Source organism: Clostridium sardiniense (assembly GCF_016907995.1).
GTDB classification, from domain to species: Bacteria; Bacillota; Clostridia; order Clostridiales; family Clostridiaceae; genus Clostridium; species Clostridium sardiniense.
Genome location: NZ_JAFBDA010000004.1, coordinates 115,343 through 173,013, shown reverse-complemented (window position 1 = coordinate 173,013; position 57,671 = coordinate 115,343). Strand labels below are relative to the sequence as shown.

The 57,671-nt window shown below is 28.5% G+C and carries 54 protein-coding genes (2 of these 54 running past the window's edge); 36 read left to right on the top strand and 18 right to left on the bottom strand.

The features are described 5' to 3' along the window. From JOC62_RS05445 to JOC62_RS05405, 9 genes are all read left to right on the top strand, one after another. Positions 1 to 374, top strand: partial view of a bifunctional glycosyltransferase/CDP-glycerol:glycerophosphate glycerophosphotransferase gene (locus tag JOC62_RS05445; protein ID WP_204594214.1) — the 3' portion only. The gene continues 1,912 nt to the left of window position 1, outside the view; the window shows 374 of its 2,286 coding nt (coding positions 1,913-2,286); the start codon falls outside the window, past its left edge; the stop codon is at positions 372 to 374. Between the two features lie 21 nt (positions 375 to 395). Beyond that, positions 396 to 1,190: an ABC transporter permease gene (locus tag JOC62_RS05440; RefSeq protein WP_204594213.1), complete on the top strand. Its 795-nt coding sequence runs from the start codon at positions 396 to 398 to the stop codon at positions 1,188 to 1,190. 11 nt (positions 1,191 to 1,201) lie between these two features. Beyond that, positions 1,202 to 2,347, top strand: coding sequence for an ABC transporter ATP-binding protein (locus tag JOC62_RS05435; RefSeq protein ID WP_204594212.1), 1,146 nt, complete (start codon positions 1,202 to 1,204; stop codon positions 2,345 to 2,347). 226 nt (positions 2,348 to 2,573) lie between these two features. Then, positions 2,574 to 3,296, top strand: coding sequence for an IspD/TarI family cytidylyltransferase (locus JOC62_RS05430; protein WP_204594211.1), 723 nt, complete (start codon positions 2,574 to 2,576; stop codon positions 3,294 to 3,296). Beyond that, positions 3,286 to 4,305, top strand: a complete 1,020-nt coding sequence (locus JOC62_RS05425; protein WP_204594210.1) for a ribitol-5-phosphate dehydrogenase — start codon at positions 3,286 to 3,288, stop codon at positions 4,303 to 4,305. The genes JOC62_RS05430 and JOC62_RS05425 overlap by 11 nt, the downstream gene beginning before the upstream one ends. A gap of 63 nt (positions 4,306 to 4,368) precedes the next feature. Continuing rightward, complete coding sequence (locus tag JOC62_RS05420; RefSeq protein ID WP_204594209.1) at positions 4,369 to 5,520, top strand: CDP-glycerol glycerophosphotransferase family protein; 1,152 nt, start codon at positions 4,369 to 4,371, stop codon at positions 5,518 to 5,520. Positions 5,521 to 5,529: 9 nt separating this feature from the next. Continuing rightward, positions 5,530 to 6,000: a PssD/Cps14F family polysaccharide biosynthesis glycosyltransferase gene (gene pssD / locus JOC62_RS05415; protein WP_204594208.1), complete on the top strand. Its 471-nt coding sequence runs from the start codon at positions 5,530 to 5,532 to the stop codon at positions 5,998 to 6,000. Continuing rightward, positions 6,000 to 6,467, top strand: a complete 468-nt coding sequence (pssE, locus tag JOC62_RS05410) for a PssE/Cps14G family polysaccharide biosynthesis glycosyltransferase (RefSeq protein WP_204594207.1) — start codon at positions 6,000 to 6,002, stop codon at positions 6,465 to 6,467. Before pssD ends, pssE begins: the two co-directional genes overlap by 1 nt. Positions 6,468 to 6,605: 138 nt before the next feature. Beyond that, the gene (locus tag JOC62_RS05405; protein ID WP_204594206.1) at positions 6,606 to 7,742 is read left to right on the top strand and encodes a Card1-like endonuclease domain-containing protein; all 1,137 of its coding nucleotides are present in this window, start codon (positions 6,606 to 6,608) and stop codon (positions 7,740 to 7,742) included. Positions 7,743 to 7,758: 16 nt separating this feature from the next. Here the strand turns inward: JOC62_RS05405 and JOC62_RS05400 are convergent, their stop codons facing one another. Next, positions 7,759 to 8,649: a phosphatidylserine decarboxylase gene (locus JOC62_RS05400; RefSeq protein WP_204594205.1), complete on the bottom strand. Its 891-nt coding sequence runs from the start codon at positions 8,647 to 8,649 to the stop codon at positions 7,759 to 7,761. Between the two features lie 298 nt (positions 8,650 to 8,947). Here JOC62_RS05400 and JOC62_RS05395 point away from each other — a divergent pair, with 298 nt between their 5' ends. The 7 genes from JOC62_RS05395 to JOC62_RS05365 all read left to right on the top strand — a co-directional run bounded on the left by JOC62_RS05395 (position 8,948) and on the right by JOC62_RS05365 (position 18,900). Further along, entirely contained in the window at positions 8,948 to 10,702 is a 1,755-nt protein-coding gene (locus JOC62_RS05395) for a ferredoxin hydrogenase (protein ID WP_204594204.1), read from the top strand. Between the two features lie 81 nt (positions 10,703 to 10,783). After that, on the top strand, positions 10,784 to 11,569 hold the full coding sequence (locus tag JOC62_RS05390; RefSeq protein ID WP_204594203.1) for an HAD-IIB family hydrolase: 786 nt from the start codon (positions 10,784 to 10,786) through the stop codon (positions 11,567 to 11,569). A gap of 183 nt (positions 11,570 to 11,752) precedes the next feature. Continuing rightward, complete coding sequence (gene wsfD / locus JOC62_RS05385; protein ID WP_243425020.1) at positions 11,753 to 13,246, top strand: glycan biosynthesis hexose transferase WsfD; 1,494 nt, start codon at positions 11,753 to 11,755, stop codon at positions 13,244 to 13,246. 3 nt (positions 13,247 to 13,249) lie between these two features. Further along, positions 13,250 to 14,101 carry a diguanylate cyclase domain-containing protein gene (locus JOC62_RS19415; protein WP_204594202.1) on the top strand — a complete coding sequence of 284 codons (852 nt, stop codon included), beginning with the start codon at positions 13,250 to 13,252 and terminating at the stop codon, positions 14,099 to 14,101. Continuing rightward, positions 14,091 to 15,434, top strand: a complete 1,344-nt coding sequence (locus JOC62_RS05375; protein ID WP_204594201.1) for a DUF2334 domain-containing protein — start codon at positions 14,091 to 14,093, stop codon at positions 15,432 to 15,434. Before JOC62_RS19415 ends, JOC62_RS05375 begins: the two co-directional genes overlap by 11 nt. A 10-nt stretch (positions 15,435 to 15,444) precedes the next feature. Then, on the top strand, positions 15,445 to 16,695 hold the full coding sequence (locus tag JOC62_RS05370; RefSeq protein WP_204594200.1) for a glycosyltransferase family 2 protein: 1,251 nt from the start codon (positions 15,445 to 15,447) through the stop codon (positions 16,693 to 16,695). Positions 16,696 to 16,710: 15 nt separating this feature from the next. Continuing rightward, positions 16,711 to 18,900 carry a cellulose biosynthesis cyclic di-GMP-binding regulatory protein BcsB gene (locus tag JOC62_RS05365; RefSeq protein WP_204594199.1) on the top strand — a complete coding sequence of 730 codons (2,190 nt, stop codon included), beginning with the start codon at positions 16,711 to 16,713 and terminating at the stop codon, positions 18,898 to 18,900. A gap of 38 nt (positions 18,901 to 18,938) precedes the next feature. On the opposite strand, the gene JOC62_RS05360 is transcribed toward JOC62_RS05365, so the two are convergent. Continuing rightward, complete coding sequence (locus JOC62_RS05360; RefSeq protein ID WP_204594198.1) at positions 18,939 to 20,528, bottom strand: ABC-F family ATP-binding cassette domain-containing protein; 1,590 nt, start codon at positions 20,526 to 20,528, stop codon at positions 18,939 to 18,941. Between the two features lie 567 nt (positions 20,529 to 21,095). Between JOC62_RS05360 and JOC62_RS05355 the strand changes: the two genes are divergently transcribed. Beyond that, positions 21,096 to 22,406, top strand: a complete 1,311-nt coding sequence (locus JOC62_RS05355; RefSeq protein WP_204594197.1) for a sodium-dependent transporter — start codon at positions 21,096 to 21,098, stop codon at positions 22,404 to 22,406. 328 nt (positions 22,407 to 22,734) lie between these two features. Here the strand turns inward: JOC62_RS05355 and JOC62_RS05350 are convergent, their stop codons facing one another. Together JOC62_RS05350 and JOC62_RS05345 are read right to left on the bottom strand one after the other, a co-directional pair. Then, positions 22,735 to 24,141: a C69 family dipeptidase gene (locus JOC62_RS05350; RefSeq protein WP_204594196.1), complete on the bottom strand. Its 1,407-nt coding sequence runs from the start codon at positions 24,139 to 24,141 to the stop codon at positions 22,735 to 22,737. Between the two features lie 436 nt (positions 24,142 to 24,577). Then, on the bottom strand, positions 24,578 to 25,789 hold the full coding sequence (locus tag JOC62_RS05345) for a multidrug effflux MFS transporter (protein WP_204594195.1): 1,212 nt from the start codon (positions 25,787 to 25,789) through the stop codon (positions 24,578 to 24,580). Positions 25,790 to 26,115: 326 nt separating this feature from the next. Between JOC62_RS05345 and JOC62_RS05340 the strand changes: the two genes are divergently transcribed. After that, the gene (locus tag JOC62_RS05340; protein WP_204594194.1) at positions 26,116 to 27,027 is read left to right on the top strand and encodes a CPBP family intramembrane glutamic endopeptidase; all 912 of its coding nucleotides are present in this window, start codon (positions 26,116 to 26,118) and stop codon (positions 27,025 to 27,027) included. Between the two features lie 36 nt (positions 27,028 to 27,063). Here the strand turns inward: JOC62_RS05340 and JOC62_RS05335 are convergent, their stop codons facing one another. Further along, positions 27,064 to 27,585 carry a hypothetical protein gene (locus JOC62_RS05335; RefSeq protein ID WP_204594193.1) on the bottom strand — a complete coding sequence of 174 codons (522 nt, stop codon included), beginning with the start codon at positions 27,583 to 27,585 and terminating at the stop codon, positions 27,064 to 27,066. 161 nt (positions 27,586 to 27,746) lie between these two features. On the opposite strand from JOC62_RS05335, the gene ybaK reads away from it, so the two are divergent. From ybaK to JOC62_RS05320, 3 genes are all read left to right on the top strand, one after another. Continuing rightward, complete coding sequence (gene ybaK / locus JOC62_RS05330; RefSeq protein WP_204594192.1) at positions 27,747 to 28,217, top strand: Cys-tRNA(Pro) deacylase; 471 nt, start codon at positions 27,747 to 27,749, stop codon at positions 28,215 to 28,217. A 63-nt stretch (positions 28,218 to 28,280) separates the two neighbouring features. Further along, complete coding sequence (locus tag JOC62_RS05325; protein WP_204594191.1) at positions 28,281 to 29,357, top strand: AI-2E family transporter; 1,077 nt, start codon at positions 28,281 to 28,283, stop codon at positions 29,355 to 29,357. 145 nt (positions 29,358 to 29,502) lie between these two features. Then, complete coding sequence (locus tag JOC62_RS05320) at positions 29,503 to 30,939, top strand: FAD-dependent oxidoreductase (RefSeq protein ID WP_204594190.1); 1,437 nt, start codon at positions 29,503 to 29,505, stop codon at positions 30,937 to 30,939. 68 nt (positions 30,940 to 31,007) lie between these two features. Here JOC62_RS05320 and trhA read toward each other — a convergent pair whose 3' ends face one another. Then, positions 31,008 to 31,655: a PAQR family membrane homeostasis protein TrhA gene (gene trhA, locus JOC62_RS05315; protein ID WP_204594189.1), complete on the bottom strand. Its 648-nt coding sequence runs from the start codon at positions 31,653 to 31,655 to the stop codon at positions 31,008 to 31,010. A gap of 220 nt (positions 31,656 to 31,875) precedes the next feature. On the opposite strand from trhA, the gene JOC62_RS05310 reads away from it, so the two are divergent. Both JOC62_RS05310 and JOC62_RS05305 read left to right on the top strand, forming a co-directional pair. Next, the gene (locus tag JOC62_RS05310; protein ID WP_204594188.1) at positions 31,876 to 32,460 is read left to right on the top strand and encodes a DUF1836 domain-containing protein; all 585 of its coding nucleotides are present in this window, start codon (positions 31,876 to 31,878) and stop codon (positions 32,458 to 32,460) included. Positions 32,461 to 32,465: 5 nt separating this feature from the next. Beyond that, a complete protein-coding gene (locus tag JOC62_RS05305; RefSeq protein WP_204594187.1) occupies positions 32,466 to 34,169 on the top strand; it encodes an ABC-ATPase domain-containing protein in 1,704 nt (567 codons plus the stop codon). A gap of 101 nt (positions 34,170 to 34,270) precedes the next feature. On the opposite strand, the gene JOC62_RS05300 is transcribed toward JOC62_RS05305, so the two are convergent. Then, complete coding sequence (locus tag JOC62_RS05300; protein WP_204594186.1) at positions 34,271 to 34,708, bottom strand: GNAT family N-acetyltransferase; 438 nt, start codon at positions 34,706 to 34,708, stop codon at positions 34,271 to 34,273. A 114-nt stretch (positions 34,709 to 34,822) separates the two neighbouring features. On the opposite strand from JOC62_RS05300, the gene JOC62_RS05295 reads away from it, so the two are divergent. The 4 genes from JOC62_RS05295 to JOC62_RS05280 all read left to right on the top strand — a co-directional run bounded on the left by JOC62_RS05295 (position 34,823) and on the right by JOC62_RS05280 (position 39,310). Next, the gene (locus JOC62_RS05295) at positions 34,823 to 35,782 is read left to right on the top strand and encodes an alpha/beta hydrolase (RefSeq protein WP_204594185.1); all 960 of its coding nucleotides are present in this window, start codon (positions 34,823 to 34,825) and stop codon (positions 35,780 to 35,782) included. A 29-nt stretch (positions 35,783 to 35,811) separates the two neighbouring features. Continuing rightward, entirely contained in the window at positions 35,812 to 37,818 is a 2,007-nt protein-coding gene (locus tag JOC62_RS05290; protein WP_204594184.1) for a molybdopterin-dependent oxidoreductase, read from the top strand. Between the two features lie 64 nt (positions 37,819 to 37,882). Further along, positions 37,883 to 38,203, top strand: coding sequence for a DUF5661 family protein (locus tag JOC62_RS05285; protein WP_204594183.1), 321 nt, complete (start codon positions 37,883 to 37,885; stop codon positions 38,201 to 38,203). A gap of 171 nt (positions 38,204 to 38,374) precedes the next feature. Beyond that, the gene (locus JOC62_RS05280) at positions 38,375 to 39,310 is read left to right on the top strand and encodes a DUF2935 domain-containing protein (RefSeq protein WP_204594182.1); all 936 of its coding nucleotides are present in this window, start codon (positions 38,375 to 38,377) and stop codon (positions 39,308 to 39,310) included. Between the two features lie 88 nt (positions 39,311 to 39,398). On the opposite strand, the gene JOC62_RS05275 is transcribed toward JOC62_RS05280, so the two are convergent. Both JOC62_RS05275 and JOC62_RS05270 read right to left on the bottom strand, forming a co-directional pair. Beyond that, positions 39,399 to 39,647: a spore coat protein gene (locus JOC62_RS05275; RefSeq protein WP_204594181.1), complete on the bottom strand. Its 249-nt coding sequence runs from the start codon at positions 39,645 to 39,647 to the stop codon at positions 39,399 to 39,401. A gap of 12 nt (positions 39,648 to 39,659) precedes the next feature. Further along, complete coding sequence (locus JOC62_RS05270; protein WP_204594180.1) at positions 39,660 to 39,845, bottom strand: hypothetical protein; 186 nt, start codon at positions 39,843 to 39,845, stop codon at positions 39,660 to 39,662. Positions 39,846 to 40,203: 358 nt separating this feature from the next. Here JOC62_RS05270 and JOC62_RS05265 point away from each other — a divergent pair, with 358 nt between their 5' ends. Further along, positions 40,204 to 41,019 carry an alpha/beta fold hydrolase gene (locus tag JOC62_RS05265; protein ID WP_204594179.1) on the top strand — a complete coding sequence of 272 codons (816 nt, stop codon included), beginning with the start codon at positions 40,204 to 40,206 and terminating at the stop codon, positions 41,017 to 41,019. 130 nt (positions 41,020 to 41,149) lie between these two features. On the opposite strand, the gene JOC62_RS05260 is transcribed toward JOC62_RS05265, so the two are convergent. Both JOC62_RS05260 and JOC62_RS05255 read right to left on the bottom strand, forming a co-directional pair. Beyond that, positions 41,150 to 41,431 carry a hypothetical protein gene (locus JOC62_RS05260; RefSeq protein WP_204594178.1) on the bottom strand — a complete coding sequence of 94 codons (282 nt, stop codon included), beginning with the start codon at positions 41,429 to 41,431 and terminating at the stop codon, positions 41,150 to 41,152. Positions 41,432 to 41,524: 93 nt separating this feature from the next. Next, complete coding sequence (locus JOC62_RS05255) at positions 41,525 to 42,880, bottom strand: YjiH family protein (RefSeq protein ID WP_204594177.1); 1,356 nt, start codon at positions 42,878 to 42,880, stop codon at positions 41,525 to 41,527. A 375-nt stretch (positions 42,881 to 43,255) separates the two neighbouring features. Here JOC62_RS05255 and JOC62_RS05250 point away from each other — a divergent pair, with 375 nt between their 5' ends. After that, on the top strand, positions 43,256 to 43,801 hold the full coding sequence (locus tag JOC62_RS05250) for a hypothetical protein (RefSeq protein ID WP_204594176.1): 546 nt from the start codon (positions 43,256 to 43,258) through the stop codon (positions 43,799 to 43,801). A 72-nt stretch (positions 43,802 to 43,873) separates the two neighbouring features. Here JOC62_RS05250 and glpK read toward each other — a convergent pair whose 3' ends face one another. Then, positions 43,874 to 45,370 carry a glycerol kinase GlpK gene (gene glpK, locus JOC62_RS05245; protein ID WP_204594175.1) on the bottom strand — a complete coding sequence of 499 codons (1,497 nt, stop codon included), beginning with the start codon at positions 45,368 to 45,370 and terminating at the stop codon, positions 43,874 to 43,876. A 29-nt stretch (positions 45,371 to 45,399) separates the two neighbouring features. Then, positions 45,400 to 46,107 carry an MIP/aquaporin family protein gene (locus tag JOC62_RS05240; protein ID WP_204594174.1) on the bottom strand — a complete coding sequence of 236 codons (708 nt, stop codon included), beginning with the start codon at positions 46,105 to 46,107 and terminating at the stop codon, positions 45,400 to 45,402. Between the two features lie 494 nt (positions 46,108 to 46,601). On the opposite strand from JOC62_RS05240, the gene proB reads away from it, so the two are divergent. From proB to JOC62_RS05215, 5 genes are all read left to right on the top strand, one after another. Beyond that, the gene (gene proB / locus JOC62_RS05235) at positions 46,602 to 47,420 is read left to right on the top strand and encodes a glutamate 5-kinase (protein ID WP_204594173.1); all 819 of its coding nucleotides are present in this window, start codon (positions 46,602 to 46,604) and stop codon (positions 47,418 to 47,420) included. A 1-nt stretch (position 47,421) separates the two neighbouring features. Further along, the gene (locus JOC62_RS05230; RefSeq protein ID WP_204594172.1) at positions 47,422 to 48,666 is read left to right on the top strand and encodes a glutamate-5-semialdehyde dehydrogenase; all 1,245 of its coding nucleotides are present in this window, start codon (positions 47,422 to 47,424) and stop codon (positions 48,664 to 48,666) included. Between the two features lie 71 nt (positions 48,667 to 48,737). Further along, positions 48,738 to 49,187 carry a GNAT family N-acetyltransferase gene (locus JOC62_RS05225; protein WP_204594171.1) on the top strand — a complete coding sequence of 150 codons (450 nt, stop codon included), beginning with the start codon at positions 48,738 to 48,740 and terminating at the stop codon, positions 49,185 to 49,187. A gap of 243 nt (positions 49,188 to 49,430) precedes the next feature. Further along, the gene (locus JOC62_RS05220) at positions 49,431 to 50,351 is read left to right on the top strand and encodes a TraB/GumN family protein (RefSeq protein WP_204594170.1); all 921 of its coding nucleotides are present in this window, start codon (positions 49,431 to 49,433) and stop codon (positions 50,349 to 50,351) included. A gap of 330 nt (positions 50,352 to 50,681) precedes the next feature. Next, positions 50,682 to 51,698 (top strand): TDT family transporter, encoded by a 1,017-nt coding sequence (locus JOC62_RS05215; RefSeq protein WP_204594169.1) that lies wholly within the window; start codon positions 50,682 to 50,684, stop codon positions 51,696 to 51,698. Between the two features lie 91 nt (positions 51,699 to 51,789). Here the strand turns inward: JOC62_RS05215 and JOC62_RS05210 are convergent, their stop codons facing one another. From JOC62_RS05210 to JOC62_RS05195, 4 genes are all read right to left on the bottom strand, one after another. Beyond that, on the bottom strand, positions 51,790 to 52,284 hold the full coding sequence (locus tag JOC62_RS05210; RefSeq protein ID WP_204594168.1) for a hypothetical protein: 495 nt from the start codon (positions 52,282 to 52,284) through the stop codon (positions 51,790 to 51,792). Between the two features lie 102 nt (positions 52,285 to 52,386). Beyond that, a complete protein-coding gene (locus JOC62_RS05205; protein WP_204594167.1) occupies positions 52,387 to 53,694 on the bottom strand; it encodes an FtsW/RodA/SpoVE family cell cycle protein in 1,308 nt (435 codons plus the stop codon). Beyond that, positions 53,691 to 54,026 (bottom strand): PadR family transcriptional regulator, encoded by a 336-nt coding sequence (locus tag JOC62_RS05200; protein ID WP_204594166.1) that lies wholly within the window; start codon positions 54,024 to 54,026, stop codon positions 53,691 to 53,693. Before JOC62_RS05200 ends, JOC62_RS05205 begins: the two co-directional genes overlap by 4 nt. Before the next feature lie 13 nt (positions 54,027 to 54,039). Continuing rightward, a complete protein-coding gene (locus JOC62_RS05195) occupies positions 54,040 to 54,624 on the bottom strand; it encodes a VanZ family protein (RefSeq protein WP_204594165.1) in 585 nt (194 codons plus the stop codon). A gap of 294 nt (positions 54,625 to 54,918) precedes the next feature. On the opposite strand from JOC62_RS05195, the gene JOC62_RS05190 reads away from it, so the two are divergent. Further along, complete coding sequence (locus tag JOC62_RS05190) at positions 54,919 to 55,692, top strand: SDR family NAD(P)-dependent oxidoreductase (protein ID WP_204594164.1); 774 nt, start codon at positions 54,919 to 54,921, stop codon at positions 55,690 to 55,692. Positions 55,693 to 55,705: 13 nt separating this feature from the next. After that, the gene (locus JOC62_RS05185; protein WP_204594163.1) at positions 55,706 to 56,506 is read left to right on the top strand and encodes an HAD family hydrolase; all 801 of its coding nucleotides are present in this window, start codon (positions 55,706 to 55,708) and stop codon (positions 56,504 to 56,506) included. Between the two features lie 40 nt (positions 56,507 to 56,546). Here the strand turns inward: JOC62_RS05185 and JOC62_RS05180 are convergent, their stop codons facing one another. Continuing rightward, positions 56,547 to 57,671: the 3' portion of an ABC transporter permease/substrate-binding protein gene (locus JOC62_RS05180; RefSeq protein WP_204594162.1), read on the bottom strand. 423 nt of this gene lie beyond the right edge of the window; the window shows 1,125 of its 1,548 coding nt (coding positions 424-1,548); its start codon lies beyond the right edge, outside the window; it ends in the stop codon at positions 56,547 to 56,549.

Below are 57,671 nucleotides of genomic sequence, written 5' to 3'. Positions count from 1 at the left end.
TAACTATACCTAAAGAATTTAAAAATAGAATAATTAATTTAAATAGTAATACAGATATAAATGACTTAATAATGGTTACTGAAATTTTAATATCAGATTATTCATCTGTTATATTTGAAGGTGCATTATTGGATAAGAAGATGATACTATTTGCATATGATAAGGAATCATATCTTGCAGAGAGAGATTTCTATTATGAGTATGATGAATTTGTACCAGGTCCTATTGCATACACAAATAATGATATTATTAAAATAATAAATGAAGATAAATTTGATGAAACAAAAGTATCAGAATTCAAGAAAGAATTCTTTGATCATACAGATGGAAAATCAAGTGAAAGATTTGTTGAATATATATTCAATGAAAAGTAATAGATAAATAGGTGATAAAAAATGTTAAAAACTATTGTATTAGAAAACATAAGAAATATTAAACAAACGATACTTATATCTAAAGCTGACTTAGTAAAATTTTATAAGGGTGCGGCCCTTGGATATGCATGGGCTGTTATAAGACCTATGGTAACAATAGCCGTTTACCTTTTTGCATTTCAGATGGGGATCAGAAAAAGTGGTTATGTAGATGGATTTCCCTTCCTATTATGGCTTATTGCTGGGCTTGGACCATGGTTCTTTATAAGTGATGCAATTGTTGGTGGAGCAATGTCAATTAGACAGTATAGACACTTTGTTACAAAGATGAAGTTCCCAATATCAACAATTCCTACTTTTGTATTGTTATCAAAGCTATATGTACAAATAATGCTTTTAGCATTTATTGTATTAATATTTGCAGCGTATGGATATTATCCTGATATATACTATTTACAATTTTTGTATTATATACCAACTATGTATATATTCTTCTTAGTATTATCATGGACACTATCATCTCTATCAGTTATAAGTAGAGACTTTGAAAACTTAGTAAAAGCGGCTATACAAGCAGTTTTATGGTTAACACCAATTCTTTGGAATATAAGAGGACTTTCTCCTACAATGAAATTTATAATGAAATTAAATCCAGTAAATTACTTTATAGAAGGATTTAGAGATATATTCTTATATAAAGAGTGGTTCTTCCAAGGAACATATTCAATATATATTTGGATTGTAATATTAATAACTGCATTAATAGGCAGTCATGTTTACAAGAAATTATATAAAGACTTTACTGATGTGTTATAAGGAGAAGATTTATGGAATATGCAGTTGAATTTAAAAATGTAGTTAAGGAATATAAACTATATAAAAATGATAAAGATCGTTTTAAAGATTTATTCTGGGGAAAAAGATATACTCCTTTTAGAGCAATAGATAATTTAAGTATTGGATTACCAAAAGGTGAGGTTATAGGTATCTTTGGTAAAAATGGATCAGGTAAATCTACTATACTTAAGATGGTAACTGGAGTTGTATATCCGACAGAAGGTGAAATATTAGTAAATGGTACAGTATCAGCATTATTAGAACTTACAGCAGGTTTCGATGGAGAGCTTACAGGAAGAGAAAATATTTATCTTAAAGGTTACTCAATGGGACTTATAAGAAGTGAGATAACTAAAAAGTTAAATGATATAATTGGATTCTCGGAACTTGGAGAATACATAGATCAACCTGTAAGAATGTATTCAAGTGGTATGAAAGCTCGTTTAGGTTTTGCTATAGCAGTTAATATTGATCCAGAAATATTAGTTGTCGATGAAGCTTTAGCAGTTGGTGATGAAATATTTAGACAAAAATGTATGACGAGAATGGATAAATTCAGAGATGAAGGAAAAACAATTCTTTTCGTATCTCACTCATTACCTCAAATGAGATCATTCTGTACAAAGGGAATGTGGCTTAATGAAGGAAAGCTTTTATCATATGGAGATATTGATGAAGTTGCGAATCTTTATAAGCATTATTTAAATGGAATACCAGTAGAGACTATATTAAAGAATATGGAACAATATAAGGATTTTGTAGAGATAAAGCAAAGCTTGACTGATATTGATATGTTCTCTGATAAAGTTGAATTTAAAGGTTATGTTGAAGTTTTACCAGAAAATAAAGAATTTAAAATTGATAGTATTACTTTAAAACAAGATAATGAAGAAGTTGAATTTAAGAATTTTGAATTTGAATATAAAAAAGAAACTAATAGAATTGAATATGTATGTACTCTTAAGTTTGATGAAATACCAAAGGGATATTTCACAGCTGAGTTACACTTAGATGTTCAAGGTGAAAGATTTATAAGACAAATGTGGTGCATGAATAAGGTTGGACAATTTATGGCACAAGAATATAATTTATCTTTATTAATAAAAAATAATAGATTGAAGGTAAAGAGAAATTAATAATAAGGGTAGTGTTTATCACTATCCTTATTATTTTAAATAATAAAAAATTGTGATACAATTATAATAATATGGAAAACAATAAGTAAATGTAATATATATTTAATACAGTAAAGCATAAAATAATATATTATTAAATTATGATAATATAAGACAAGAAACTAGATAAAGAATCGTTAAATTACAAAGAATGAGCATAAAAGAAAATATGCATAGGAGTGATAATATGATATACGCAGAGATATTAGCAGGTGGAAAAGGTACTCGTATGGGTAACACTGAAATGCCAAAGCAATTTTTAAAAATTGGTGATAAGCCAATAATAATTCATACTGTTGAGACGTTTTTATTAAATACAAGATTTGATAAAATAATCATAACAACACCAAAGCAATGGATTCAGCACACTAATGATTTAATAAATAAATACATACCAAAAAATCTAATAGATAACATAGTTATATGTGCAGGTGGATCAGATAGAAATGAGTCAATAATGAGTGGTATAAGGTATATCGAAGAAAAATTCGGAATAAATGATGAAGATATAATAGTTACTCATGATGCAGTAAGACCGTTTTTAACTCATAGAATAATAAATGATAACATAGATGCTACTTTAGAGTTTGGTGCTTGTGATACTGTCGTTCCAGCTTTCGATACAATAGTAGAATCAGTTGATGGAGATATAATAAGTGATATCCCAAGACGTGACTTTATGTACCAAGGACAAACACCACAAAGTTTTAATATAAAAGAATTAACTAATTTATATAATTCATTATCAAATGATGAAAAGCAAATATTAACTGATGCTGCAAAGATATTCGTTGTTAAAGGAAAACATGTTAAGTTAGTACAAGGAGAAGTATTCAATATGAAGATAACTACTCCATATGACTTAAAACTAGCAAATGCTTTAGTGAGGGATGAGATAAATGATAAATAAGGTATATAGATTAATTGCACCTAAGCAAATCACTGTAGAATTTGAAGAGAGAAGCTTAGATGGAGAAGGAATAATTGTAAGACCTACAAGATTATCAATATGTGCAGCAGACCAAAGATACTATACAGGAACAAGAGGCAAAGAAGCTATGAAGAAGAAGCTTCCTATGGCTCTTATTCATGAAGGTGTTGGTGAAGTTATATATGATCCAAAGGGAGAATTTAAACCTGGAGATACAGTAGTTATGATACCAAATACTCCAACTCAAGTTGATAATATAATAGCAGAAAATTACTTAATAACAAGTAAGTTTAGAGCCAGTGGTTATGATGGATTTATGCAACAATATGTATTTATGAAAAGAGATCGTATTATAAAATATGATAATATAAATCATGACGTTGCTTCATTCCTAGAACTTATAAGTGTTTCAGCTCATTCAATAGATAGATTTGATAGAAGAGCTCATAAGAGAAGAAATAAGATAGGAATCTGGGGAGATGGAAATGTAGGATTTATAACTGCATTAATACTTAGAAAGAAATTCCCGGAATCAGAAATAATAGTTTTTGGTAAAAACGAAGAAAAATTAAACTTCTTCTCATTCGTAGATGAAACTATACAAATAGATAATATTCCAGATGATTTAAGAGTAGATCATGCTTTTGAAGCAGTTGGTGGAAAAGGAAGTCAATATGCAATAGATCAAATAATAGATTACATAAATCCAGAAGGTACGATTGCACTACTTGGAGTTTCAGAAAATCCAGTGCCTATAAATACTAGAATGGTTTTAGAAAAAGGATTAACTATTGTAGGAAGCAGCAGAAGTGGAAGAGTTGATTTCCAAGAAGGTGTAGACTTCTTAGAAGCGCATGAAGATGCACAGAATCAATTACAAAAATTAATCTCAGCAGTAATTGATGTAAGAGGCATTGAGGATATAATAAAAGGATTTGAACATGACTTAACAACTCCGTTTAAAACAGTATTAAATTGGAGAGTTTAATATTAAAATAAAGACCCTTTTATAAGGGTCTTTAAATATATCTTAAGGTGAGGATTTTAGGACATGAAAACATTAGAAAGAGTAATATTAAAGTACCTACTAAGGATTGTATATTATTGTTCTTATATATTTCCTGTAAAGAAGAGAATAGTATTTGCAACTTATAGAAATGACACTATGAATGGTAATTTTAAATATATACATGATGAAATAGAATCAATAAATTCAGGATATGAGTGTAAATTCCTTTATGAAAAGTTTAATAAAGGTGCGAAAGGAATATTAACTTACTTTCTTCATATGATGAAAGCTACATATTACATGGCAACTTCTGAGTATTTTTTAATAGATGATTTTTACTTTCCGGTATATACAGTAAGCAAGCTTAGACGAGGTACAGAAGTAGCTCAAGTGTGGCATGCCTGTGGCGCATTCAAAAAGTTTGGATTTAGTATATTAGATAAAAACTTTGGAGCAGATAATAGTTATGTTAAGTATATACCAATACACAGTAACTACTCACATGTGTTAGTTAGCTCAAAAGAGGTAGCTAAATATTATGCTGAAGCTTTTAATATGAGTGAAGATAATATCGATCCCATAGGAATACCAAGAACAGATATATTCTTTAATGAGAAAATGAAGCAGGATGCCATGGAGAGAGTATATAATAAATATCCAGAAATCAAAGGTAAAAAGATTGTATTATATGCACCTACATTTAGAGGTAATAGTCAATCAGATGCTAAAATGGATATAGCTTTTGATATAGAAAAAGTAGTAAATACATTACCAGAAGAGTATATACTGGCACTTAAGATGCATCCATTTGTAAAGGATAGTATAAATATAAAGAATGATAGAGTAGTTAATTTATCAGACTATCCAGCTATAAATGATATCTTAATAATGACAGATTTGCTTATTACAGATTACTCATCAATAGTATTTGAATATTCACTATTAGAGAGACCTATGATATTCTATGCTGATGATTTAGATTCATATGAGCATGAGAGAGATTTCTATTATCCATATGAAAGTTTTGTGCCAGGACCTATAGTTAAGAATACGGATGAACTTATAGAAGTATTAAATAGCAGTAATTGTGATTATGAAAAAATAAAGGCATTTAAAAATAAATTCTTTGATTATACTGATGGTTTAGCATCTAAAAGATTTGTAGATAAAATAATCTTAAAGAAAGATATTTAGGTGAGATACATGAAAAAAGTTATATTTATATCATCAACTGGTGGACACTTATCTGAATTAATGCAATTAAAAAGTATATTTAAAAACTATGATTATCATATAATAACTGAGAAGAATGATACTACTTTAAAATTTAAAGAAGAGTATGGAAATAAAATAAATTATTTAGTGTACGGAGCTAGAAATTATATGCTTAGTTATATGTTTAAGTTTCCATATAACATAATAAAATCATTATTTTTATATATGAAGATAAGACCAGATGTAATAGTAACAACTGGAGCTCACACAGCGGTACCAATGTGTTATATTGCAAAGTTATTTAAGAAGAAGATAATATTTATTGAAACATTTGCAAGAGTAAATTCTCAAAGTATGTCTGGTAGGATGATAAATAAAATTGCAGATGTATTTTTAGTTCAACATGAAGAAATGCTTGATGTTTATGAAAATGCAATTTACAAAGGAGATTTATATTAATGATATTCGTTATTTTAGGAACTCATGAGCTAGAGTTTAAAAGAATGTTACAGTATTTAGAAGATATGAATATTAACGAGCAAGTTATAATCCAATCAGGGAATACAGAGTTTTCTTCAAAAAAATATAAGGTAATACCTTTTTTATCACCAAAGGAATTCAATGAATATATAAATAAAAGTGATCTTGTTATAACTCATGGAGGAGTTGGTTCAATACTTACTGGGCTTAGATATAGGAAGAAAGTTATAACTATGCCAAGGCTTTCAAAGTATAAGGAACATAATGATGATCATCAATTAGAAATATGTAATAAGCTATCAAAAGAGGGATATACAATTAATTGTACAGATTTTGATTCATTAAATGAAGCTATTAATAACTACAAGGAAATAGATTTAAAGGAATATGTATTTGATAATAGTAAGCTTATCAACTTTATAAATGATACTATAGATAATTTATAGTTTGAATTTAAAGAGAAACCTATATAGGGTTTCTCTTTTTTTAGCAATAATTATTGGATACATTATACTTCTCATTGAATTAAAGTTGTATTTAAAGGTTAAATTAATTATAAAATAGAACATTTAAGGAGAATTATTATGAAAGAAGGTACCTTGCTTACAGTATTTAATGATCATAATGAGAGTGGAATAATTTTAGCTAAAAAATATAAGTTTGAAAATATAATTGTTGCTGAATGTAATGTGCATAAAGAAGAGATCTTTGATAATTTAGTGGAGATATATAAAGAAAATAATAATGATAGTAATATTGAAATAGTAAAAGAGAATATAGAGAGTATAATAGATAGGTTTAAAGGTAAAGAGAATAGACTTATAATAAACCTAACTTTAAATGATACATTAAAGGCTCTTAAACTTTTATATAAATGTAAAGAACTTAATATAGATGGAGTATATGTTGATATACCTAAAAAGAAGGAATATTGGTTTAAGAAGAATTTAAATATATTAGAAGAGGAGCTTGTAGATTTAGATATAGAGGAAATATTTAAATCGAATGGCAATAATATAATATCTCATGAGTGTAGACTTACAAATGATAATCAGATATTAGATTTTGCTAAGATAATCTATGAAAATATGGATATATGGCATAAATACAAACAAAGGTTATATGATACGGAAATATTTTCACACGATTATAATAATCAAAGAATAGTTACCATAAATAAAGAAAAACTATGTGATGAAGAGAAAACTATCTTATTTAAAGTAATAAGCAATCTTAAAAAATTAAATTTAATAGATGTAGAAGAAGATAAGAGTATAAAAGTTACATTTTTGAATGATTATCTAAAAGGATTTATATTTAAAAGTGGAACTTGGCTTGAGATACTTACGGAAAGTATAGTTAAAGAAATAAATTCTATAGATGATGTTAAAAGTGGAGTTGTATTTATGTGGAATGAACTTCATGGAAATATAAAAAACGAATTAGACGTTGTGGCTATTAAAGATTCAGTTATGGTATGTATATCTTGCAAGGACAGTGCAAAGTATGATGAAAATACACTTAATGAATTAAAGGTATATAGTGATAGAATTGGTGGAGAAATTTCTAAAAAGATACTAATAGCTACTAAAAAGCCAAATAAATCATCAGTGATAGATAGAGCAAGAGAGATGGGAATACACTTAGTTATACTTGATAGAGATATAAATATCTTTAAAAAAACATTAGAGAATATAATAAACAAAATAACTCAAGATTAAATCTTGAGTTATTTTACTATAGTATCTTGGTACCTATTTCTTCACCCATAACTACCTTTGTTTCATATCCTAAATTAGTTTGATTTATTATATCATCATCAATTTTAACTATCCCTTTTTTTAGGAATACTATAACTGTTGATCCACCAAACTTAAAATATCCTTTTTCATCGCCTCTATTGACGTGTTTGCCTACTGTGTATGATTGAATTATACTACCAACACATGTTGCCCCTACCTCAACATAGAGTACATCATCAAAATTATCTGATTTAAATACTGACCATTCACGTTTATTTTGGCAGAATAATTTAGGTATTTTATCAACTGCTATAGGATTTACTGAATAGTAATTTCCTCTTATAAAGTGATTTGGTCCAGGGATACCAGAATCTATAAAGTGATATCTATGATAATCTGTTGGACAAAGTCTAAAAATTAAACAGGTTCCGCCATCATAGTCTTTAGCAACATTTGAGCCTCCAAGCAATTCCTTTAAGCTATATGTAATTCCCTTAACTTGAACGATTTTATTCATATCTATGTTTTCATAAGCAAAGAGTCTTCCATCTGCAGGTGACATTAACTTATTAATATCATCTGGAATTGGACGAGCATTTGGTAGCACCGTTCTTGCAAAGAAATCATTAAATGTTATAAAATCAGAAGCTTCTTTAGAATATATATTCATATCAATATTAAAATCTTCTATAAATTGTGGTATTTTCTTTGTACTTAATTTAGTGTCACAGAAAAGTCCATACATTTTAGAGCAAAGTTTTTTCTTAATTAATAATTCGGTAAGGCGTTTGCCAGCAGGTGATTGATAGCACCATTCTAAATACTTTCTTCCAGCTACCTTTTCTTCCTCATGTGATTTTGTAGTTCTATTGTATACAAGTATCATTAATTACTCCTTTGTTACTTTTATTGGAAATTTCTTAGTAAATATAATAAAAGTATAGTAGAAATCGTTTGTTAATGCAAGTTATAGGAAATTCTGATACATAATAATAGGAACTTCCAATTGATATTAGTATCGGAATAGGTTAAAATCTAATAGTAGTTTAAATATGATTAGATATTTTATATAAATTTATACTTAATAATATAAATTTTATTTTTATTATTATAAGTTAAAATTATAACAAAGTTTTTGTTTAAGAGAGTTTTAAATTTAAGTTAATGGAGGTACGTCTTTTAGGATGAAAAAATTAGTTATTAATGATAAGGAAATCCAAGTTGCAGAAGGTACTAATATATTAGATGCAGCGAGAGCAAATGGGATTGATGACATTGCTACTCTTTGCTATTTAAAAGAGTGTGGAAATGTTGGTAAGTGTGGAGTTTGTGCAGTAGAAGTTGAAGGTAAACCAAATCTTGTACTAGCATGTCTTACAAAAGTTGAAGATGGAATGGTTATAAGAACAAACACAGAAAAGGTTCAAGAAAGAGTTAAATCTAGAGTTTCAGCTTTATTAAATAAACATGAATTCAAGTGTGGACCATGTTCAAGAAGAGAAACTTGTGAGTTCTTAAAATTAGTTATAAAAAGTAAAGGAAGAGCAACAACGCCTTTCTTACCAAAAGATAAAAGTGAATATATTGATGAAAGAAGTAAATCAATTACTATAGATAGAACAAAGTGTGTACTTTGTGGAAGATGCCAATCAAGCTGTAAAGTAAAATCAGGTACAGAAGCTATAAAGATAGCAAACTTTGATGGAACTAGAATGGTAGCTCCAACAGATAATAAATGTTTTGATGATACAAATTGTTTATTATGTGGACAATGTGTATCTGCATGTCCAGTGGCTGCATTAGAAGAAAAATCACATATTGAAAGAGTTGAAGAAGCTTTAGCTGATCCAGAAATGCATGTATTAGTTGCTATGGCTCCTGCTGTAAGAACTTCAATGGGTGAATTATTCAAAATGGGTTATGGGGTAGATGTAACTGGTAAATTATATACTGCTTTAAGAGAATTAGGATTCAATAAAGTATTTGATATAAACTTTGGTGCTGATATGACCATAATGGAAGAAGCAACTGAGCTTGTCCAAAGAATACAGGCAGGTGGACCTTTCCCAATGCTTACATCATGTTGTCCTGCTTGGGTAAGACAAGTTGAAAATTACTATCCAAATCTTATAGATAATTTATCAACAGCTAAATCACCTCAACAAATATTTGGTACTGCTACTAAAACATACTATCCTCAATTAGCTGATATTGACCCTAAAAAGGTATTTACGGTAACTGTTATGCCATGTACAGCTAAAAAATATGAAGCTGATAGACCAGAAATGGAACAAAATGGATTAAGAGATATAGATGCTGTTATTACAACAAGAGAATTAGCTAAAATGATAAAAGCTAGAAAGATAGATTTTGCTAATTTAGAAGATGGAGTTCAAGATCCTGCAATGGGAGAATACACCGGTGCTGGAGTAATATTCGGAGCAACAGGTGGAGTTATGGAAGCTGCGATAAGAACAGCTAAGGACTTTGTTGAAAATGAAAGCTTAGAAAATGTAGAATATCATGAAGTAAGAGGATTAGATGGAATTAAAGAAGCTACGGTAAAGATAGGTGGAAAAGACTATAATCTAGCTGTAGTTAATGGTTCAGCAAATCTTTTTGAATTCATTGAAAGTGGAAGACTTGATAATAAACAATACCACTTCATCGAAGTAATGGCATGTCCTGGTGGATGTGTAGATGGTGGTGGTCAGCCACATGTAAGTGCTACAGATAGAGAAAAGATAAATGTAAGAGCTGTAAGAGCATCTGTTTTATATAATCAAGATAAAAACTTTAAAAAGAGAAAATCTCATGAAAATGAAGCTTTATTAAAGATGTATGAAACATATATGGGACATCCAGGTCATGGAAAGGCTCATGAGTTATTACATCTTAAGTATAAGAAAAAAGATAAAAAATCAGAAGAAATTGTATAATTCTGTAGAATAATCTGTAATTTAAATATATCTCATGCTATAGTAAGTGTGAGATATATTTTTTTTATTTATGGAGGTAATATGAAGATACTAGCGAGTGATTTTGATGGAACTTTATTAGTTGATAAAGAGATTAATCAAAAGGATATTGAGGGAATAAAGAGACTAAGGAAAGAAGGACACAAATTTATTGTATCCACTGGAAGAACTTTTTTAGGGATGAAAGATGTCTTAGAAAAATATGAGTTAGAATTTGATTACTTAGTGCTTTGTAACGGAGCATTAATATTAGATAAAGACCTTAAGGTTATAAAAAATAGTATGATAAGTTTTGAAGTGGTAGAAAAGATTATTAAAGAATTCTCACAAGAAGAAAATACAATGGTTTATTTTGATAATGGAAATGGAATGAATTTAATTGAAAACCCTAGTGTTGATTTAAATAATCTTGAATTCTTTGCAGAATTAGATGTTGATACAGCATCAAAAGAGGAGATATTAAAATTAAAAAGTGGAGCCCTTATATTAAGTGTATTTGCGACAGATGGCTCAATAGAAAGAGCGGAGAAAATAAAAGAAAATTTAATAGGTATGTTTGGAGATGAACTTGGAATATTTAGAAATCAATTTTTTGTTGATATAGTATCAAAAGGTTCATCAAAGGGAAATGGACTTACAGAGGTACTAGAACTTGAAAATAAGAGTTTTGATGATATATATACAGTTGGAGATTCTTTTAATGATGTATCTATGTTTAATATAACTAATAATAGTTATACATTTAATAGGGCGGAAGAGGGCGTAAAAGAATATGCTAAGAATCATATAGACTTTGTTCATGAAATTGTAGATAACATAATAAAATAATTAAATGGATATTTTAAGAATATAAAGGTTAACTCATTTAAATAAGTTAACCTTTAAAATTATCTAATTTAAGAAATAAGAAGTATAAAAATGTTTATAAAAAATATAATGTTTATTTGCTATATATACTTTTAAAAATAGTATGATTTAAATAAAGGCATTATAGAGAAGGAGCTTTTTACTATGAAATTATTTAATAGTATTAAGAATGGTGCGATAAGGGCAGATATTATGCTAAATAGAGTGAATTTTCCAATATTAGCTGTAATATTAGTTTTAGCTATAGGATCAATGACATTATTTATTAAACCTTTAATAGGTATGGCTAATAATGGTGACTTTTTTAGAATTATAAGTCAAAATGATCTTCATTATTTAAACAATAATCCAGAAGATCAACAAGATGAGCATTTTAAATACTTTCAAAAAGACTATGGTATTAATCAGTATCATAGTGATAACAAAAGAATGCTTATATCAACTCAATCTATTCTAATAAAACCAGCAATTATGTTAAATAAATTAATTACAGGTAATAATAAAATATTTGATATCCGATTTTTGTCAGCTATATTACTTGTATTTCATGCAATAGCTGCTTATATATTAGTAAAGGTATTTACATCGTACTTAAGAAGGCCAGTATTTAAGTTAATGATAACTTTATTATACATATTTATTTTTATGGACACTGGCTATATAGCATATTTTAATTCTTTCTATGGAGAAGGAGTTAATATACCATTCTTTTTATTGAGTATAGGAATATTACTCTATATGATAAGACTTAATAAATTTACTTGGTATAACTTAATTACCTTTTTTATTACATCTTTTATATTCTTTGGAGCTAAGCAGCAATTAGCACCTACTGGTGTATTACTTGGAATTTTAATGTGGAGAATATTGCATTATACAAATAAATTATCAGTAAAAATACTATCTTGTATAATGGCAATAGCATTTGTTGTAGGAGCAGGATTTTTTTACAAATCAATAGAAGGAGACTTTGACTATATAAATAGATATCATGCATTAAATAGAGGTATTCTTTTAGATGAAGGAGATGCAGATAAAATACTAGATGATATGAATATAAATGATCAATATTCATTGCTAGAAAATACAATATATTTTGTAGATGTCCCTCAAATTGATTTGAAAAATAAAGATCTTATTAAATCATATTATGATCATTTTACGATAGATAAAATAATTCTTTATTATGCGACACATCCTAAGGATATGTTTAAGATGATTGATATAGGATTCAGAAATGCTTATTATATAAGGCCAATTACACAAGGAAATTATGAAAAAAGTGCAGGAAGGGAGCCAGGTGCTAAATCTTATTTCTTCAGTGGATGGAGTACATTTAAGAGTGAATATTTGCCTAAAACATTTATTGCATCTATGATTTATATAATATTATTTTTCATTTTATCTATAAAAAGATATAAACTTTCAAGATATGAAGATGATGAGAGTGGGAGATTAATGGAAGAGGCTTATGTATATATATTCTTAATAGGATTAGTCCAAATAGCGACATCATTAGTTGGAGCAGGAGATGCGGACCTTTCTAAGCATGAATTTATGTACAACATGTCTTGGGACATAATGTTTTTATATTTTGTATTAAATTTATTAAAGAAAAAGGACATTAAGGAGGGTTAAAGAGTGAGTTCGTTAGATATAAGAAAGAAAATAGACTTAGCAGTAACTATACTAATAGTATTTTTCTTTGGAATAGGGATTACATTTAATATATTAAAATTGGAATCAAGCTTTGAAAATTATATTATGTTTTTAATTTTAGTAATTGTTATGATTATATCTTATTATACAAATATAACATTGTCACTAATAGTATCCTTAGTTGTAGACTTTGTATATATGAGTATAAAACTTTATTTTGCATTAGGTGGAAATAGTAGAATTGATATTAGTACATATTTCTGGACTATTATTATTATTATTTCAGCTATATTAATATCTAATATATCAAGCCTTATTTTTAAGATGCAAAAAGAGATAACTGAACTAAGAGAAAGAAACAATAATCTTGTAATGATTGACCACGAAACAGGTATGCGAAACTCAAGAGCTTTTATGAATGAACTACCAATATATATAAGCATGACAAGGAGAAGAAAAGATATTCCAATAACTGTAATGGTAGTAAATATACAATATAGCGATAAGATAAAAGGATTCCTTGGAGAGGAGAAGTATAAGGATGTTATAACTTTTGCCGTAAATAGAATAAGTACTTTATTAAGAGGCGAAGACAGAAAATATATTATCAATGATTCAACTTTTGCGTATATATTATTATCAACTGAAGAAGGTGCAAGAGTAGTAATGAAAAGGCTTAAGGAAGAGATAAAGAAGATAGTTTTAGATGAGGATAGTTTACTTGGGGGATTGAACCTAGAGATACAAGTTGGATATAAGGCTTGGAGCGAAGATATAAAAGATCCAATTGATTTCTTAAGGAGAGCAGAAGCAGAGGTCGAGTATGATGTATAAAAAATATAGAAATTATATTTTTTATATTTTTATTATATTTGCTTTATTTGGTGTGCTTCCGCAAAGGAAAGCTTCTGCTTCAACATTGAATAATATAATCATATTATATGATAGCTATACTCAGTATGGAGAAGATAAGAATACCCTGGATTATGTAAATGAAATGGTGTTATCATTTGGCGGGAAAGTAGATATAGTTAATTTTAATGATTTTAAAGATGAGTTATTTAGAGATTACAGTAGTGTAATTATATTAAGTAATGATGATAATAGTCTAAGTAAAGATATGAAGGACAAAATCAAAAACTTTAAGGGAACTATATTCTGGATAGGAAAGAATTACGGTGAGTTTAAAGGCCAATCTAATATAACACATATCGGTTTAAATTCATTAAATAGTTCTACTCAAAAAAAGATTTTTAAGGCATTTAATGAAAAAGAAGTATGGATTCAAAAGAAATATTTTATACTAGATAATGTTAATCCTTTTATAGATTTAAATGAATTAGTAAATAAAATAGATTATTTAAATAGTCATGGAATTCAATTTTTTATTAGTGCAATACCTATATTTGAAAATACAGATTTTAATGCAATGAAGAGATTTGCAGAAGTGCTTAGGTATGCTCAATGTAAGGGAGGATATGTAATATTACATAGCCCATACATTATGGAAAAATCAGTACCTTCAGAAGATATAATTAATAAAAGTGAAATAGGATATCAAAATTATCTAAACTATCTTATATATCCATTAGGATTTGATATACCGGATTTCTTTTTATATAGAGAGGATATGAAGCAATTTCTTGAAAAGACAAATACAATCTTTATAAGTGATGATGAAGGTATGGGAGTCCAAAATCATGGATATTTTAAAAATATTAAATTTAATAATGTTATAAATAAGGTAGATTATACAAAGATAAATAATATTAAATATCGTGATTTTAAAGATATTGCTATATCTGTGGATAATAGTATACCTTATGATAAGTTTAAAAATATTGTAGATGAACTTAGAAATTTAGAGATATATTTTAATGATCCAAGATATTTAAATATAGAATTGAAGATAAATAATAATACAATAAAGTCGGGGATTAGTGGTACTTTTTTAGATGGAAGTCCAGTTACTCAAAATAATTTTATAAGTCAAGATGACTTTGCAAAAGCTGTAGAGAAAAATAGTAGCTTAGAGGAAAATGAAAAGTTAATAAGCATTGAAAAGCCTAAAAAAATAATTATAATAATAGCGGTATCTTCAAGCATTATTTTCTTAATAATAGTTATCTTGAGTAGGAAAAAAGACAAGAGGAAGTACTTCAAATAAGGAGACTGGTATGAATATATTTGATTATTTGGCTTTATACTCTTTGGCAGTTATATGGGTAATAATATTTATAAATGTCATATTAATGGTTGCTGGATATGTTTATTATACTAAAACTTTAAAAGTTAAAATGGATGAAGAATTAAAAGAATATCCTTTTGTTTCTGTTATGGTTCCAGCGCATAATGAAGCAAAGGTAATTAGAAAAACTGTTCAATCTCTTTTGGAGTTTGATTATCCAAAGGATAAATATGAAATTATAGTCATTAATGATAACTCAAGTGATAATTCACATGATATATTAACTGAAATACAAAATAATAATCCAGATAGAAATTTAACCGTGATAAGTACAGATAATATAGTTGGAGGTAAGGGAAAATCGAATTCTTTAAATATTGGATTTGAAAAAAGCAGAGGAGAAATTCTTGCAATATATGATGCTGATAATACTCCAGAGAAAAAAGCACTTAAATATTTAGTACAGACACTTATAAAAGATGATGGACTTGGAGCTGTTATCGGGAAATTTAGATGTAGAAATAAATCTAGGAACCTTCTTACAAGGTTTATAAATATAGAAACACTTACATTTCAATGGATGGCGCAGGCGGGTAGATGGCAATTGTTGGGTTTATGCACTATTCCAGGAACGAATTTTGTTATAAGAAGAAGTATAATAGAAGAAATGGGTGGATGGGACACAAAAGCAATAACGGAAGATACAGAAATAAGTTTTAGAATGTATAGAATGGGATACAAAATAAAATTTATGCCCCTTGCAGTTACGTGGGAGCAGGAGCCTCAAACTCTAAAGGTTTGGATTAGACAAAGAACAAGATGGGCAAAGGGAAATACCTATGTTGTAATAAAAAACTTCAAATATTTATTTAAGAGAAATGCTGGTGTTACTAGATTTGATATTCTTTATTATGCTATGACATATTTCTTATTCTTATCAGCAAGTATTATTTCGGATGGCTTATTTATACTTGGAATGACAGGACTTATCCATTTAAATTTAACTGGATTTGGGGCAATAATTTGGTTAATTGCAATAGTCATGTTTATATTATCTATAATGGTAGCGATATCTACAGAAAAAGGTGAATTAACATTTAAAAATATAATTATTATATTCTTAATGTATTTTTTCTATTGTAAGCTATGGGCTTTTGTAGCACTACTTGGATTTTATAATTACATTAAAGATATATTATTCAAAAGAGAGGTTAAGTGGTATAAAACAGAAAGATTTTAGAAGGGAGGATATAATATGAAAAATCACAATAAAGCAGAATGGATGTTTAAAGTATTACTAATATTCAGCTTTACCATTCTTATAGGATTTACCTTAAATAATAATATTGCGAATGCAGCACCTAAAAATAATAAAGTTACAAACCAATCAAATAAAAAAACTTTTTATATAGATTCTGATGTAGTATTTAAAGGGGTATTTTCTTCTCATAGTTGGTTTTTTGATTTAGAAAAATGGTGGGGAACAGACTATGTTGAGGCAGAAATAGATTTTAGTATGAATCAGGTTGTTCAAAAAGGCGTTGAAAGTTATTTAACTCTTTCAGTAAATGATATACCATTTTCATCTGAGAAGATAGCATATAATCCTAAAAAAGAAACTCAAACTCTAAAGGTAAGAATACCAAAGAAACTATTTAAAGAAGGAAGTAATAAATTTACTGTAAATGCATATGCAAGAGTTACTGATTTGCCATGTGTTGATGATGTAAACTCAGCAAATTGGCTTGATATATACAAAACCTCTAAGGTAACAGTAAATTATAAAAACATAGCTTCAGATAATAATATTTCAAATTTTCCATATCCATTTTTAAAAGTTAATGATGATAAAAATCCTGGTACTGTAATTGTAGTGCCAGATAATTACACAGATAGTGATGTATCATCTGCATTAATGATGAATTCATATCTTGGAAGCATATATAAAAATGGTGATTATAACGGGAAGATAATAAAGTATTCTGATATAAAAAATTATAAGGATTATAATATAATTTATATAGGTGAAGAGAGTAATCTACCGAATGAACTTAGAGGCTATTTTAATAAAGTTGATTCAGGGAATTTTAAGAATGGATCAGTAATAAAAGAAGCACAATCACCTTATACAAAAAATGAAAATACAAAGATACTATTATTAGTATCAAATAATACAGATATGCTAAATAAGTCAATTAAGTTTATGATGAATGAAAATCTAGTTTCTCAAATTAATCAAGATCAATATATAATTGATAATAATACCAAAGAATTAGATATTGTATCAGAGCCTTCAAATAAGATAACCTTTAGTGAACTTGGTAATAATGAGATTCTTTTAAAGGGACCATTTAGAAGAACAGCGAACTTATCATATTACATACCAAAAAATAGGATTCTTGCAGATGGCGGAAAAATAAAACTTGATATGAGATATTCGGAGAATTTAGATTTTGATAGATCACTAGTGACTGTTTATATAAATGGAGTTCCAATAGGGAGCAAGAAACTTACTAAAGAAAATGCTAATGGAGATTTCGTAGAACTAAATATTCCATCTGATATTAAAAAAACAAGTTACTTAAATATTCAAGTTGCCTTTGATTTAGAGGTTCCAGGAGTATGGTGTGAAAAGAGAAGTGAAGATACGCCATGGGCACTAGTTACTGGAGATTCTTATTTATACTTACCAAATTCAAAGCAACTTAATTATTATTTTGATAATTATCCTAATCCATTTATAAATGATGGTGCACTTAATAATATATTAATAGTTACTCCAGATAATATGGAATCAGATGATTTAACTACACTAGGAAATATAGCATCATATTGGGGTAAGGACTTAAAATATAATATAGGAACTATAATGGTAAAGAAGGGCTCACAAGTAGGGAAAGAAAAGAAAGAAAAGAACCTTTTAATATATGGTACACCAGATAATAATCCATTTATAAAAGAAGTAAATGAAGATTTATGGTTTAAGTATAATAAAGAATATAGTGCATTTGAATCAAATGAGAAGTTGTATTTAATAGATCCATTTAGTTCTCAAATAACAACATATCAATTAAGTGAATCACCATTTAATAATCAATTAGGCATGCTTGTGCTTACATCACCTAACGATAAGTTATTAAGAGAATCAACGGAGTACCTATCATCATCAGATAAAGCATTCAAGCTTACTGGCGATTCAGAAATTATAGATCAGTATGGAAATGTAAGAAGTTTTGTTATGAGTGCTCCGAAGGAAAAGCCTATATTCGAAAAAATAAATAATTTAGATGGAAACATAAAGGTTTTAATGGCTACACTTATATTAATACTAATACTAGTAATAGCTATAATAATAATGTTCACATATAAGTATAGAAAATTAGATAAGAAAGAGAAAAAACATATAGTTGAAGACAAGATAAAGAATATATTTAAGAGAAAATAAAAAAAGCCTTAGGAGTTATAAATTCCTAAGGCTTTTAATTATTTCATTGTTTCTAAGTACTCATCATATGTCATAACTCTGTCAACTAAGCTACCATCTTCTTTAATATCAAAGATTCTATTTGCAATAGTTTGAATGAACTCATGGTCATGAGAAGCGAATAAAAGTACGCTCTTAAAGTCTTTAAGTCCATTATTTACAGCAGTTATTGATTCAAGGTCTAAGTGGTTTGTAGGTTGATCTAGCATTAATACATTTGCATTTGAAAGCATCATTCTAGATAACATACATCTAACCTTTTCTCCTCCAGAAAGTACTGAAGCTTCTTTTAATGCTTCTTCGCCTGAGAATAACATTCTTCCAAGGAAACCTCTTATGTAACTTTCTGATTTTTCCTCTGAGAATTGTCTAAGCCAATCAACAAGTGATAGGTTACAATCATTGAAGAATTCTGAATTATCTTTAGGGAAGTAAGAAGTTGATATAGTAACACCCCATTTGAATGCTCCGCTATCTGCTTCCATTTCTCCGCTTAATATCTTAAATAATGTAGTTATAGCTATTTCATTAGCACCAACTAAAGCAATTTTATCGTCTTTGTTTACTCTAAAGCTTACATTGTCTAGAACTTTAACACCATCGATAGTTTTACTTAAGCCTTCAACTACTAATATATCATTACCAACTTCTCTTTCAGGCTTAAATCCAACGAATGGATATCTTCTAGTAGAAGGTTGAATATCGTCTAAAGTAATTTTGTCTAATAACTTCTTTCTTGAAGTTGCTTGCTTAGATTTTGATGCATTAGCACTAAATCTAGCAATGAAGTCTTGAAGTTCTTTAATTTTTTCTTCTTTTTTCTTATTTTGATCCTTAGACATTTGAAGAGCAAGTTGACTTGACTCATACCAGAAATCATAGTTACCAGTAAATATTTTAATCTTACCAAAATCAACATCGGCTATATTAGTACAAACTTTATTTAGGAAGTGTCTATCATGGGATACAACTATAACAGTTCCTGGGAAGTTTATTAAGAACTCTTCAAGCCAGTTTATTGATTTAATATCTAAATGGTTTGTAGGCTCATCTAGTATAAGGATTCCAGGATTACCGAATAAGGCTTGAGCTAAAAGAACTTTAACCTTTTCTGAACCAGTTAATTCTGAAACTTTTTTATAGTGCGTATCAGTACCAATACCAAGTCCTTGAAGTAATGATGAAGCTTCTGATTCAGCTTCCCATCCATTAAGATCAGCAAATTCTCCTTCAAGTTCTGATGCTTTTATTCCATCTTCATCAGTGAAATCAGGCTTTGCATATAATGCATCCTTTTCTTTTATGATTTGATATAATCTTTCATTACCCATAATTACTGTTTCTAAAACTTCGAACTCATCATATTCAAAGTGATCTTGTTTTAAAACAGACATTCTTGTATTTGGAGCAATTGATACGTCTCCTGTGTTTGGTTCAACTTCTCCTGAAAGAATCTTTAAGAAAGTACTCTTACCAGCACCATTAGCTCCAATTACGCCATAACAGTTTCCAGCAGTGAACTTTAAGTTAACATCTTCAAAAAGCTTACGTCCACCATATCTTAAACTAACATTTGATACAGTTATCAATCTTATTCTACCTCATTTCATAAATATATTTATCTGCCTATTATAACATATAAATTAAAATAAATACCATAACAAAATAAACATTAGGTAAATGGCTCTAAAGTTAGTAAAAGTAATAACTTAGATAACATACCAATAGTAAGAATTTATATTGACAAGTTTTTTATAATGATGGTAAAATTAACTTATATTAAAAAGTAGGTTGGGAGAATCAGTCATGAAAAATTGCATTAACTTCAATTTTATAAAAAAAGTTAATATAGCATATTACTTTAATTATTATAGATAAAGTTTGTATTTATGAAATGAAATTATAGATACAAACTTTAGTCGAAACTTTAAGTTTGTATCTATGATGGTTAAGGTTAAATGACTTGTTCGGATTTAATATATTATTAGCCACATAGGACGAAATACTATGTGGTGCTTTTTATTTTTACAGTAAAATATGCCACATAGGAGAGAAATCACCTATGTGGCTTTTTATATAAATTTAATCATCAAGTACATAATAAATATGTATATTGATTAGTAGGATAGTAGGATAAGAAGGGGGACATTAAAAAAATGAAAAGAGAAAAATTTAGTAGTAAAGTAGGATTTGTATTGGCGTGTATAGGAGCGGCAATAGGGCTTGGGAACATATGGATGTTTCCATACAGACTTGGTCAATATGGAGGTGCGGCATTTTTAATACCATACTTCATATTTGTTTTTGGACTTGGTACGATAGGACTTATGACGGAATTCTCTTTTGGGAGAAGATTTAAGGGGGGATCATCAACTGGACTTAGTAAAATACTTAAAGGTAAAGGAATAAAATTTAATAGGCTTATTTCCTTAATACCTGCAATTGGACTCATGGGAGTATTCATGTTTTATAACATTGTTATTGGATGGATAATAAAATATTTTGGTATGAGTATAACAGGTAATATATCAAAAGTAGATATACCAAATTATTTTAATTCTTTTGCAGGAACTAGTAGTTCTATATTCTTTAATTTTATAGCCATAGCCATAACTCTTGGAATTGTATACATTGGAGTGACAAAGGGGATTGAAAAGATAAATAAAATAATAATGCCAGCATTATTTATAATATTTATATTACTTGCAATTAGATCTTTAACACTTCCTAATGCAATGGAGGGAGTTAAGTATCTTTTAACACCAGACTTTTCGTATCTATTAAAGCCAGAAACTTGGGTTATGGCTTTAGGTCAAGCTTTTTTTACAGTTTCTCTTAATGGATGTGGAATGGTTGTATACGGAAGCTACATTGATAAAGACTTTGATATTCCAAAATCAGCATTTAGCACAGCTATATTAGATACATCAGCAGCACTTTTAGTATCATTTGTAATAATGCCAGCAGTATTTTCTTTTGGATTAGATCCACAAGCTGGGCCACCATTACTTTTTATAACAATGCCAACAATATTTAAATCAATGCCAGGAGGACATATATTAAGTGTTATATTCTTTTTAAGTATACTTTTTGCAGCTATAAGCTCATCAATAAATATGCTTGAAGGGCCAGTTGAAGCTTTGATGGAAAAAACTAAGATTACAAGAAAAAAAGCCTCAATACTTGTTGCGCTTATAGGATTTATATTATCAATACCTTTAAATTTGAGCATGAGCGGCTTTGATAATTTTACTAATTTAATAACAATAGTTATATCACCAATTGCAACTCTTATAGTTGCTTTAACCTTTTATTTCATGCATGGAGCAGATAATGTCCTTGAAGAAGTTAATATTGGAGCTAAAAGAAAGCTTGGTGATGGATTTATAGTTATGGGTAAGTATGTATTTAGTATAACAACAATATGTGTAATAGTACTTGGTATTGTTTATGGGGGGATAGGTTAGAAATATCTATTGAAGTATATTTGATCATAACAAAAAAGATAATTTAGAGAAATAAAAGAAAACTAACTTCATTGCACTAGAGAGAATGTTTTTAGAGATCATTTTTATTTATTACGATTAGAGTTTAATGATTATTAGGATTTTTATATATTAGCCACATAGTATAGAACTATGTGGCTTTTTGTTTCTCTTTTTGATAGTAGACTAATATAAATTTCAATTTGAATTATAAAAATACTTTACATTAAAAAATACATTTAAAATTTAGGCTAAATTTATTTTTTAATGTAACTAAGCTCTTAATTTAATGTTTTAGTCAAAGTGACCTTTATAAATTTTTATCCATATCAAATGTCAATTTTGAAAGTTCAATGCTTTTAACTACTAGTTCTCCAATGTATTTCATAGTAATTTCACGCATCTTAGCAACAATTTCATGATTTTTATTTGTTAAGAATTTAGTTGCTTCTTCATTCCTTAAGTATTTACCAGCTTCATCTGTTTCATTAATAGTTCTAATTAAGAATTCACGACACTCTTTTAAATAATCTAAATCAGATTGGATTAATTTGCTGTAATGGCCTTCTACTAAGGCAGTAACAGTACGATACATCCAATAAGCATCAGTTAAATTCCATTCTAATTTTGTATCACTATAGCTTGGATCTGAGTCGTTAGAATTTCCGTAAAATGGTACATAAGGTGTATAAGCAGGAACACCTACACATATCCACATTATTGTAGACAAGTCTTCTGGCACATTATTTCTAACTTGCATTACATGAGAATTTTGAGTACGGTTTAAGGAAATTGGTCTGAATAAAAGTTTTTCAGTTTCTGTTCCTTTACCATATGGATCATATACTGTCTCGTCATAATGAGAACTTAAAATATATTCTACATCTTCCACAGAAAGTTTTCTATTTGCATGGAAAATGAATGGTAAATCATTAGAATCAGGCTCTTGTTTAATATCTGGATTAAAATATCTTTGTCCAAACCAAACTCTTGGAGTATTATAGTGACGATCTTTTTCTGTGCTTGTACCAAAAATTTTACGGAAGTTCCATCCAGATAAATTTGGATTTAGATTATTTTTTTCTACAAACTCTTGAATTCCTTCTGACCACATAAAGTTTTCATGATCATTAAAATCTATCTCTTCAATAGATACTTGGTTTGCAATTACACAACATGCATCATCTGGTATTCTTTGAGCTACCCAATGATGTCCTGTTACTATTTCCATATACCAAACATCATTTTTATCACTAAAAATAACACCATTTCCTTCTGCAGAACCATGTGTTTTAATTAAATTACCTAAATACTCAACACCATGTTTTGCTGAATCAATGTAAGGGAGTACCATAAGCATCATAGAATCTTCAGCTAATCCATCTGATAATAAAGGGTCATAAGCTAGTACATGTTCATTTGCATAAACACTTTCTGTTGCACTCATTCCTACATTTTTTTCATTAAAGCCACTTTCTCCAAAGAACCCTTCTTTTTTTATATCTACATTTGGAACAATTTGATACCTATAAGCGACTTTAGGTAGCTCAGCCTTAAATCCATTTTGATTAGAAGAATAAATGCCACTTTGTTCTTTATTGGATGCTTGAACATAAAATCTTTGTGGATTATAAGGTGCAAAAGTATCGTCATTTCTACCGATAATTGTTGAACCATCAATTGAAGCTTTTTTTCCTACTAAAACAGTTGTACACATAATACATTCCTCCTAAGTTTTTTTATTTAATTTAGTTAACAAGTTTATAATTAAATAAAATATTTATTTACATATTTTATATTACATAGTAACATTTTCAAGACACTCTATAATTCATATGATATACTTTAAGATTATTTTGTAAATCCTTCTAAATTTTAATTATTGATACCTAAAGTGCTTATTTATAACGTTTAATATACTTTTTAAAATGGATACTATAAAAAGTTTAATGAACCATATTTAATATTGAGAATGTTATAATAGTTATGAAATATTTAGTGTACTTTAGTTAAATAGTAATTTGAATTAGCTATGGCTAACATTTTTAAATTAAACATATAATTATTTAAGAAATTTTTATAGAAGAAATGAAAAATAAATATTTATATAAATTAAAAGGCTAGGAATTCACTCCTAGCCTTTATTTTAAAGTTTAGTATGTTTGTTTTATGAAAGGTTTTTTATGGAATAGAACCCATAACGTTAAACTAGTTATAGCAACAATTAAATACATAGTTCCAATGGCAACTATTTTATTACCTACATTTAAAGTTATAAGGAACATTCCAACGCTACCCATTATTGTATTCGCGAAGCTTATAAGGGAAGACGCTGAGCCTATATTGGTATCTTGCTGAGCTAACATTAAGTTTGTACTAGGTGGTCTTAACATATTACCACAAAGCATAGCAGGAACTAATGAAAGGGCAAAAATATATGGCGATTTATTTCCTACTGTAATTAATAAAATTCCGCTTAAAATTAAAACTATAAAGTCTACAGTCATAATACTATTACTTTTAAATCTTTTTGCTAGTTTAACGTAGAGCATTGGCCCTATTATTAAAAATATAGCAGAGAAAGAATAGAAGTAAGTATAAACATCATCTTTTAAACCAAAACCATCGATGTAGATATAAGATGACATAGTTATATAAGCCATAAGTGGTATTGATGTTATTGAAAATATAAGCATAAGTAATGAAAACCCTGGATTTTTGCTAACAACTTTTAAATTACCAAAAACTTTAGATAATTTTTGAGTGCTATAAGTTATTAAAGTTTCTTCTAATAAAATCCCACCAACTATACCAATTATACTAACAATTGTTAAAGTCCAAAATATTCCGTGCCATGAAGAATATTTTAATATAAGTGCGCCTATTGAAGGAGCAATAACTGGTGTAGTCATCGCTATTGATTGAACTAAAGCTAACATGGCGACTAATTTTTTGCCAGTATAGACATCTTTCATCATAGCAGTAGAAACTGATACGGCAGAACCACTACCCATAGCTTGAATTATACGAGATATTATAAGTGTTTCAACGCTACTTGAATTTGCACATAAAAAACTTCCTATACAGTAACAAGTCATTCCTATTAAAAGAATTTTACGTCTTCCGTATTTATCACTTAATGGTCCCCAAAATAACATACCAATTGCATAGAAAATAAAGAAAAATGTTATTGTTAAGTTTAATGTACTTATATCTGTATGAAAAGTATCTACCATTTTAGGTAATGCAGGTAGATAGAGGTCAGTAGACATAGGGACAAAGGCGCTTAAAAATCCAATAAATAATATAAAACCTTTATCTCCTAAGAATTTTTGAGTATTATTGATTTTTTCTTCTGTGTTCATTTAAATCTCCCTGTGTATTCAATTTTATAATAAAAAACAAGAACTTAGACATTTACATTAGATAATTGACTAGTAATGTAAATGCCTAAGTTATTGCATAAAGAAATGATAATATCAAATTAAACATAAGTCAATGTAAGGAAAGGTCTATGTTTACTTTATTTTCTATAACTTTTAAATATTAAAAATAATTTCTTAAGAATTTATAAGTAAATTTATATATAAAATAATAGTATAGAGAATTAACAAAGGAATAGATATAAATGATAGGTAAATAATAGTTGTAACTATTAAACAGATTAAGCATAAAGGGGAGATAGTTTATTTTGAGAAATTTATTTAGTTCAAATGAGAGCTTATTTAAAAAAGTTAAAGATGGGAAACCATCAGGAATTATATTTACGTTATTACTTCCTATAATAGTGCCATTCTTAGCACTTCCTATAGTAGTATTAATGACAATGATTATGAAACTTTTAGGAATATGGAGAATTGGAGCGTTTGCATCTATAAATAGGCCTTTAGGGCTTATGATATCAACAGGATCAGTAATTATAGTATATTTTCTAATAGTTAAATTTAAAGAAAAGAGAAAAATAGCTACTATGGGATTCTCACTTAAAGATAATGCTATATTTAAATACATAAGAGGATTTCTTATAGGGGTTTTAATGATTTTTATAGTTGCTGTTTTAATAGTTGCTATAGGTAATGGAAAATTTGTATTTAATAAAAATTTAGATTTTTCTTTTTTAATATCCTTTATATTTATGATTATAGCTTGGATTATTCAAGGTGCATCAGAAGAAATTATGATGAGAGGTCATATGTTGCCAGTTTTAGGGGTTAAAATTTCACCTATAGTTGCAATAATAATATCATCGTCATATTTTGTAGTACTTCATCTTGGAAATGCAGGTGTAGCACCGCTTGCTATAGTAAACCTAATATTATTTGGAATTTTTGCTGCTATATATGCAATTTATGAGGAAAGTCTTTGGGGGGTATGTGCATTACATAGTGCTTGGAATTTCGCTCAAGGAAATATATTTGGATTTCTAGTAAGTGGTACAGAGACAGGTGTAGGAAGTATTATAAACACGAAAATATTAGAAAATAATTTAATTAATGGTGGAACATTCGGACCAGAGGGCGGGGTTATAGTTACTTTAATATTGGCTATTGGAATAGCTATTTTAGTATACTTACTTATAAGAAAAAATAAATTAAAGATATAAAAATAAGCTAACCTATATTTTAAAATATAAGTTAGCTTATTCTATTGTAACCTTATTTATATTTTGCCAAGCATGTAGTTTTTCTTTTATTATTTCACGATGTCTAAGATTAGGATTAATTTTAGTTTCCAAAATATATTCTTTTGGAAATATAGTTTTAATATCTTTATTATGAGAGATAGACTTAAAATCAGTAACAATAAAATCTTTATCATTTTTTAAAATAGATATTACTCCATTGAAATCTTCATTAGATGTGTTTTTGGCTGTAGTCTTATCAACTTTATATCCAGATAGAGAGTATGTTATATAAGCAAGAAGTACATTGTTTTCAACTTCTTTTCCCACAATGTCATATGATAAAAATATTTGATTTGCATTAGAAAAGTGCTTATCTTTATAATCTTTTTTTAAGTAATTAGATATAACATTATCTAATCTTTTATAAGAGATAAAATTTTCTTCTTTATTTAAACTTTCATTAGGAATATACTCTTGTTCAAAAGCAAATAAAACAATAATGGCAGTTGATACAAGAATTATAATTAATTTCTTCAAAAAATCACCCCCTATAAGAATAGTATAAAGCATGTCTAACACCTAATTAACAACAAAAGGGTTAAAAAAAGGAATATTTAAGGTTACATTAAGGAAAATATAAGATTTCAAAAATAATGTGTATAATAAATATATGAGATTTTAAAAATGGAGTGATTATTATGCAAAAGACTAATGCGATGAGAATATTAGACAAGAATAAAATAGAATACAATGCACTTGAGTATGACTGCTCAGATGGTCATATAGATGGAGCTTCAGTAGCAGAAAAGACAGGGCAAGATCCAAAGACAGTATATAAAACATTAGTTACAATTGGTAACTCAAAAAATCTTTATGTATTTGTTATTCCTGTACTTGAGGAATTAGACTTGAAGAAAGCTGCAAAGGTATCAGGGGAGAAAAAAGTTGAAATGATACATGTTAAAGATATAAATAAACTAACTGGATACATAAGGGGAGGTTGTTCTCCTATAGGAATGAAAAAACAGTATAAAACATTTATACAAAAGGAAGGACTAGAACTGGAAAAGATAGTCTTTAGTGGTGGAAAGATAGGACTTCAGATAGAGATGAATCCAAAAGATATAGAAAAAGCAATTAGAGTGGATTTTGAAGATTTAATAAAATAGTAGTATGTATGGTATAAGCTAACTTGGATAAACTAACCTTATAATGAAAAAGGAGAGTTTATTATGAAAACAAAGAAGGTTATATCGTATTTAATTATAGCTAATTTAATAGTAATTTTATTATATATCCTTGGAAACTTTAAAGTAATAGATGAATTTATAGATGTGTTTGTTTTGGTTATATTCACACCAATGATATTTGGCGTTTTTTTATTTTATATATTGAAACCATTAAATGAGATATTTATAAGAAAGGGATTAAAGCGTTCTATGGCAACAGCTTTAACACTTGTTATTTTTATATTTGTGCTATCAGGTATAGCAAAGTATTTTGGAGAATATTTTATAAAGCAGATAATACAATTAAGGCAAATTATAAATTCAATATTAATAGAAAATAATATAAGAGAATTTGCAGAAAAAGGTTTTAATGATGGTCAATTAAAAGTATTTATAGATGGATTTGCTAATCAGATTATAAGATATATTAATTTAATACTATCTAATGTAGGCGGAATATTTAATAAGGGAATGATGTTATTTTCAAATGTTATACTTGTTATTTTAATAACTTTTTTCTTGTTAAGAGATGGAGATCAGTTTAAACCTCATGTACTTAAATATTGCCCTAAGAAATATCAAGGTACTGCTGAGGATATACTATCTGAAAGTGATACAGTATTATCAAGTTATATAATAGGTCAGGCTACAGTAGCATTATCTTTAGCAATAATGGTCTTTATAGGATATAAAATAATAGGTATGCCAGGTGCGTTATTTTTAGCAGGATCGACATTTGTATTAGCATTTATACCTTTTGTTGGATTTTTTATATCCATGATAATCCCATATATACTTGCAGCATCTATGGGACTAGGTATGATAATTAAACTTACTATATTATTTATAATAGCTCAGACTTTAAAAGGAAGAGTAGTTGTACCATTTATTATGGGAAGGGCCATGAAGATACATCCAATAACGGATATATTTTTAGTTGTAGGAGCTGCTGCAATTGGAGGTCCTATAGCAGCTTTTTGTATAGTGCCTATATATTCATTATTAAAAGTGATTTTGAAAAATTTAAGAGACAATGGTTATATATCTTATGAAAAAATAATAGAGAAAAAATTCAATTAGAAAATAATAAATATAATAAATAACTATCTTATAATTCTATAATTATAAGATAGTTATTTATTTATGTAAATGTTTAAATTAGTGATATAATTGGTATTAAGAACTATCAGGTAATAAGAACTATTATTATTAAAGGGGTGATATTGTGTATGATGTTGTAATAATTGGTGGTGGAGTTATTGGTGGAAACATCGCTAGAGAACTTTCAAAATACAAATTAGAAGTCTGTATGATAGAAAAAGAGGAAGATGTTAGCTGTGGCTGCTCCAAGGCTAATAGTGGAATAGTACATGGTGGATATGCAGATACTCCAGGAACATTAAAGGCTGAGCTTTGCGTTAAAGGGAATAGAATGTTCGCTGATCTAGAAAAGGATCTAAATTTTGGTTATAGGGAGACAGGCTCTCTAGTATTAGCATTCTCAGATGAAGAGAAGGAGCATTTAGAAAAACTTTATAATGATGGTATAGAAAATGGAGTAGGTGGACTTAAAATAATAGATGGTGAAGAAGTAATTAAAATGGAGCCTCATCTAAATAAGGAAGTAAAGTGGGCGTTATATTGTAGTGATTCAGGGGTATGCTCTCCATATGAATTTACTATAGCCCTTATAGAAAATGCCATAAAAAATGGAATGGAATTAAGACTAAGTGAGGAAGTTATAGGACTTGAAAAGTCAGGAGATAGATTTAAAGTTAAAACTAATAAATGTGTTATTGAATCAAGATATGTAATAAATGCAGCTGGTGTATATAGTGATAAGGTATCAAAAATGATAGGAGTAGACACATTTGATATTATTCCTAGAAAAGGTGAATATATAATATTTAATAAAGATCAAGCTTATTTAGTGAATAAGGTAATATTCCAAGTGCCTACTAAAAAGGGAAAAGGGATATTAGTTACAACAACTTATCATGGCAATCTTTTAATAGGTCCAGATGCAGAGCAAGTTGCTCATAAAGATGATGTATCAACAGATGAAAAATCCCTTAGAGAGATTGTAGATTCTGCAAGAAAATCAGTAAGTGGATTTGATATGAAGAAGGCTTTAACTTCTTTTGCGGGAGTAAGACCTACTAGTTCAACTAAGGATTTTATAGTGGAGGAGACTGATGTTAAAGGATTCCTAAATGTAACAGGAGACTCACCAGGGCTTACATCATCACCTGCAATAGCTAAGAAGGTAATTGGAATACTTAGAGATTCAGGACTAAAATTAGAAGAAAATAATGATTTTATTGCCTATAGAAAACCTATATTTATTAAAAAAGATAGGGACTTTAAAGGAGATATTAATGCAATAGATCCAAAGAAACATATAATATGTAGATGTGAAACAGTCACTGAAGCTGAAATAGTAGATGCACTAAATAGAGAGATAAAGATTTGCTCTATAGATGCTATTAAAAGACGTACAAGAGCTGGGATGGGTACATGCCAAGGGGCATTTTGTAGACCAAGAGTTAGAAAGCTTATTGCAGAAACTCTAAATATAAAGGAAGAAGATGTAGGTGGCTTAGCACCAAGGTCATCAGATCTCCATAATAGAGTTAAAAGAATGGATATAATGAAACTTTAATATAAACATAAAATGAGTGTCTTTACTGTTATATAAATAATAATAGTAAAGACACTCATTTTGTTATATTAAATAACGTAAAAGAATACTGCTATAAAGTGGCAGAGAGTTCCAAGCATTATAAAGATGTGAAAAATTTCATGAGTACCAAAGGGTCCTATTTGAAGTCTATCATCCTTAAATGCGTAGATAACCCCACCAATTGTGTACATAACTCCCCCAAGAACTAGTAAAAATAAAGCTTGAGGTACTAATACTTGTGATAATGGGTATATTGCAAATATAGCAAACCAACCAATTGCTATATACATTACGCTTGAAATCCATTTAGGGCAACCAACCCAAAACATTTTAAATATAATTCCAAGTACACCAGAGGTTAATACTGCTCCAAATAGAATCCAACCAATTTTATTGTTCAGAGCTATTAAGCAAAATGGTGCATATGAACCTGTGATAAGTACAAATATCATTGAGTGATCTAATTTTTTTAATCTATATATTACCTTTTCGGTAGAAATAACTGAGTGATAAGTCGCAGAAGCTGAGTAAAGCAAAATCATGCTGATTCCAAACATAATAACTGACAGTATAGCAATAAATCCACTATGGGTTAATATCGCCTTTATAACTAAAGCTATTAATCCTACTAATGAAAGAGCAGCACCTATAAGGTGAGTAAGCCCATTTACTGGTTCTCTAAAATATTTATCCATACTTAAACCTCCAAAAAATTCCACGTAGTTTTTATAACTACTTATTATAATATTATTATATTATTTATAACTAAATATGGTCAAAGTTATTATTGACTCAAAAATGAGTAAAAATACTTAAAATACTGTAAAAATATTGAATTATCTCCGAAATACTATTATTATTAAAATATAGATATTTTGACACGTAGTTTTTGAAACTAGATTGGGAAGTGAAGTTATGGAAAAAAAACAAATAATAAAGTTGATAGAGGAAATGGCATTAGAGAAAAATATTAGATTAGAAGATATGCCGGAAATAGATCTATATATGGACCAAGTTATACAGTTATTTGAGAGTAAATATAATGACGCTAAAAGAAATAAAGAAGATAAGGTATTAACAAAAACAATGATAAATAATTATGCTAAGGGTAAGCTTCTTATGCCAATTAAAAATAAAAAGTATTCAAAAGAGCATTTAATACTTATGAGCCTCATTTATAATTTAAAGGGCAGTTTATCAATAAGTGATATAAAATCATCTTTAGATCATATAGTAAAAGAATTTGAAAATGGATCAGAATATCCTTTAAGAGAGGTATATAATGCTTATTTAGAACAGTGCGAAGAAGATTTAGATAGCTTTAAAAAGAGCGTTTGTGATAAGGATGAATTAGTAAAAAATAAGGTTAAAAATCATAAAGATAAGGATTTTGAAGAAAAGTTTCTACTTCTATGTTCAATGATTAATATGAGCAATATGTATAGAAGAATGGGAGAAAAAATTATAGATGAGTTCTTAACTATAGAAGGAGGAAAATAAAATTTATGAAAAATTTAAATGACCTAAAGAAGCAAATAGATTCTATAGATGGTAGAGGTTATAAATCTTATAAAGTATTAGAGGGAGATTATGATTTTTCAGATTATATACTTCATATAGATCATGTTCAAGGAGATCCGTTTGCATCACCATCAAGAATAAGAGTAAGTATGAAAAGTAATGTAAATAAGATTCCATATGATTTATTTAATGAAACCCATAAAAGAATAGCAGTTCAAGATTTTATAACTAGGGTTTTTTCTCAAAATATAAATAGATTTGGAGAAAGGGTTATGGGATCTGGTAAAAGTGGAATGATAAATATAAGTAGATGCCCACAAGAAATACTAGATAGAACAGCAATTGTTATAGATAAAGATAAAATTGAAGCAAGATTTGAAGTTGGATTTCCAGCTAGGGGAAGAAGTGTTTTAGGAAGAGAACTTCAAAAGATACTTTATGATTTCTTACCGAAGATAGTAGATGATAGCTTAAAATATGAAAAGCTAAATAAAAATAAACTTATAAATAGAGTTAAACTTGTATGTGATCAAGAGTTTATAAGAGAAGAACTTAAAAGACAGGGATTAGTTTCATTTGTTGCTAATGAATCAATATTACCAAGAGAAAGTGGTGTATCAACTAGACCATTAAGAGATGGAAGAGAATTTATATCACCAAAGGAATTAGAGGTATCAATAAAATTACCAAACAAAGGAATAATTAAAGGAATGGGAATAAAAAAGGGAATAACTTTGATAGTTGGTGGAGGATACCATGGTAAGTCAACTCTTTTAAATGCTCTAGAACTTGGAGTATACAATCACATAGAAGGTGATGGAAGAGAGTATGTTATATCTGATAGCACAGCTATGAAAGTTAGAGCTGAAGATGGTAGAGCAATAATAAAGGATGATATATCTTTATTTATAAATAACCTTCCAAATGGAAAAGATACTAAGAAGTTTACAAGTGAAAATGCTAGTGGTAGTACATCACAGGCTGCAAATATAGTTGAGGCCATGGAATCAGGTAGCAATTTATTACTTATAGATGAAGATACATCTGCAACTAATTTTATGATTAGAGATGATGTTATGCAAAGCTTAGTATCTAACGAAAATGAGCCAATAACTCCATTTATAGAGCTTGTTAGAGGAATATATGAAGAAAAGGATATATCAACTATCATAGTTGTTGGAAGTTCAGGAGATTATTTTGATATTGCAGATACTGTAATACAAATGGATGCATATGAGCCAAAGGATGTAACAAATAAAGCTAAGGGATTAGCTAAGGGACTTATTCTTAAGAGAATAGAAGATAGAGATTTAAAGATTGACATAAACTTTGATAGAAAGTTATTAAAGGGATCAATAGAGAAGGGTCCAAAGGGTGTGAAAATTAAGACTCTAGGGGTAGATGGACTTAATATAAATAGAGAAGAATTAAATTTAAGATCTGTTGAGCAAATAGTAGATAAAGAGCAGGTAACTACAATTGGAAACGTAATGAAATGGGCTGATGATAAATTAGTTAATAATAGTCTTACTATGATTGAAATAACAGATAAAATAATAGATGAGATAAAAAATAAAGGCTTACTATCAATTAGCGGAACTAAAGGCGGCGCTGGAAACTTAGCACTTCCAAGAAAACAAGAAATAATGGCTGCCTTTAATAGATATAGAAAGCTTAGAATAAAGTAAATTTTAAAATTATAGTAACTAGATTTGTACAGGGGCATATCTAGTTACTATTTTTTGTGATTAGTTATATGATTCAATCTATAAGCAAAATGATCTTGTACTTATAAATCTTTAGTCATTTTCATATGTAAAATTCCTACTTCTGTGAATTCTTCACCTATCTTTTTATAACTAATTCTTTCATAAAATGCTATAGTTGTTTTTCTAGCATTTAGTATTATTTTAGTAAAACCTTTATCTTTAGCAAAGCTTTCTGCAAAAGATATAAGTTTTCTTCCTATATTTTTATTACGTAAAGATTCATCTACAGCGACTTGTTTCATTTGAAGTGTAGTATTATTAAATTTCCTTAATAGAAGTGTACCCACAACTTTAGAATTAATAAGTGCACAAATATGATAGTCATATATTTCTATTTCTAAAGCATCATCTGATATATCCATTCCTAAAGGCTTTCTTAAAACATTATCTCTAAGTCTCAATTCAGATTTATATTCTGGAGTATTAAAAAATACCTCTTTTATTATTATCTCATTCATTAAAATTCACCCCAAATTAATGTATTTATATTAAGATTTTATTATATATAGTTATTTGTGAACAGTATATAATAAAAATTTAGTATATTATTAAGTAGGAGGGGATGTGTAGGTATGAAAATAATAATTTCTATATTAGTAGTAATTATAATATTATTAGGTGGGATATTAGGTTTTGTAGGAAATTATTTCTATAATTTAGCACTTAACCCACACATGTCAAAGGATGCAATATTTGGTGCAACTGAAGAAGCAAGCAGTGATGCAGTATCTAAAGATGAAACTAGTGGGGAAACTAGATCTGAAGATCTAGAATGGCTTTTAGCGGAATCAGATTATAAAGATAAATATGTAAAGTCTAATGATGGGCTTAAACTTCATAGCTATGAAGTTATAAATACAAAGAAAACAAACAACTGGGTTGTAGTTGTTCATGGATATACTAGTGAAGGAAAGCAAATGTCTAGCTTTGCAAAACCTTTTTATGATATGGGATATAATGTACTAATTCCAGACTTAAGAGGGCACGGAAAAAGCGAAGGTGACTATATAGGCATGGGATGGGATGATAGATTAGATATTATAAAATGGATAGATCATATAATAGATGAAAATGAGAATGCAAATATAGTACTTCATGGAGTATCAATGGGGGCGGCTACAGTTATGATGACAGCGGGAGAAGAACTTCCAAGCAATGTTAAGGCTATAATCGAGGATTGTGGTTATACTTCAGCTTGGGATGAATTTTCATATCAATTAAAAGCACTTTTTAAGTTACCATCATTTCCAGTAATGAATGCAGCGAGTGTAGTTAGTAAGATAAGAGCTGGATATTGGCTTGGAGAGGGCTCTGCAATAAAGCAAGTTGCTAAATCAAAGACACCTATGCTATTTATACATGGGGATGCAGATGACTTTGTTCCATACTTTATGTTGGATGAATTATATAATGCAGCAAATTCTGAGAAGGAAAAGTTAGTAATAGAAGGTGCCGGACATGCTAAGGCAGCAACAGTAAATCCTGAGCTTTACTGGGATACAATAAAGAAATTTATAGATAAGAATATTTAAAATACTTTATAGAAATAAAGGAGGACTTTATGAGAAAGTTAAGTCATGGTTGTACTTTAGATTGCTTTGATTGCTGTAAATTTAATGTTTACGTTGATGATAATAATATAATCAAAATAGAAGGTGATAAGGGACATCCATACACTAAAGGATTTGTATGCAAAAAGGGACTAGCTCATTTAGATAGATTAAATCATAAAGATAGAATATATAGCCCAATGATAAAAAGAGATGATAAGTGGTTGGAGATATCATTTGATGAGGCTTTAGATATAATGGCAGAGAAATTAAAAAAGTATAAAACTGATTTTGGTTCAAAATCAATTATGTACTATGAACAATATGGTAATGGAGCTATATTAAAGAGTATAGGGAATACATTTTTTAATATGTATGGTGGTGTAAGTACATCAAAAGGGGGTCCATGTTGGAGTGCTGGAATAACGGCACAGAAATATGATTTTGGAGATGTTAGAAGCCATTCATTAGAAGATATGTTAAATAGCAAAAGTATATTTGTTTGGGGTAAAAATCCTGCATTTACTACTATTCATACCATGCAAATGATTAGAAAAGCTAAGGCTAATGGAAGCAAAATAGTAGTAATAGATCCTATATATACTGAGACTGCTAAAATTTCTGATTTATATATAAGAGTTAAGCCAGGTGGAGATTATGCTTTAGCTTTAGCAATGGGAAAGATAATCATAGAAAAAGATTTATGTGATTTTGAATATATAGATTCATATGTATTAGGATTTAATGATTATAGAAGATATATTGAATCGTTAGAACTAGATGAACTTTTAAAAAGATCTGGGGTATCTAGAGATGCTTTAGAAAAATTAGTTGAGTTATATACTAATAAATACTCTACACTTTTATTAGGTTATGGAATGCAAAAATATAAAAACGGTGGAAATACGATTAGATCTATAGATGCTTTAGGGGCTATAACAGGACAAATAGGTTTTAGCGGTGGAGGAGTAAACTATGCAAATAAAGTTTATCCTAAAATATTAAATGGAGATCCTTATAATAGCGAAAATTTCGGTGATAATAGACTGTTTTATGTAAGTGATATAAGTGATTTTATTGACGAAACAATAGAGGGTGATACCTATTATAAAAATGGAATATTTACTAATGATATAAAAAATAGAGAAGATTTAGAGAAATTAAATATTCCAATAAAGATGGCTGTTATAACTAAAAGTAATTTATTAAATCAATTAGCTGATTTAAATAAGATTAAGGATTCAATAAATAAAATTGAATTTAAAGTTTGTTTTGATATGTTTATGACAGACACAGCAAATATTTGTGATATGGTTATCCCAACTACAAGCACATTAGAAAGTGAAGATTTACTATTTAGCTCAATGACAAATCCATATATTATTTATAATGAGAAACTTGTAGAACCTAAGAATAAGTATATGGATGAGTATTATTTCTTTATGGAATTAGCAAAGAGAATGGGAATAGAGAAATATCCATTAGTCTCAAAGAAAGAATATTTAACTAAGGTTATAGAACCACTTAAAGGTTATTATAAAGATATGTCATTAGATAAAATAAAAAATGAATATATAACAATACATGAGAGCATTCCATGGGAGGATAAAAAATTTTTAACACCATCAGGCAAGTTTGAAATTTCTTTATATAGAGATAACTTCAAAGATAATAGGGAAGGTAAATTTAGACTATTAACTAATCATGGCAGGGATTCTCTATCTAGTCAGCATTTCATGGATACAGAAGGTATATCTAAAGCTTATATAAATGAGAAGATGGCAAAGAGTATAAATATATCTAATGGAGAGACGGTAAACTTAAAATCAACAAATGGAGCAATAAAAGTAGAAATAATTATAGATGAATCTGTAATTGATGATGTTGTAATGATGTATGTAGGATGGTGGAATAAGCATGGAAATCCTAACTTATTAACAGAGTCAGGAATATCAGATATAGGTGGACAAGTAACATATAATGAAACCTTTGTAGAGATAGAAACTAAGCGTAAATAGTGTCTCACATTTTGGATATAAAGCATATAATAACCTTGAAAAATAATATTTATGGAATGAAAAAATGAAGCATAATGATTGGGTAATAATGAGGTTTAGAGGAGATCCAAATAAGAAATCTTTCACTCTTGAAGAAGCAAAAAAGATAGCTAAAGACTTAAAAATTGATTTTCCTAAAGAAAAGTTTGATATAGAGCAATTTAGAATGGGACTAGATGTAGAACTTGAACATGGAAGTAGATCGCCAAGGACTGATGTTACACATGATGATCCTATATTAACAGGTAAAATAGCTTTGGCACACTTGATGGAATTTCCGGATTATTATACAAGACTTAAAAAACTTGAATCTGAAGCTGAGGTTTATTGGAGCAAAAAAAGATAACATAGGGATATTATTTGTAAATTAGATACACAATTTTTATAAGATTGTGTATCTTTTTATATTTAGAAATATTTTCGTGATTATAAAACGTCCTTAAAGGTGAAAGGTGACAGGAACTTAAAGTAACCTTTAAGAATATAATATAATAAATTTTTTTTTGGGAGAAAAGTTATGATAAGTAATAAAAAGTATGTTGTACTATCGTTAGAATTACATTTATTTTTTGCAAGAATAATGAAAGAGCATTCTCTTTTTTTAGAGGCAGGGTTTACACCTAAAGATTCTAAACTTGCTAAAGAAGCGGATTGTTATAAGCGAAGATTTGAGGAAGTTTTATTAGAAGCAGTTAAACTAAGTGACGGTATAATTAGGGAAGAAGTATTAGAGTCTGGAGAATTTTTTACTGACTATACATTAAGCACGGAACGAAAAACAGAGCACTTTACAGGCATAAAGATAAATGAAAAGATAACTATGATGGAGCTAAAGCTACACTGTGAAGAACATAAATATATTAAGTCTGAAACGGTTAAAGATGTAAAGCAGCTTAATAAGAGAGCAAGGAGATTGGTAGAGGGCCTTATAGATTTAAAGATGAGAATATTGGATTGTGTACTATGTTGTGAGATATTTACAATGAATTATCCTCTACTTATTGAACATATAATCAGAGAGGCAAAATTATATCGTGATTATATAGTAAAGCTTGAGAATAATGAAGATGTTGAGGAGATTGATAATAGGGATATTAAAGAAACTCAACTATTTTGGGATAGAATTATGATGGAGCATGCGCTATTTATTAGAGGATTACTTGATCCGGCTGAGAATAATTTAATTGATACGTCAGATAAGATTGCTAAAGAGTATGATATGATTATTAAAAAGGCACGTAGAATGACTGATGAAACAATGTCTGATGTTACTATGGAAACCTTAAATGAAACAATTAAAATTAAAGATTTTAAGCAAGCTGGAACAAAGGGTATAGATGAATGTAAAATACGATCAATAATTTTACCTCTCCTTGGAGATCATGTACTAAGGGAAGCTAACCATTATATTAGAATATTAGAAAAATATAAAGGAAAAATAGAAGAATGTTAGGGGTTATAGTTAATTAAAAATTATCTATAAGATATCAATAAATTAGGAGAGGCGAATTTTAAAAAATTCACCTCTTTTTGTTTTAATATTAGCCTTTTGACATTTGTTGTTTAACTGTCGCTACTTCTTCAGGTTTTGCTTGTTCAGCAGGTATGTAATATCCCTTTTCTCTCGCTTTTTGGAAAAGAGCATATTGACGAGTTTCATCTTGATTTCTCATCATTTGAATAGTTTCACGAAGTTCTTTATTTTCTGTTTGAGCTATTATACCTCCATAGCCAGCTAGACTAGCATTTAAGCCAGCAAGGTAATCGCTTATCATTTCTTTTTCTTGCATAAATAATACCTCCTATCCTAAGAAGGACATTAATTTGTCCTTACTTTTTTTAGCATCTTGAGCATCTTTTTGTAACATTTGCTTTAATGTTGCATCTGTACATTGATTAGAGTAATCTGTTAATTTTTTTTCGATTGTACCATGAGCACCGATTAGGTGACGTAAATTTTGTAATTCTAATTCGTTTAAATTAGCCACAATATTCAACTCCTTTTGTTTAATGTTCAATATTAATATCTGCAATCTAGTAAAAAGTTATTCTTAATTAAGCAATGGTTATTTTAGATTATTAATTCTAATAATGGTATATTTAGATTAGTATATAATTAATTCTTATAGATAAAAATAAGTTATAAAATTTAAGTGTAGTTAATTATTTTATTAGAAATGATAGAAGAGAACCTAGCAATTCAATAGATTAAAGAAACATACGTTATTTGTTGATTCATTTACGAAAAATATATATAAGCATCTAAATATAGTAGATTAAATTCACGAATATATATGGATAGAGTATTATAATAATGAAAACTCTTAAATAATGGGGAATTAAATAATGGGATATTATGTTGAAGTTGATTCAAATGTAAAAGTATATGTAGAAGACCTTAATGAGGAAGGAAATAAAACAATTGTATTTTTACATGGATGGCCAGGTAGTCATGAGCTATTTGAATATCAATTTGATTACTTTTCAAAAAAAGGATATAGATGTATTGGGTTGGACCAAAGAGGTTTCGGTAAGTCTGATAGACCAAAGGATGGATATGATTATAATACATTAGCTGATGATGTAAGATGTGTCATGGAAAAGTTAAAATTAAAAGACTGTACATTATTGGGGCATTCTACTGGTGGAGCAATTGCTACAAGATATATGGCAAGGCATGAACAATATGGGGTATCAAAACTTGTACTTTGTGCAGCAGCGGCTCCTAGTCTTATAAAACGAGCAAATTTTCCTTACGGATCAAAAGTGGAGACAGTTGAAAACATTATAGAGGGAACTTATAGAGATAGACCTAAAATGTTAGAGGATTTTGGTAAAATATTCTTTTATAAGAAGATAAGTAGACCATTTTCTGAATGGTTTTTACAATTAGGATTTCAAGCGGCGGGATGGTCTACAGCAGCAATCGCTAACACTTGGATTAACGAATGTTTATTTGAAGATTTGGAGGAGATTCATGTTCCTACATTAATTTTGCATGGTGTTCATGATAAAGTTGTTTTACCTCCACTTGGTGAAGCGCAAAGAGATCTTATTAGAAATTCTAAGCTTATAAAATTTGAAAAAAGTGGTCATGGATTATTTTATGATGAAAAAGATAGGTTTAATAGGGAAGTAAGATGTTTTATTGAAGAGAAGTAGTATTAAACTTATATAATATTAATATGTATATTATTGATGTATAATTTCAAAATAATAATATTTTAATTATTACTTTATATAGATAAGTTAAAAGGATTATTATAAAACACAAGGAATAGGGAATTTAACCCTATTCCTTTATTTTATACTTCATGGTAATTGGTTCTACTATAAATAATGTAATTATAGCTATTATTACAAATGGAATATAGAAAGGAACAATTCCTTTAGTTGATAGGAGTTGAGATACACCATAACCTATAACTAAGCATATTCCTGCAACAAAGGTATTAGATAAAGTAGCTATTAGGGGAGTTTTGCAATGAGGACATTTTGTAACTCTACTCATTTTTACTTGAGTAACTTTAAAATCTTCTTTACATTTAGGACATGTCTTAGTGAAACTATACAAAGTAATCACCTCCTAATTTAAATATATTATACAGATTATACCATATATTGCTACATATTAAACAAAAACCCCATCTATAGATGAGGTTTTTATTTAAAAGAATATATTTGCCATTATAACAATAACAGGTAGTGTTATGATAGTTCTTTCTATAAATAATATTACTAAGTCTTTTAATCCAACTGGAATTTTTGATCCAAGTAAAAGTCCACCAACTTCTGACATATAAATAAGTTGAGTAACTGATATACAAGCAACTATAAATCTTGTCATTTCACTAGTTATACTAGTTGCAAGAACTGATGGAATAAACATATCAGCAAAACCAACAACTAATGTTTGAGCAGCAGCAGCAGCTTCTGGAACACCAAGTAATTTTAATAATGGAATAAATGGTGTACCCATAACTTGGAATATTGAAGTGTATTCTGCAATCATAAGTGCAATTCCGCCCATAGCCATAACTATTGCAAGAACACCAATCCACATATCTAGTACATTTTTTATTCCTGATATAACAAATTCTTTTGGGTGAGTATTGTCACTAGCCTTTTCTACAGCCTTTTCAAGTCCCCAAGAAAATGGAGTATAGCCTTCTGGTATAACTTCTAAATTTTTTGAATCCTGACCACCAAAGTAATCATCTTTCTTTCTTGAAAGAGGTGGTATTCTAGGTATTATTATTGCAGCAACTATTCCTGAAAGTGTAACTGTTAAATAAAATGGTAGGAACATATGAGCAAGTCCTACTTGAGATATTATAACTAGACAGAATGTAATTGAAACAGCAGAGAATGTTGTACCAATTACAGCAGCTTCCCTTTTAGTATAAAAACCTTGTTCGTATTGTTTTGAAGTTAAAAGTATACCAATACTTCCATCACCAAGCCATGAAGCTATACAGTCAATTGAAGATCTACCTGGTAAGTTAAATATCGGTCTCATGAATTTAGTAAGAAGTGATCCAACAAATTCTAAAAGACCAAAATCTAAAAGTAGTGGAAGTAAGAATCCTGCAAATAGGAAAACTGCTATTAGTATAGGTAATAAATCATTTAAAACAAGTCCACCAGTATTCTCTGACCATATGAATTCTGGTCCAATTTTAAAAAATGTACATATAATAAAAATCATTCCTAAGATTCTAGCAATAAACCATAGTGGTGTTACATTAAATAGATTATTTAAATAAGCATTTTCAGTTAAAAATTTTGGTTTAAATAATTTTATAACAACACTACCTACAACTGATAGTGAAATAAGTATTAATGCCATAAACTTAAGCAATTCTGTAAAATTTCCCTTAATAAAATTAGCCATAAATGCTATTGGTATAGTTATATCTCCATCTATTTTCATTGGTATCATAAATAGAGATATTCCGATTAAAGATGGTATTATAAATTTCAATAATGATGCCGTGTGATGTTTAGTATCTATCTTTTCCATAATTAGCTCCTTTATATAAATTTTATGCATAAATTACTTATAAATATACAATATATATACATGATAACCTAAAATATTAAAAAAAGATACCCTCTTTAATAAAAATATTCATAAAATATACATAAAACATTAAAGGCTTAATTTAAAATAGTTGAGTATCAAATAAAGAAAACTACAGACAATATTAAGGTAGAAAGAAATGAAGGAGGGTGAATTGCGATGGCACAAAATGAACAAAATACACAAGACTCACAGTGTATTCAATATATGCAAACTGCGCAAAATAAGCAAGGCTCGCAGAATGAACAGAATACGCAAGGTGCGCAAAATAAGCAAGGCTCGCAGAATGAACAGAATACGCAAGGTGCACAAAATATGCAAGGCTCACAGAATGAACAGAATACGCAAGGTGCACAAAATAAGCAAGGCTCACAAAATGAACAGAATACTCAAGGTGCACAAAATACGCAAGGTTCACAAAATGAACAGAATACTCAAGGTGCACAAAATACGCAAGGTTCACAAGATGAACAGAATACTCAAGGTACACAAAATATGCAAAGGCCACAGAATGAAGAAAATGTGCAGAATGCACAAGTTGCACAAAATGCTCAATATGCTCAATACGCACAAAATGCACAATATGCGCAGTATGCACAAAATGTACAAAATGGGCAAAATACACAAAATGAACAAGGTACACAAAATAATCAAAATGAACAAAATACACAAAGTGCAATAGAAAGTGTAGAAAGCTGCCTAGATGAATTAAATAAAGCTAAAACAAAGTTAGATGAAGCTATTCAATCAGCAGAAAAAGAGCAAAATAAAAGCTTAATTCAAAATTCCTTAAAGTCAGTTGATCAATCAATAAATAATGTAGAATATACAATCAATAACTATAAGGAGAGCAGTAAATAGATTGATAAAACATTAAATAAAAAAGAACTATCAATTATAATTGATAGTTCTTTTATAGTTAAATGTTATTAATTAATCTTCTTCCCAATCCATAGATCTCTTAACAGCCTTTTGCCATCCAGTATAATATTTATCCATATCATCCTTAGAAGCCTTAGGCATGAATGTTTCACCAATGCATTTCATAGACTTAATTTCCTCTTTATCTTTCCAGAATCCAACTGATAATCCAGCTAAATAAGCAGCACCAAGCGCTGTTGTTTCTACTATTATTGGCTTTTCTACATTTTTACCTATTAAATCAGATTGAAATTGCATTAAGAATTTATTTCTACTTGCACCGCCATCAACACTTAAAACGTTTACTTCGCAATTTGTATCAGAAACCATTGCATCTAAAACATCTTTAGTTTGGTAAGCTATTGATTCTAAAGCAGCCCTTATTAAATGGTTTCTATTAGATCCCCTAGTTAATCCAAGGATTGCTCCTCTAGCATACATATCCCAATAAGGTGCACCAAGTCCTACAAAGGCAGGTACAACATATACTCCACCATTGGTATTAACTTTTTTAGCAAAGTATTCAGAATCAGCAGCATCATTTAATAATCTTAATTCATCTCTAAGCCATTGTATAACAGCACCACCAACAAATATGGATCCCTCTAAAGCATATTGAACATTATCCTTAGTACTTGCTGCTATTGTTGTTAGAAGGCCTTTATTACTTTTAACCATTTCATTACCTGTATTCATAAGTAAGAAACATCCAGTACCATACGTATTCTTAGCATCACCTTTATTAAAGGCAGTTTGTCCAAATAGAGCAGCTTGCTGATCACCTGCCATACCTGAAACTGGAACTCTAACACCACCTTCTCCGCCTAAATTAGTATATCCATAAATTTCTGATGAGCTTTTAACTTCTGGAAGCATACTCTTAGGTATATTTAATTCATTTAATAATTTTTCGTCCCATTTTAAATCTCTTATATTAAATAGCATGGTTCTTGATGCATTAGTATAGTCAGTTACATGAACCTTTCCATGTGTAAGTTTCCAAACAAGCCATGTATCAACTGTTCCAAATAATAATTCACCTTTTTCTGCCTTTTCTCTAGCACCTTCAACATTATCAAGTATCCATTTTATTTTTGTTCCTGAGAAATAAGCATCTATAACTAATCCAGTAGTATCTTTTATATATTCTTCTAATCCTTTTTCTCTTAATTTATCGCATATAGGGGCAGTTCTTCTACATTGCCAAACTATTGCATTATATATAGGAGTTCCTGTATTTTTATCCCAAACTATCGTAGTTTCTCTTTGGTTTGTTATACCTATTGCTGCAATTTCATCTTGATTTATATTGCTTTTAGCTATAGCTTCTTGAAGTACTGCAAATTGAGATGCCCATATTTCCATAGGGTTATGTTCAACCCATCCTTCTTTTGGATATATTTGAGTAAATTCCTTTTGGCTAACTGCAATTATATTTTGATCCTTATCGAAAATAATTGCTCTTGAACTTGTAGTTCCTTGATCTAATGCTATTACATATTTTTTCATTTCACTCACCTCTAAATTAAAAATATTAATTATCTAAATAAGTATATAAATGTAAATGCTCCAACTAGTGCGCCTAGGATAGGTGCAACTACAGGAATCCATGCATATTTCCAGTCAGAATCTCTCTTTCCTGGCACTGGTAAGATTGCATGAGCTATTCTTGGAGCTAAGTCTCTTGCAGGGTTAATTGCATAACCTGTAGTTCCTCCAGAGCTTAATCCTATTGCCCAGATTAGTAGTCCTACAGCAAGTGTATTTAATCCATTTGCCATTGGAACTGCATTTATTCCTAGAATAGCAAATACTAATAAGAATGTTCCTATAAATTCACTTATGAAATTAAACTTACCATTTCTTATAGCTGGGCCTGTACAGAATACTCCAAGCTTACCATCTTTATCATCAGTTGCTTCGAAATGATTATAATATTGAATAAATACTAGGAAAGCACCTAAGAAAGCACCGATCATTTGAGCGGTTATATACATAGGAACTTGACTCCAAGGGAAATCTCCAATAGATGCTAATGCTAAAGTTAGTGCAGGATTAAAGTGAGCACCACTTGTAGCGCCAAATATGAATGCAGGAATAGCGACAGCAAAAGCCCAGCCAGTAGTAATAACCATCCAGCCACCATTTGTGCCTTTTGTTTTTTTCAAGACAACATTTGCAACAACCCCATCACCTAAATAAATTAGGATCATTGTTCCAATCATCTCAGATAGAAAATTGATCATAAAAATACCCCCATTAGAATTAATTTTTATAATATGAACATTAGCAATAGTTTGAAAATATTGTTAATGAACAAATCAAATAATCTTAGGTTACATAATAAAATAAAAAAAAGCTAAGCAAAAAGATGAAAATCTCCTTTATGCTTAACTCTCTAAATCTCTATCACACAAATTATATTCATTTTATTTAATTATCAAACGTAAATGTATTTTTATTTTTTGAAAATGTTTACAACAATAGTATAACACTTTTGACTAGATATGTAAAAAGATTTTTAGAGAGTAAAAATAATTTATAAGTATAGTATTTTAATATGCTAAAAATATGAGAATAATGAATAATGGACTATTAATTTTAATAGTTTCAATAAAAAACATTATATTTTTGAGGTATACTATATAAAGTAATTAAACTTTTATAGTAAATATAATAATAAAAAGATATAATAAAATCAGTTTAATAAATAAAATTAATACAAGGGGCTGTACACAATATGAGCAATAGAAATGAAATAAAAGATTCAAAAAGAATAGTTATAAAAGTAGGAACATCTACATTAACTTACGAGAATGGAAATATTAATTTAACTAGAATTGAAATATTAACTAGAGTTATTTCAGATTTAATGAATTCTGGCAAAGAGGTTGTACTTGTTACATCAGGTGCAATTGGCGTTGGAAGTAGTAAGTTAAAGCTTAAAGAAAAACCCCAAAGTATTAGAGAGAAACAAGCAGTTGCAGCAATAGGTCAATGTGAATTAATGCATATATATAGTAAATTTTTTGGAGAATATAGCAATACAGTAGGTCAAGTATTACTTACTAGAGATGTTGTTGAAGATGATCATATAAGAAATAATGTATGTAATACATTTAATACATTATTAGAAATGGGAGTAATTCCAATAGTAAACGAAAATGATACGGTTTCAATTGATGAAATAGAGAATATAGTTAAGTTTGGAGATAATGACAATCTGTCAGCTATAGTTTCACGACTTTGTGATGCAGATCTTCTTATAATACTTTCAGATATAGATGGATTCTATGATAAGGATCCAAGAACTAATGAAGATGCTAAGCTTTTAACTGAAGTTCATGAAATAACAGAAGAATTAGAAGCAGCAGCAGGTGGAGCAGGAACAAGTTTTGGTACAGGTGGAATGATTACTAAGCTTGCAGCTGCAAAGGTTGCAAATAGTTCAGGTATAAATATGATTTTAGCAAATGGTGAAGAACCAAAGATACTATTAAATATAGTAAATGGAGAAAATATAGGCACATTATTTTTAAAGGGTAGAGAGGAGAATTAAAGTGAGTGAGTTAATTTTAAAAGGGCAAAAAGCAAAGGAAGCATCATATGTATTAGCTAATCTTACTACTACAGATAAAGATAGGGCTTTAGTAAATATGGCAAAAAAGCTTTTAGAAAAGTCAGATGAAATAATACTAGAAAACAAAAAGGATTTACAAAAGGCAGTAGAGAACGGAACAAGCAAAGCTATGCTTGATAGATTATTATTAGATAAAAGTAGAATAGAAGGTATGGCAGAGGGGTTAATGCAAGTTGTAAATCTGCAAGATCCTGTTGGAGAAGTTATAGGAATGTGGAATAGGCCAAATGGACTTCAAATTGGTCAAAAGAGAGTTCCTATGGGAGTAATCGGAATAATATACGAGGCAAGACCAAATGTTACTTGTGATGCGGCTGGACTTTGTTTAAAAACAGGAAATGCAGTAATACTAAGAGGTGGAAAAGAAGCTATAAATTCAAATATGGCGATAATAAGAGCCCTTAGAGAAGGACTTAAGGAAGCAGGTCTTCCAGAAGATGCAGTTCAACTTGTTGAAGATACAAGTAGAGAAATAGCTACAGAAATGATGAGATTAAATGATTATATAGATGTTCTAATTCCAAGAGGAGGAGCTGGGCTTATAAATGCGGTGGTTAATAATGCAACTGTTCCTGTAATTGAGACAGGTACAGGGAATTGTCATATTTATGTGGATTCAGAGTGTGATTTTGAAATGGCAAAAGATATTGTAGTTAATGCGAAAACATCAAGACCAGCAGTATGTAATGCCGCAGAAAGCCTGGTTATACACGAAGATGTTGCGGAGGAAGTACTTCCAATACTTGCAGAAGCCTTAAGAGAAAAAGATGTACTTTTAAAAGGTGATGAAAGAGCAAGAGAAATAGTAAAGGATATGGAAGAGGCTACAGAAGAAGATTTCTATAAAGAATTCTTAGATTATATAATGAGCGTCAAAGTAGTAAAAAATATAGATGATGCTATAGCTCATATAAATAAATATAATACTGGACATTCAGAAGCTATCGTTACAAGGAGTTATGAGAATTCTCAAAAATTCTTACAAAGAATTGATGCAGCAGCTGTTTATGTAAATGCATCAACAAGATTTACTGATGGATCAGAATTTGGATTTGGAGCTGAGATTGGAATAAGTACTCAAAAGCTTCATGCAAGAGGACCTATGGGACTTAAAGAGCTTACAACAGTTAAATATATTATATTTGGCAATGGACAAATTAGATAAATAAGTTATGAATAATTAAGCTCACTCTAAGATTTTAGGGTGGGCTTTATATAAAAGGAGGAGAGGGTTTTATGAGACTTTGTATTGAAAAGTTTGATGAACTTACAAGAGATGATTTATATAGAATAATGCAAGAAAGATTTGAAGTCTTCGCTTGTGAGCAAAAAATAACATGTGAAAATGAATTTGATGGAAAGGATAAAGATTGTATACATATATATGCGAAGGATGGCGATAAAATATCAGCTTATCTTAGAATATTACCAAAAGGGATTGGGTATGAAGATGCGCCTGGTATAGGAAGGGTGTTAGTAAAGAAAGAGTATAGGGGATATGGACTTGGGAGAGTTGTATTAAGAGCAGCTATAAAATATATAAAAGAAAATTTTGATGATAAAAAGATAAAATTATCATCTCAAGCATATATAAAGAGTTTATATGAAACAGTTGGATTTTCAGTAGTATCAGATGAGTATGAGGAAGCGGGAATTCCTCATGTTAAAATGATTTATAATATATAGTAAAAAGCCTTCGGACGTTAAGTCTTGAAGGCTTTTAAAGGTATTATTGAAAGTAAGTTTGGTCAGTTCTTAAAAAATAAAGTAACTGCCTCTTACTATAAATTATCTGAATATTCAAATAAATTATACTATAAATTATAAATAAAATCAAATTACATCTATATCTAATATATATTATGAGTTTTGGTAAAATATGTTACAATTAATGTGTAAATAAACACTAAAAGGGAGAGTGTATGGGAGATGTTTATAAAGAAGCATAAAAGGGGAATAGCATCACTTTTAATAGTGGGGAGTTTCTTCACTACTATATTATTTGGATGCTCTAAAAAGGAAGAGGTGTCATCTACTCCAAAGGCTAATGGATTTCAGTGGGAAGTAAAAAAGGATGATAAAATTATGTACTTAATAGGTACAATGCATCCTATAAATAAGGGATATGATTACTTTACTGATACTGTAAATAATATAGTTAAAGAAACAGATGTGCTAGCAGTTGAAATTAATCCAACACAGGAAGAGATATTAAAAGTTAACGCTGATGGGGTATATGCTGGGGATGACTCCATTGAAAAGGAATTAAGTAAAGATCAAGTTGAAAAACTAAAATCTATATGTAATGAAATTGGGATAGAATATGAAAAAATAAAGATATTAAAACCTAATATGGTTGTAAATAATCTTGAAGCAGTTTTATATGATAAAGCTGGTCTTACTATGGAAACCTTTGATGATATGTTAATGAAGGATATAAAGAATAAGAAAAAGGAGATAGTTCAATTAGAATCAATTGGTTTTCAGATGGATCTTCTAAATAAAATAGGGGGAATACAAGCATTAAAAGCAAGCCTTGATGCACATGAAGATGGGAAGTTTATAGAGAGTGGGAAAGAAGTTATTGAGTATTCAGAAGGGTTAATGGATGGATACGTAAAAGGTGATACAAAGGTAATGGAAGATGCAATAAAAACTCAAAAGCAAAGTCCAGAAAGTTATGATCTTATGATAACTAAAAGAAATAAAGCTATGGTAGAGAAGATGGAAAAGTTCTTTAAAGAAGATAAAACATATACTGTAGCAGTTGGTGCACTTCACTTTTTTGGTGATGATGGAATAGTTAAAATGATGAAGGATAGGGGCTATGAAGTTAATATAATGGAATAATAAAAAGATTAGAGGCAAGTTATATCTTAAATAAAGAAGGTGTAACTTGCTTTTTTATAAGGATTTTATATTAGATCAATTAAAATTAGGTTTATTACAATAATTTTAAATATTTAACTTTAAAATATAATTAAGATAAGTAAATTAAATCCTGATAGAAAGTATACTTTTATATATAGGTAAAAATATATTATTATTATAAAAATAATATATTTTACTTATATGTAATGCGACTATATAATATAATTGAAGTTACTTAAGAATGCTTTAAATAAATTGATAACTATAGATAAATTGATGATAACTAATGATAAGAGGTGATTATTAGATATGAAAAAATACTTAGATAAATTAAAAAATTATCCTATTGGTATAAGTGGTACATGCTTAGCATTTATAACATTGAGTAATTCTTGGATAATAAAAGATGTTAATTATTTCAAGCCAATAGCAATTTTTATTGCAGTATGTATGTTAGGACTAATGTTAATAAGATTAATTAGATTTCCAAAAGTTATGTTAGACGAATTGAAAAATCCTGTTACAGGTACATTTTACCCAACTATTGGTATGGTAGTATGGCTTGTTTCAGCGTACTTCTACCCTAGTTTTCCAGTACTTTGTAGTTATTTATGGATTGGTGCAGTAGTATATCACTATGCAATCGTAATTTTCTATACAATATTAAGAATTAAAGAGAGAAAATTTAGTAATATAATGCCAACTTGTTTTATCGTATATACAGGTATGATAACAGGTAGTGTTGCTAGTAAAGGAATGGATGGGGTTATACCTCAAATTCCACAAATAGCACACTTCATGCTTATGTTCGGATTTGTATTTTATACATTATTATTGCCATTAGTTCTATATATAGTGTTTAGAAGTGAAAAATTAGATGATCATAAACTTCCAACAGCAGGTATAATTTGTTCACCAGCTCCACTAGGAGTAGTTGGAATACTAACAATAGAACCAAATCCAAATAAATATATGTTAGCTTGGTTAGTTATTACAGGATTAATTTTACTTGTAGTTGTATATGGATATATTTTAAAATTATTTAAGGAAGGCTTTAAACCAGCATATGCAGCATTTACGTTCCCTTTAGCTATCGCAACCCTTGCAGCGTATAAATTATCAGATTATTGCATGGGATTAGGAAATATATCATTAGGAAATATTTTTGAATTATTAGGGAATATAGAAATATTTATAGCAACTTACGTAGTGCTATTTATATTACTAAATTTTTTAAATATGTTTATTAAAGCTATTAATCCTAGAGCAGGCAAATATATAGAAAAAGAAGAGCAAATAGTAGGGGGCTCTTTATACTCTAAATAACAAAATAACATCTATATTTATATGGTTGTATAAATATTAAAGACAAGTTACATCTTTAAATGAAAAAGATGTAACTTGTCTTTTTTATATTTTAAGAATTAGACAGTTCATTATTATATTTAATATCCAAATTATCTTCTGGAATAATTTTAAGTTCAATAGTTCCTTTTGCATTTTTTGCATATATTTTTATTGAAAAATCATAGTTTCCATTAGAATTTATAACTATAGAGCCAGAATTATTAGATGATATTTCTTTAATAATGTTATTATATTTATCTACTACATAAATATTAAATTTGCCACTTAGAATCGTACTGTCATATTTGATAGTAAAATTACCATTATCTTTAATATGAATTTTGCTTAAAGTAGTAATTCCGGTTAATTTTCTGAAAGCTACTAATTGTTCATTATTGTTTTCCTCACTATCATAATATAGTGCAGAGATCTTTTGATTATGATCTTTTAGTAGTTCTTGTGGATTATGAAATGCAAATGCTGAAAACGTTTTAAAAAATAGGAAAATAATAATAGCTAAAATTGCTGATATAATGGCTACTCTTCTTTTGTTAATCATCTTCATAAAATATCATCCTCTCATCATATGGTAATAATACTAAAAATTACTTATATGGTTATTATACTACAAAACTTAGATAATAAATAAAAGTAGCATAAGCTACTTTTATTTATTGCATGTATTTAAAATCTCTATATTAGATAAGTTTCTTATTTTATATATATTTAGTATTAATCCAATTAACATTAGGTTTATTATACCTGAAGTTCCCCCATAACTTAAAAATGGAATAGAAATTGGTATGTGTGGTGCCATTCCTAAATTCATAAGAATACCATATATAAACTTAATACAAAGAGTAGTAAACATTATAATTATTAATGATTTATTGTAAGTATTTTTTACTTTCATTAATATTTTTGATATTTTAAATAATAAGAATCCGCATAATAAAACAGTAATAAATCCTGCTAAAAATCCAAATCTATATATTATAAAAGTAAAGATAAAATCTCCCTCAAATCCAGGCATTAAATATGTTGTAAAGTCATTAGCTTGTCCTATAAATACTGAGCTACTAAGAGCGGTATGGATTTGATTATATATATAAGTACTTCCTTGTGGGTCAGATGATGGATTTAAAAATGAAGTTAATCTCATAAATCTATAAACATCTAAAGCAAATAAAAATAATAAGAAACATACCAAAATAGGAATTAGTATATATCTATTTTTATATTTTTTAATTTTTAAAATTGTGCATACTCCAACAAAATATATAGCTACACAAGGAATATTTCGAAATGTAATCATAAAGATTAATGGAATAAAGCATAGAGCATATACTTCTAAAAAATCTATTTTACTTTTACATTCTTTAAACTCTTTAACTAAATTGCATAATGATATTAGTATAAGTATAGGAGATAATTCTAATATATTTATAGAAACAGAACCTAACACTAAAAATGCTCTACTACCACCTATCACTTCTTCATGGAATAAGCAAAGTAACAATAATAATATACATGTTATATATATCTTTTTAGACCATACATTTAATTTAATATAATTGAAAGAGCTACTTACAAATAGAAGAACTATTCCTATAAGAGAAAATACTAAACTTCTACTAATAAATAATTCTCTTAAATCTAAAGAGTTTGATAAAGAATTTAAGGCAATTAGGCCTATACATAATATTAATATTGTTGATATTAATATACCCCACTCAATTGATGGTTTATGGATCTTATTTAAATCATCACCAACCTTTTTATAATCACCCATAATCGTAACTGCGTTTTTAATAGCTTCTTCCTCTTCTAGCCCCTTATCTAAATTTGAAAGAAATCTATCCTCAATATGGCATAATAATTCCTCACGAATTTCACTATGCATTTTAGTATTTCGTATATTTGAACAGACATTATCTAAGTAGTCATTAACAAGCTTATTATTTTCTATATTCATGCTGTAGTTCCCCCTAAAACTTTATCTACAGTTGTACTAAATAAACTCCATTCATCTTCTTTTTCCTTAAGATATTTTTTTCCTGTGTTAGTAATGCAATAATATTTCCTTTTTCTTTTGGTTTCTCCTTCTTTCCAGAATGATTCAATAGCTCCTTCGTTTTCAAGTGCATGGAGAATAGGGTAGAGTGTACCTTCGTTGAAAGAAAAAACGCCATTTGAAGTTACTTCAATCTCCTTAATCATTTCATATCCATACATCTCTTTCCTGTTTAATAATCCAAGGATTAAAAGAGAAGTACTGCCTTTCATTAATTCTTTGTTTACTTTCATTATTATCCCTCCTCTAATTCATTATAAGTTTAAATAGTTTTACCTTTGAGAATAAAGTAAATATTAAAAAGCCAAATAGTCCCCCTAAAATATTTAATATAATATCATCTATATCAGTAACTCTAAAGCCTCCACTTAATGATGTAATGAATTGGATTAACTCTATAGATATTGTGGCTATTAGTGAGATCTTAAATATATGCTTTATATTATTAATATTTGGATTTACTATTGGAAGTAAAAATCCGAGTGGTGTAAAGAGTAGTATATTACCAAGCACATTAACTAAAAATAATTTTATTGCAAATAAAGGTGAAAATGAGTCTAAAAGGCTATTAAATGAATTTATAGTTTCTTTAAAAGGAACTAAGTTTATAGTTGCAGAAACATCAATTGTTCTTTGAGTATTTATAATAATGGGGAATATAGTTATACTCATAACAACTAGAATGTAGATTGCAAATAAAGTATTCCATATTACGCGTTTTGTAGAAAACTTTAAATTACTTCTTTTCTGCATTTTAAAGAATAGTATGTTGAGTATAATTATAAAAGGAATAGATATCAGAATTAGAAACCCAGAATTTAAATGAATCATTAGTGTCCTCCTATATAATCATGAATTTTAAATTATACCTAGATAATCTATGCATAGATTATCTAGGTATAATTATATTAGAATATTTTTACAAATACAATACTTTTATCCAGTAATATGTTAATTATGTAAAATAAATTTATATTAAGGCATAAATAAAAAAACAATATTCATCTTTTATATAAATGTAAATTCAAACTAGTACTATAATTCTAAATATTATTATTGTAAAATAATAGAAAAGTGAAATATAGAAATAGAGTTGAATTATATTAGGAGTGAAATTTAATCGATATGAATAAAAAATATACACTAATAACTGGAGGAACAAAGGGGATAGGGTTAGAGCTTGCAAAATTATTTGCAAAAGATAAAAATAATTTAATTATATTAGCAAGAAAAGAAGATGAGCTTAAAATAGTAAAAGAAAATTTAGAAAAAGAATTTAATATATCTGTTGAAATTTTAGGTTTAGACCTTAGTGTGGATAATTCTTGTGAGAAACTTATAGAATTTGTGGAAGAAAAAAATATGGTTGTGGATAACTTAATTAACAATGCTGGTGTAGGAAGTTTTGGATATTTTGATGAAATAGATGTGGATAAAGATATAAAACTTATAGATATAAATATTATAGTGTTAACTAAGCTTATAAAATATTTCTTACCAAAAATGAAAGAGAGAAGGTCTGGAGGAATACTAAATGTGGCATCTACAGCAGCATTTGTTGGAGGTCCTAAGATGAGCACTTATTATTCTTCAAAAGCGTATGTACTTACATTATCAGAGGCACTTTATGAAGAGGCAAAAGAATTTGGCGTTAATGTAAGTTGCCTTTGTCCTGGACCAGTTAAAACATCTTTTCAAGAGAATGCAGGAATTATAAAATCAGAGAAAGCAAAGAAATATTTAATGGATGCAAAGGATGTTGCAAAAGAAGGTTATGATGGATTTAAAAATAAAAAAGCTATTATAATACCTGGATTTAAGAATAAAGCGATGGTTATAGCAACAAAATTTTTACCTAGGGATATAATAAGAAAAATAATATTTAGTACAAATAAATAGGAGGAATAGGGATATGGGAATTTTTAATGGTTATATTTTAGTTTCAGATATGGATGGAACATTGTTAAATGATAAAAGAATAATTTCAGATGAAGATAAAAAATCAATACAGTATTTTATGGATAATGGAGGGCTATTTACAATAGCTACAGGGAGGATGCTTCCAGCAGCTAGTAGGTTTGCAAGAGAACTTAATTTGAGTTTACCGATAATTTTATATAATGGTAGCAAGGTTTATGATTATTCAAATGAAGAAGTTATTAAAGAATATTTTTTAGAAGAAGAAAGAAAAGATGTAATAAATAAAATATTTAATACTAGAAATGATGTTGGAATAGAGGTTTATTCAGAAGAAAATATATACATATTTAAAGACTGCACATATACAAAAAGATTTACAGGTAAGGGATATAACGTAATTTATGATATAGATGAGGATGTATGGAAAAAGAGATGGACTAAGATTTTAGTTGTAGGCGATAAAGATGTATTAGATGAAATGGAAGAAGAGTTTAAAGAAAAATATGATAGTGAAATTCCAATAAGAAGTGGTGATAATTTTCTTGAAGTTGTTCCTAGATACACATCTAAAGGTCATGCACTTAAAGATTTAATAAATAATTATAATCTAAATGATCTAAAGATAGTTACGGTAGGAGATAATATGAATGATAAAGAGCTTATAGAAGAAGCTCACTATGGATTTGTAGTTGATAATGGAAATGAAAAGCTAAAAGATAGTAGTAATTATATAGCTCCAAGCAATAATGAGAATCCTATTACTTATATTGTAAAATTTATAGAAAAAATCTAAAAAAAATCTCTCCTTACGGAGAGATTTAAAAGTTTTACCATTAAATTAAACCTTGATCTACTAGGAACTTATGAGCAACCTCTTCCGGAGATTTGCCAAGTTCATCTACTTGATAGTTAAGATCTATCATAGTTTTTTCATCAATTTTGCCTTTTAATGAATTGAATATATCTTTAAGTTCTGGATGTTCTTCTAAAGTTTCGTTATTAACTAAAGGTACTGCGTTATAAGGCGAAAAGAAACCTTTATCATCCTTTAATACCTTAAGCTTAAATTTCTTTAAAAGCCCATCAGTTGAGAATGCATCAACTACTTGAGATTCATTATTTGCTAGGGCTGAATATCTAAGGCTTCCATCCATTGCCTTAACATTTTTAAAACTCATGTTATAGAATTTAGATAATCCAACTAATCCATCATCTCTGTTTTCAAACTCTATTGTTGGAGAAAATATAAGATCCCTACTATGTTTAGCTAAATCAGATAGTGTATTTATTCCATACTTTTCAGCAACCTCAGGCATAATAGCTAATGTATATGTGTTATTAAATCCAATTGGATCTAATAAAGTTAATCCATATTTATTATTCATAATATCTTTTATATGGTTATAAGATTTAGTCGCATCCTTTATTGGTTGTTCTTTCATTACACTTAATAAAAGTGTACCAGTATAATCAACGTACATATCTAAATCACCAGATTGAACAGCTCCAAATGCTACGGATGTACCACCAAGATTAAGTTTTCTATCTACATTTAAATCTGTTTTAGCTTCAACTAAATCAGCATACATATTTCCAAGTATAAGTTGTTCTGTATAGTTCTTTGAACCTATAGTTATAGTATTTTTCTTACCTACAAATATTGAGTTAAATGCTGTAAATAGAACTAATATAGCAAGTATGGCTCCAACTACTTTTAGTACAATAGTATTTCTTCTTGGAGATTTAGGATTTAAACCTGATGGAGTAACAGCAAGCTCTATTTTACCAAATATATAGTCTACTATTAAAGCAAGTATACAAGCAGGTATAGCACCAGCTAATATCATATTATTATTAACAGTTTGAACTCCTGAGAATACTAAGTATCCAAGTCCACCAGCACCTATAAATGCAGCTAGTGTCATAAGTCCAACAGCGGTAACAGCTGAAATTCTAAC

Coding starts and splice junctions, on each gene's coding strand:
- JOC62_RS05440 (WP_204594213.1), top strand. CDS start 396: ATGTTAAAAACTATTGTATTAGAAAACATAAGAAATATTAAACAAACG.
- JOC62_RS05435 (WP_204594212.1), top strand. CDS start 1,202: ATGGAATATGCAGTTGAATTTAAAAATGTAGTTAAGGAATATAAACTA.
- JOC62_RS05430 (WP_204594211.1), top strand. CDS start 2,574: ATGATATACGCAGAGATATTAGCAGGTGGAAAAGGTACTCGTATGGGT.
- JOC62_RS05425 (WP_204594210.1), top strand. CDS start 3,286: ATGATAAATAAGGTATATAGATTAATTGCACCTAAGCAAATCACTGTA.
- JOC62_RS05420 (WP_204594209.1), top strand. CDS start 4,369: ATGAAAACATTAGAAAGAGTAATATTAAAGTACCTACTAAGGATTGTA.
- pssD (WP_204594208.1), top strand. CDS start 5,530: ATGAAAAAAGTTATATTTATATCATCAACTGGTGGACACTTATCTGAA.
- pssE (WP_204594207.1), top strand. CDS start 6,000: ATGATATTCGTTATTTTAGGAACTCATGAGCTAGAGTTTAAAAGAATG.
- JOC62_RS05405 (WP_204594206.1), top strand. CDS start 6,606: ATGAAAGAAGGTACCTTGCTTACAGTATTTAATGATCATAATGAGAGT.
- JOC62_RS05400 (WP_204594205.1), bottom strand. CDS start 8,649: ATGATACTTGTATACAATAGAACTACAAAATCACATGAGGAAGAAAAG.
- JOC62_RS05395 (WP_204594204.1), top strand. CDS start 8,948: ATGAAAAAATTAGTTATTAATGATAAGGAAATCCAAGTTGCAGAAGGT.
- JOC62_RS05390 (WP_204594203.1), top strand. CDS start 10,784: ATGAAGATACTAGCGAGTGATTTTGATGGAACTTTATTAGTTGATAAA.
- wsfD (WP_243425020.1), top strand. CDS start 11,753: ATGAAATTATTTAATAGTATTAAGAATGGTGCGATAAGGGCAGATATT.
- JOC62_RS05375 (WP_204594201.1), top strand. CDS start 14,091: ATGATGTATAAAAAATATAGAAATTATATTTTTTATATTTTTATTATA.
- JOC62_RS05370 (WP_204594200.1), top strand. CDS start 15,445: ATGAATATATTTGATTATTTGGCTTTATACTCTTTGGCAGTTATATGG.
- JOC62_RS05365 (WP_204594199.1), top strand. CDS start 16,711: ATGAAAAATCACAATAAAGCAGAATGGATGTTTAAAGTATTACTAATA.
- JOC62_RS05355 (WP_204594197.1), top strand. CDS start 21,096: ATGAAAAGAGAAAAATTTAGTAGTAAAGTAGGATTTGTATTGGCGTGT.
- JOC62_RS05350 (WP_204594196.1), bottom strand. CDS start 24,141: ATGTGTACAACTGTTTTAGTAGGAAAAAAAGCTTCAATTGATGGTTCA.
- JOC62_RS05345 (WP_204594195.1), bottom strand. CDS start 25,789: ATGAACACAGAAGAAAAAATCAATAATACTCAAAAATTCTTAGGAGAT.
- ybaK (WP_204594192.1), top strand. CDS start 27,747: ATGCAAAAGACTAATGCGATGAGAATATTAGACAAGAATAAAATAGAA.
- JOC62_RS05325 (WP_204594191.1), top strand. CDS start 28,281: ATGAAAACAAAGAAGGTTATATCGTATTTAATTATAGCTAATTTAATA.
- trhA (WP_204594189.1), bottom strand. CDS start 31,655: ATGGATAAATATTTTAGAGAACCAGTAAATGGGCTTACTCACCTTATA.
- JOC62_RS05310 (WP_204594188.1), top strand. CDS start 31,876: ATGGAAAAAAAACAAATAATAAAGTTGATAGAGGAAATGGCATTAGAG.
- JOC62_RS05305 (WP_204594187.1), top strand. CDS start 32,466: ATGAAAAATTTAAATGACCTAAAGAAGCAAATAGATTCTATAGATGGT.
- JOC62_RS05300 (WP_204594186.1), bottom strand. CDS start 34,708: ATGAATGAGATAATAATAAAAGAGGTATTTTTTAATACTCCAGAATAT.
- JOC62_RS05295 (WP_204594185.1), top strand. CDS start 34,823: ATGAAAATAATAATTTCTATATTAGTAGTAATTATAATATTATTAGGT.
- JOC62_RS05290 (WP_204594184.1), top strand. CDS start 35,812: ATGAGAAAGTTAAGTCATGGTTGTACTTTAGATTGCTTTGATTGCTGT.
- JOC62_RS05285 (WP_204594183.1), top strand. CDS start 37,883: ATGAAGCATAATGATTGGGTAATAATGAGGTTTAGAGGAGATCCAAAT.
- JOC62_RS05280 (WP_204594182.1), top strand. CDS start 38,375: ATGATAAGTAATAAAAAGTATGTTGTACTATCGTTAGAATTACATTTA.
- JOC62_RS05275 (WP_204594181.1), bottom strand. CDS start 39,647: ATGCAAGAAAAAGAAATGATAAGCGATTACCTTGCTGGCTTAAATGCT.
- JOC62_RS05265 (WP_204594179.1), top strand. CDS start 40,204: ATGGGATATTATGTTGAAGTTGATTCAAATGTAAAAGTATATGTAGAA.
- JOC62_RS05255 (WP_204594177.1), bottom strand. CDS start 42,880: ATGGAAAAGATAGATACTAAACATCACACGGCATCATTATTGAAATTT.
- JOC62_RS05250 (WP_204594176.1), top strand. CDS start 43,256: ATGCAAGGCTCACAGAATGAACAGAATACGCAAGGTGCACAAAATAAG.
- glpK (WP_204594175.1), bottom strand. CDS start 45,370: ATGAAAAAATATGTAATAGCATTAGATCAAGGAACTACAAGTTCAAGA.
- JOC62_RS05240 (WP_204594174.1), bottom strand. CDS start 46,107: ATGATCAATTTTCTATCTGAGATGATTGGAACAATGATCCTAATTTAT.
- proB (WP_204594173.1), top strand. CDS start 46,602: ATGAGCAATAGAAATGAAATAAAAGATTCAAAAAGAATAGTTATAAAA.
- JOC62_RS05225 (WP_204594171.1), top strand. CDS start 48,738: ATGAGACTTTGTATTGAAAAGTTTGATGAACTTACAAGAGATGATTTA.
- JOC62_RS05220 (WP_204594170.1), top strand. CDS start 49,431: ATGTTTATAAAGAAGCATAAAAGGGGAATAGCATCACTTTTAATAGTG.
- JOC62_RS05215 (WP_204594169.1), top strand. CDS start 50,682: ATGAAAAAATACTTAGATAAATTAAAAAATTATCCTATTGGTATAAGT.
- JOC62_RS05210 (WP_204594168.1), bottom strand. CDS start 52,284: ATGAAGATGATTAACAAAAGAAGAGTAGCCATTATATCAGCAATTTTA.
- JOC62_RS05205 (WP_204594167.1), bottom strand. CDS start 53,694: ATGAATATAGAAAATAATAAGCTTGTTAATGACTACTTAGATAATGTC.
- JOC62_RS05200 (WP_204594166.1), bottom strand. CDS start 54,026: ATGAAAGTAAACAAAGAATTAATGAAAGGCAGTACTTCTCTTTTAATC.
- JOC62_RS05195 (WP_204594165.1), bottom strand. CDS start 54,624: ATGATTCATTTAAATTCTGGGTTTCTAATTCTGATATCTATTCCTTTT.
- JOC62_RS05190 (WP_204594164.1), top strand. CDS start 54,919: ATGAATAAAAAATATACACTAATAACTGGAGGAACAAAGGGGATAGGG.
- JOC62_RS05185 (WP_204594163.1), top strand. CDS start 55,706: ATGGGAATTTTTAATGGTTATATTTTAGTTTCAGATATGGATGGAACA.